We start from the raw sequence: 57671 nt of genomic DNA on the forward strand, positions 1-57671 counted from the left end.
GCCGGTGAGGACGTTGACCAGGGTGGACTTGCCGGCGCCGTTGCGGCCGACGAGGGCGTGGGACTCGCCGGCCACGACGGTGAGGCGGCCGTCGGCGAGGGCGACCGTGGGGCCGTACCGCTTGACGATGCCCTCTGCTTGCACCAATGGCGTGGTCATTTGACGGTGTTGCCCCACAGCTTGGGGTCGTCGACGTCGGCCTTGGTGACCAGCGGCGCGGGCAGCTGGTCCTCCAGGATGCCGCCGGGCAGCTCGACGATCGTGGAGCCGTGGTCGGTGGGCCCGGGCTTGAACGTCTTCCCGGCCATCGCCGCCTTGATGTAGTACAGGCCGTACCTGGCGTAGGCGTCGGCGGGCTGGGAGACCGTGGCGTCGATCTGGCCCTTGCGGATGGCGTCGAACTCCTGCGGGATGCCGTCGTTGGAGACGATGGTGATGTGGCCCTGCGCTCCGGCCGGCTTGAGCATGTTCTTGGACTTCAGGGTCTGCAGGGTCGGCGCGAGGTAGACGCCGCCGGCCTGGAGGTAGATGCCCTTGATGTCGGGGTCGGCGCCCAGCAGGGTGTCGAGCTTGGCGGCGGCGGTGTCGGACTCCCACTTGGCGGGGACCTCCAGCACCTTGAGCTTCGGGTACTTCTTCTTCACACAGGACCGGAAGGCCTGGGAGCGGTCGCGGCCGTTGACCGAGGCGAGGTCGCCCATGATCTGCACGACCTTGCCGCTGGTGATGTGCGCTCCGAGGTAGTCGCAGGCCTTCTCGCCGTAGGCCACGTTGTCGGCGCGCACCACCATGGCGACCTTGCCCTTGTCGGGCGCGACGTCGACGGCGACGACGGGTACGCCCTTGCGCTCGGCCTGGTCGAGCCCGGCCTGGATGGCGGCGCTGTCCAGCGGGGCGACCACCAGTCCCTTGACGCCCTGGGTGAGTTCGTTGTCGATGTCGGTGATCTGCTGCGAGGGGTCGCTGTTGGAGTTGACCGTCTTCAGCACCTGGACGCCCTCGGACTTGGCCATCTTCGGCACATAGTCGTTGTACGACTGCCAGAACGGCGAGGTCAGCAGCGGCAGGATCACGCCGACCTTGCCGGTGCCGCCGCTGCCCGCGCTCGCGGTGTCCTTGGTACTGCCGCAGGCGGCGAGCATGAGAGAGGCGCCGGCGGCCAGAGCCACCGCGCCGACGATCCGGGACCTGCTGCGCTTCCTCACTGTGCTGGCGGGCATCTCGCGGCTCCTCGTCGAGGGTGTTCGAGCAGACGCCGCATACTTATCAGACCAATGAGCCGCATCAACACCCTCGTGCACGGAAAATTCAAGGATTCCGGGCGTAGTGGTCGGACCAATCGGCTGGTTAGACTGCGGCGCAGCGGGGGGAAGGAGGAGCGGCGTGGACGAGGAAGAAGTGCCGCAGAAGGGCACGGTGACGCAGCGCGCCATCGAGGAGATCAAGGCGATGATCGCCGAGGGCCGGCTGGAGCCGGGCCAGCGGCTCCCGACCGAGCGGGATCTCGCCGCCCGGCTGGGCATCTCGCGCAGCTCGATGCGGGAGGCGATCCGCGCGCTGACGGTGCTCGGCGTCCTGGAGGCCCGGCACGGCTCCGGGATCTACGTCACCGCACTGGAGGCCGGTGACCTCCTGGAGACCTTCGGGGTGGTCGCGGACCTGTCCCGGGGCCCGCGCCTGGTGGACCTCCTCGAGGTCCGCCGGATCCTGGAGTCGACGGCGACCGCGCTGGCCGCGGCACGCATCACGGACGACCAACTGGCCGCAGTCGGAAAGCACTTGGCGGCGATGAACGCCACCGACGACCCCGAGGAGATCCTCGCCCACGACCTCGCCTTCCACCGCGAGATCGCCGCCGCGGCGGGCAACGAGACCATGGCCGCCATCCTCGAGGGCCTGTCCTCACGCACCTTCCGCGCCCGGGTCTGGCGCGGCTACCAGGAGGAGGGGGCCTTCGCCCGCACCCGCCGCGAACACGCCGCGATCCACCGCGCCCTCGCCGCGCGCGACCCCGAGGCGGCCCGGGCGGCGGCCGCGGCCCACGTGGGCGAGGTGGAGGAGTGGCTGCGGGCCCAGCTCGGCACATGACCTCCCCGCCACGGGAAGGTTTCAGCCGAGGTGACCCACCTGCCAGGGCCCGGCGATCGATCCGTCCGGTTCCCAGCCGAAGCGGTGCAGTCTCCCGCTCTCGTCCCGCCGGCCCGCGGTCTCGAGCAACTGCACGGCCCGCGGCAGGGCGCGGGGGTAGCCGCAGTCGGCGGCCTGCTGGTACCAGGCCACGGCCTCCTCGGCGCGGCCCCGGTCCAGGAGCATTCCGGCCCCCGTCCACAGGCAGTTGACGTCCCCGCCGCCCTGCGCGCGGTCGCGCAGCCAGTCGAGGTCGTCCTCGATCCGGCCGGCCCGCGCCAGCATGTCCGCCGCCTCCCGGGCCGCGCACGGGTCGCCGTGCTCGGCGGCGATCCGGTACCAGGCGAACGCCTCGTCGACGCGCCCCGCCCTGGTCAGGACGCCGGCCACGGTGCGGGCCACCGCCGCGTCTCCGGACTCGGCCCGGCGCCGGAGCCAGTGCACCATCTCGTCCGTCCGGCCGCTCCCGGCGAGCAGTTCCACGGCCCGGTCCAGGGCGGGGTGGCTTCCCGCGTCGGCGGCCTTGCGGTACCAGGCGATGGCCTCCTGCGTCCGTTCGGCCAGTTCCAGCATCCCGGCCACGGTCTCGGCGGTCGCGGCGCCACGGATCCAGGTGCGCACGTACGGGCTGCAGCACAGCCGGTCATGGGCCTCGCCCGCCCGCCCCTCCTCGCACAGCAGGGCGGCATGGGCCCACGGGGCGTCCTCGCTGCCGGCCGCCTCGGCCCGCAGGTACGTCTCCCCGGCGGGGGCGGTGCGTCCCGCCGCTCGCTGTATGCCCGCCGCCGCCCACAGCACGTCGGGGTCGTCGGCCTCGGCGCAGGTGCCCAGGACGTCCAACGCCGTGTCCACGTCCCCCAGTTCGGCGAGCAGTTCCGCGGCCCGCTCCGCGGCCCCGCGAAGGCCGGCCTCGGCGGCCCGCCGGTACCATCCGGCCGCCTCACGCGGCCGGCCGGCCCTCTGCAGCCGTACGGCGGCCACCCATGCGGCGTTCCCGTCGCCGCCCTCGGCACGCTCCCCGAGCCAGGCCTGCACCTGGTCCAACTGCCCTCGCGCACCCGGCTCGTCGGCGAGGGCCCACAGGTCGTCGTCATCTCCCGTCTCGACGGCCCGCCGGTACCAGACCAGCGCTTCGTCCACCCGTCCGGCCGCGTTCAGCATGCGTGCCGCCGCCCACACCGCCCCGGCGTCCCCGGCGTCGGCCGCCTGCTGCCGGCAGACCAGCGCCTCGTCGGTGCGGCCGCTGTCCTGAAGCACCTCCGCGAGCCGCCCGAGGGCATCGGCGTGCCCCGCACCGGCGGCGCGCCGGAACCACTCGAGGGCCTCGTCCGTCCGCTCGGCCTGCCGCAGCATCTCGCCCATCGCGCACATGGCGTCCGTGTCGCCCGCCTCGGCCCGCTGCCGCAGCCGGGCGAGCCGCTCCTCCGTCCCGTCCCCTCCCGGGGACAGCAGGACCGGCTCATGACCGCGCGTGGCACCGGCCGCCGCATGGGCCGCTTCCCGCGCCGCCCAGGGATCGCCCAGCGCGGCGGCGCGCCGGTAGGCCTCGGCGGCCTCGGCACCGCGGTCCACGCGTGCCAGGAGTCTGGCGGTCAGGCACCATGCCTCGACGTCGTCGGCCCGCGTGCGGGGCTCCAGCCAGGTGATCGCCTCCTGTGTGCGGCCCAGTCCGTGCAGCAGGTCGGCCGCCGCCCGCATCGCGTGCCGGTCACCTGTGCCGGCGGCACGCTGGTACCAGTGGATCGCCTCGTCGGTGCGTCCCGCTTCGTGCAGCAGTTCCGCCAGGGCGCGCACCGCGTGGTCGTCACCCGCCTCGGCTGCCCGCCGGTACCAGGTCAGGGCCTCGTCCGTGCGGCGGTTGTCGTACAGCATCTGCGCGGCCGCCCGGACGGCCTGCACGCCTCCGCGGGCGGCCGCGCGCCGGCAGCAGTCGAGGGCCTCGTCCAGCCGCCCGGCCTCGTCCAGCAAGCCCGCCAGGGCGAGCAGGGCCGAGGTGTCCCCGTGGTCCGCCGCCGTCTCGTACAGCCGGGCCGCGATCCGCAGCAGGCCGCGGTCGTGGGCCTCCCGGGCCGGCCTGAGCCGGTCGCCCGGGGCCGCGTGGTCGACCAGGGCGTTCCACAGCGCTTCGGGTACGGCCGCGCCGCGGCGGCCGGCCCGGCCGTACTGGTCGAGGTAGTCCGCCAGCCGTAGGCAGGGCCCGGCCGGCAGGACCCGGCCCTGCCGGGGACGCATCGGCGTGAGGGGACCGCGGGTGCCGCGCAGCGCACTGGTCGCATCGGCGAGGGCGGTCTCGAGCCAGTCGTCGCCGAGGAGGTCCCACTGGTCGTCGGTGAGATAGCCCCCGGCCCCGGCCGCGAAGCAGGGCTCGGGGCAGGGCGAGACCGTGGCCCAGGCGCCGGGCGTCCATGGCGGCCTCGATCAGGGCCCGGGCCGCCGCGGGGACCGTGCGGTACCGCTCCAGCAGCGCGGGAGCACCGGACAGGTACTGCGTGATCTGTCCCTGCTCCGCGTGTTCGAGGGCGTACCGCAGTCGCGGGTCGCGCTCCGCCTGCCGGGCCGCTGCCCTCAGCTCCGGTCCGCTGAAGGCGGACGGCACCCTCAGTTCGTGGCCGGTCAGCAGGGCACGGGCCTGGGCATGGGGGTCGTCGCCCGTCCGTGCGGCCGGGGAGGTGGTGAGTCTCGTCCAGTACTCGGGCCAGATCGTGCCCAGGACCAGGACGGGAGCCCGGCGCGGGTCGCCCAGCAGGGTGCGCAGACCGGCGGCCACCCGTTCGCCCAAGTCTGTGGCAGGGGTGAGGAGATAGTGGTGCGCCTCGTTGAGCCATACGACGGTGCGGGGCGCCGACCGGGCCAGTTCGGCGAGGGCCGCCTCGGGCCGTGTGGGGTCGATCGGGTGCCACAGGCGCCATCCGCCGGGGACGGCACGCAAGGCCTCCCAGCACGCGCGTGTCTTGCCCGTGGAGGACTCGCCCACCAGCATCACCAAGCGGCTGCTGCCCGCCGCGGCCTCGCTCACGAGGGTGCGCAGCACCGCGTCGTGGGGCCGTTCGACGTAGACCGGCAGCTCCGGCGGCGCCGCGGCACCGGGCAACGGGCCGAGGTCGATGGCTCGGTGCACCTCCAGCGCGAAGGGGTCCCGCATCGCGCACAGCGGCCTTCCGGGACGCTCGTCCACCGGCGTGGCTCCCTGCAACTCCCCGGTGGGGGCGGGCAGTTCGCCCTCGCCGGGCACGTCGGCGCCGGCCCGGTGGGCCGGTGGCCGCCCGGCGAGGCCGCCGCTGCTGTCGCGGTTCATCCCGCCATGGTCTCGCACGGGGTGTCCTCCGCGTGACCGTCCGGGCGGACAGCGCCCCCTCGCCGGCCGGCGGTTCGTGTCCCGAGAGGTCAGCGTCGCAGCCGCAGCGTCACCAGTTCGAACGGCCGCAGGCGTACGGCGATCCGCTCACCCTCGCGGGCCGGCGCATCGGTGTCGCCGAGCGGCCGTTCCAGCAGGTCGGTCACCGTGACGTCGCTGACCCGGAAGCCCGCCGTGAGGGTGGCCCGGGCCCGGCCGCCGTGGGCCTCGTGGAAGCGGACCACCACGTCCCCGCTGCCGTCGTCGGCGAGTTTCACCGCCGTGATCACGACGGCGTCGTTGTCGACGGTGACCAGCGGGGCGATCTCGTGGGCGCCGGTCAGCCGGCGTTCCGGAAGGTTGATCCGCCAGCCCTCGCGCACCGCGTCGGCGATCGAGGCACCCGGGACCAGGGCGTGCCGGAAGCGGTGGACGCCCTGGTCGGTCTCTGGGTCGGGGAAACGGGGGGCGCGCAGCAAGGACACCCGGACCGTGGTGACGGTGGCCGTCGTGCCGCGCCCACGGCCGGGGCGGACCGTGCGGGTCACGTCGTGGCCGTACGTCGAGTCGTTGACGACCGCGACGCCCCAGCCGGGCTCCTCCAGGTGCACGAAGCGGTGGTTGCACGCCTCGAACTTGGCCGCCTCCCAGGAGGTGTTGGTGTGGGTCGGCCGGTAGGCGTGCCCGAACTGGGTCTCCGACGCGTACCGTTCGGCGTGCAGGTCGAGCGGGAAGGCCAGTTTGAGGAACTTCTCCGTCTCGTGCCAGTCGACCTCGGTGTCGATCACCAGCCGCCGTTCGCCGGGCGGCAGGGTCAGCACCTGGGTGACGCGGGAATCCCCGAAGGACCGGGTGATCCGCACCGAGACGCCGTCCGCGCCGGCGCTCACCTCGTCCGCGTCCGTGAGGTCGGTGACCGTGTTCCGGTAGAACTCGTCCACGTCCCAGGCGTCCCACATGTTCGGGAAGTCCGGGTGGAGTTGGAGCAGGTTCGCCGCCGCCTCGGGGGCGACGGTCTCGCGGTCGGCCTCGATGTCGTAGGCGGAGACGATCAGGCCCCGGGCGTCGATCTCGACCCGGAGGAGGTCATGGGCCAGCACGTGGCCGCCACCGGGCCGGTCGGTCAGGGTCGTCCCCCGCGGCACCGGGCGCCGTGCCCGGGCGCCGCCGGCCGGTACTCCGGCGCGGGTGTGCGGTGCCGCGTTGAAGACCAGCTCGTGGTCCCCGTCACCGGCCAGGGCCCGCTGGGCCGCGTCGATGATGCCGTTCAGTTCGGCGGCGACACGCTCGTACGTCGCCCGCGCCTCCCGGTGCACCCAGGCGATGGACGAGCCCGGCAGGATGTCGTGGAACTGGTGCAGCAGGACCGTCTTCCAGATGCGGTCCAACTCCTCGTAGGGGTAGGGGAATCCGGTGCGGACCGTCGCCGTGGCCGCCCACAGCTCCGCCTCGCGCAGCAGGTGTTCGCTGCGCCGGTTGCCCTGCTTGGTCCGGGCCTGGCTGGTGAGTGTGGCCCGGTGCAGTTCGAGGTACAGCTCGCCGACCCAGACGGGCGGTTCGGGGTACTCGGCCTCGGCCTTGCGGAAGAACGCGCGCGGTGTCTCCCAGACGACGGTCGCGGAGCCCTCGAGGTCACGCAGCCGGGCCGCCTTGGCGACCATCTCGCGGGTCGTGCCGCCGCCTCCGTCGCCCCAGCCGGTCGGTGCCAGGGAGTGCCGGGCCCGGCCCTTGTCCTTGAAGTTGCGTGCCGCGTGGGCGACTTCGCTGCCCTTCATGGAGCAGTTGTAGGTGTCGACGGGCGGGAAGTGGGTGAAGATCCGGGTGCCGTCGATGCCCTCCCACTGGAAGGTGTGGTGCGGGAACGTGTTCGTCCGCGACCAGGAGATCTTCTGCGTCAGCAGCCATGTGCTGCCCGCCGCCTTGATGATCTGCGGCAGTCCGGCGGCGAAGCCGAAGGTGTCCGGCAGCCACGCCTCCTCGTTCTCGATGCCGAACTCGTCGAGGAAGAACCGTTTGCCGTGCACGAACTGGCGGGCCATCGCCTCCGATCCGGGCATGTTGGTGTCCGACTCCACCCACATTCCGCCGGCCGGCACGAACCGCCCGTCCGCCACGGCCTTCTTGACCCGCGCCCACACCTCGGGCCGGTGCTCCTTCACCCACGCCCACTGCTGCGCCTGGGACATGGCGAACACGAACTCCGGCTCGTCCTCGATGAGTTGTGTCATGTTGGAGGTCGTCCGGGCCACCTTGCGGACGGTCTCGCGCAGCGGCCACAGCCACGCCGAGTCGATGTGCGCGTGGCCGACGGCGCTGATCCGGTGCGCGGAGGGCACCGCGGGGGCGGACAGCACGCCGGTGAGCTGTTCGCGGGCGCGCGCCGCCGTGCCGTTGACGTCCTGCAGGTCGACGGCGTCCAGGGCGCGCTCGACGGCGCGCAGGACGTCGTAGCGGCGCGCGGAGTCGACGGGCAGCTCGGCCATCAGCTCGCCGAGCACCTCCAGGTCCATGACCAGCTGCCACACGGTCTCGTCGAAGACGGCCAGGTCCATGCGGGCGAGCGTGTACTGCGGCTCGCTGCCGGCGGTCTCCTTGTCGCCGAGCGGCGTGGGCAGGAAGGGGTGGTAGTCGAGGATCACCGGGTTGGAGGCGGCCTCGATGTGCAGGCGCACCTCCTCGCCGCCGGCGGCGGGCGCCGCGATGCGCACCCACTGGTTGCGCGGGTTGAGGCCCTTCACCGGGGTGCCGTCGGGCCGGTACACCAGGCCCTCGCACTGGAAGCCGGGCATGTTCTCGTCGAAGCCCAGGTCGAGCAGGGCCTCGACGGTCTTCCCGGCCCATGTCCCGGGCACGGTCCCCGTCACCCGGAACCAGCTCGTGCCCCAGGGAGCACCCCACCGGGCGCCCGCCTCGACCGGCTCGGGCTCGGCGGCGAGTCCCTCCGCGACCGGTACGGGTTCGCCGGGCGCGTGCCACACCGCGACGTCCAGCGGCACGGACTCGGGGTACACGGCGGGGCGAATGCGTTCGTCGAGGACCCGCCTGAGGCGGGCTTCCACCAGAGTGCGGTCGTCATGCATACGGGGTGCTCCCTGCGGGGTTCCGGGTGGTTGCGGGATTCCGGGTGGTCACCAGGGGGGTGAGGGTCACGGGGCCGAGGTGTTGTACAGCTCCCCCTCAGCGGTCAGGTCGAACCGTGCGGGCACGTGCCTGCGCGTGGGGTGGGGAGTACCTGGCCGGGCGTGACGACTTCGGTGATGCCGCGGGCGGCGAGATGGTCCCGGTCGTCCGCGCGGGTGTCGAGGACGGTGGTGGGGCGGGCGCCGTCGGCGACGAGCCGGAAGAAGGCGTCGAAGACGGCGCCGCCCGGGGCGCAGCGGGAGCGGCGGGCCGGATCCGCGGGCACGACGAGGGCGGTGGTGCGCACGGCGGGAACCTCATGCCTGCGGTGCGCCGTCCCGGCGAGCACCCGCGCGATGTCCTTGGGCTTGCGGTCGTTGGTCAACAGGCCGAGCCCGTACTCGAGTTCGGGGAAGTCGGCGAGGTCGCGCGAGACGTCGTAGGAGCACCACCAGGTGATGCCCCACAGGTCGGGGCAGTCGAGGGCATGGGCGATCGTGGCCTCGGCGAACGCGGCGGCGTGCTCGGCGGGCACGAGCGGAGCGGGCGCGCCGACCTCCTGCAGCCACACCGGCCGGTGCGGCGCGTCGGCCCAGGCCTTGCTCAGCTCGACCAGATAGGCGGCGTGGTGCTCGGCCGGCACGGAGGTACGGCCGTGGCGCTGCGCGGTGCCGTTGAACACCCAGGAGTGCACGGCCGTGGCAGCGCCGAGGCGGGCGCAGTGGCCGGGGGTGAAGGGCTGGTCGTCCTGGTACCAGGCGGCGTCGTAGGAGGCGTGCAGATGGAGCCGGTCCGGGGCGCCCTGGGCGCAGGCGGCCAGCATCCGCGCGAGCCAGCTCCCGGCCTCCTCGGCCGTGATGCGGTCGGGGTCGGGGTGGGGGCCGGCGGCGAACTGGTTGACCTCGTTGCCGACGGTCATGCCGAGGAAGTTCGGGCGGTCGGCGAGGGCGGCGGCGAGGGTGCGCAGATAGGCGGACTGGGCGTCCACCACGTCCGGGTCGGTGAACAGGTTGCGCCGGTGCCAGGTGCGGGTCCATGCCGGCAGGAAGTCGAAGCTGCTCAAGTGCCCCTGCAGCCCGTCGACGTTGACGTCCAGGCCGCGTTCGGCGGCGGCGTCGGCGAGGGCCACGAGCTGCTCGACGGCGCGCGGGCGGATCAGGGCGCGGTTGGGCTGGAAGTAGGGCCACAGCGGGAAGACCCGGATGTGGTCGAGGCCGAGGGCGGCTATCGCGTCGAGGTCGGCGCGCACGGAGTCGAGGTCGAAGTCGAGCCAGTGGTGGAACCATCCTTCACTCGGGGTGTAGTTGACGCCGAAGCGCACGGCAGGAGGCATGACGTGTCCTTGTGACGTACGGGGGTTCACCCCTTGACGGCGCCTTCGCCGACGCCGCGGAAGAAGTACCGCTGGAGGCAGGCGAAGAGGGCGATCAGCGGGGCCACGGCGATCACGGTGCCGGCGGCGACCAGCCGCTCGTCGTTGGCAAAAGTGCCGTGCAGGTAGTTGAGGCCGATGGTGAGCGTGAACTTGGACGGGTCGCTGAGGACGATCAGCGGCCACAGGAAGTCGTCCCAGGCGCCCATGAACGCGAAGATCGCGACGACGGCCACCGTCCCCTTCACCGAGGGCAGGGCCACGCGCAGGAACCGCTGCCAGACGTCGGCGCCGTCGACGTAGGCGGCCTCCTCGATCTCGTAGGGCAGGTTGCGGAAGGCATTGCGCATCAGCAGCACGTTCATCGCGCCGATCGCGCCGGGCAGGACGACCCCGATGAGGGTGTTGTTCAGGCCGAGTTCGCGCATGGTGGTGAACTGGGCGATGACGATGCCCTCGACGGGCACGAGCATCGCGAGCACGAACACGAGCGCGGTCACGCGCCGGCCGCGAAAGCGCAGCCGGGCCAGGGCGTATCCGGCGAGAGCCGAACCGGCGCAGTTGGTCACGACGCCCGCGGTGGCCACCTTCAGGGAGTTCAGGGCGTAGTCCCAGACGGGGATGGTGTCGGCGACCCGGGCGTAGTTGTGCAGGGTGGGGTGCGCGGGCAGGAAGCTCGGCGGCGAGCTGTAGATGTCCTCGGTGGGGCCCTTCAGGGAGGTGGACAGCTGCCACAGGAACGGGCCGGCGGTCAGCGCGAGGACGACGAGGAGCAGCAGATAGCGCCAGACCAGCTCGCCGGCGCGGACGCGACGGCCGTGCTGGTCGGTGAGGCGGGGCGCACCTGCGGCAGGGGTGGACCGGGCCCGCTCGGGCCGTACCTTCTCGAGGACGCTCACGACTCCTCCCCGCGGTCGGCGCGCAGCACGAGCAGCATCAGCGCGACGGTGACGACGAACACGACGACCGAGAGCGCGGAGGCGTAGCCGACGCGGCCGGTCAGGCCGGTGCCGGTGCGCTGGACGAGCATGACGAGGGTGGTGTCCTCGCCGGCCGGGCCGCCGTCCGGGCCCGCCATCAGGTACACCTCGGAGAACACCTTGAAGGCGGCGACCGAGGACAGGGCGGCGACGAGCACCATGGTGGAGCGCACGGCGGGCACGGTGACGGTGAGGAAGCGGCGCACCGGTCCCGCGCCGTCCACGGCGGCGGCCTCGTGCAGTTCGCGGGGCACGTTCGCGAGCGCCGCCAGATAGATGATCATGTAGTAGCCGAGGCCCTTCCACACCGTGACGGCCATCGCGCTCAGCAGGAGCAGCCACTGGTCGCTGAGGAAGCCCACCCGGCCGATCCCGACGGTCTCCAGCAGTGAGTTGACCAGGCCTCGTTCGTCCAGCAGCCACACCCAGATCAGTCCGACGACCACGATCGAGGCGACGACCGGGGTGTAGAAGGCGGAGCGGAAGAAGGTGATGCCGGGGATGTTCTTCTGCACCAGCAGTGCGAGCAGCAGCGGCAGGACGACGAGGGCGGGTACGACGCCGAGGACGTAGAGCGTGCTGTTGCGCAGGCCGGTCCAGAACATGTCGTCGTGCAGCAGCTCGCGGAAGTTGGCGAGGCCCACGAAGTGGCCGGGCAGCAGGGTACGGCGGTCGGTGAAGGAGTTCACCAGGGTGGAGACGAACGGGTAGAGCACGAAGGCGCCGGTGACGAGCAGTGCAGGCGCGGCGAACAGCCAGGGGCTGGTGGGCAGTTGGCGCCGGATCCTGGCCGGCGGGCGGCTTGTGGCGTGGACGGGTACGGCCATGGCCGCTCAGCCCTGCTGGAGCAGGCGGTCGGCGGCCTTGACAGCGTTGTCGAGGGCCTGCTGGGGGCTCTCCTTGCCCTGGAGCGCCTTGGCGACCTCGTTGCGCAGCGCGGTCTTCATCTGGTCACTGAACAGCACGGGGGTGTAATTGACCGCGCTCTTCAGGGACTTGGCGGCCGCGATGCGCACCCTGGTCTCGTCGGTGCCGTCCTGCTCGGTGAAGTACGGGTCGTTCAGGGAGCCCGCGGTGCTCGGGAAGATGGCGACCTTCTTCGCGAACGACATCTGGTTCTGCGCGTCGGTGACGAAGTGGGCGAAGGCGACGGCGGCGGGTGTGTGCCTGGTGCGGGAGTTGACCATCACCCCCATGACGTACATGTTGACGTGCCCGGTGCTGGTGATCTGGTCGGTGATGCCGATGTTCCTGTAGAGGCCGGGCGCGTTCTTCTTGAAGTTGTCGAGGTCGAGGGCGCTGCCGGGGTTCATGGCGACGGCGCCGGTGAGGAACTTCCTGCCGGAGGACTCCGGGGTCGCGGTCAGCGCCTGCGGATCGAGGGCGCCCGCGTCGTACAACTCCTTGTATGCGGTCAGGAGCCGGACTCCCTTGGCGTTGTCGAAGGCGAACGCGGTGCCCTGCCGGTTCATCAGCGGGACGCCGTAGCGCCCGAAGTCCTCGATGGTGGGCACGTTGGCGAGGGTAGCGACCTTGCCCCCGCTCTTCTTCGCCATCTGCAGGGCGTCCGCGAAGAGTTCGTCGTACGTCTTCGGGGGCTTGTCGGGGTCCAGGCCGGCCTTGCGGAAGAGTGCCTTGTCGTAGAAGAGCGGGCCGGTGTTCAGATACCAGGGGAAGGCGTACGTGCCGCTCAGGCCCGGGATCTGGTGGCCGGCCCAGGCACCGGGCAGATACTCGGACTTGTACTTCGCGGCGGCCTTGTCGAGGTCCATCGCCAGCCCGGCCCTGGCGAGCGGGGCGACCAGGTCCGGGGAGACGTTGACGACGTCGGGCAGGGTGCCGCCGCCCGCGTCGGCGCTCAGCTTGTCCGCGTAGCCCTCGGCGGGCTGGTCGATCCACTTCACATGGGTGCCCGGGTACTTCTTCTCGAAGTCGGCGATCAGACCCTCGAAGTAGGACTTGAAATTGGCGCGCAGGTTCCAGGTCTGGAAGGTGATGGTGCCCTCGACCTTTCCGGAGGCGTCGGTCGAGCCGCCCGCGTCACCGCCCGAGCCGCAGGCGCTCAGCGGCAGGACGAGGGCGACGGCAGCGGCGAAGAGGGCTCTGCGAGGTACGGGCACGGTGACACGGCTCCCTTGCTGTGTCCGGCGGTTGGGGGTGCCAGTGACCATGCACGGGGCGTCCGGAAAAAGTCAACGGATTCGCGAACTAAAGAAATTCGGCGTTCATTAGTCCAGGTCGAAGAGGTGGACCGGAGATGAGATCGAGAACTTGCCACAGTTCGCTAATGCGCTTTAGGGTCTTGACACTCAAGCGCATTAGCGAACTACGCCCGGAAGGGGGTGGAGCGTGCCGCCGACCAGACGGTCCCCCGCACGCCGGCCCACCATGAAGGACATCGCCCGGCGGGCCGGGGTCTCCGAGAGTGCGGTCTCCTTCGCCCTCAACGACCGCCCCGGGGTCTCCGAGGCCACCCGCGCCCGGGTCCGCCGGGTCGCCGAGCAGCTGGGCTGGCGCCCCAGCACGGCCGCCCGCGCGCTGTCCGGCGAGGGCGCGGCCACGCTCGGTTTCGTGCTCGCCCGTCCCGCGCACACCCTGGGCGTCGACTCGTTCTTCCTCCAGCTCGTCTCCGGCATCCAGGAAGTGCTCGCCGAACGCCATCTGGGGCTGCTGTTCCAGGTGGCCGAGGACGTGGCCGACGAGTGCGCGGTCTACCGGCGCTGGTGGGCGGAGCACCGGGTGGACGGCGTCCTGGTGGCCGACCCCCGCGCCGAGGACCCGCGCCCCGGCCTGCTGGACGAACTGGGCCTGCCCGCCGTGGTGATCGGCGGCGCGCCCGACGTGTGCCATCCGGGGCTGTCCACGGTCTGGGCGGACGACGCGGGTGCGATGGCCTCCGTGGTGGACGGGCTGACGGCGCTCGGCCACCGCCGGATCGTGCACATCGCCGGCCTGCCGGACCTGGCGCACACCCAGCGCCGTATCGCCACCCTGCGCGCGCAGGCCGAGCGGCGCGGGCTCACCGGGGTCCGCTCGGTGACCACCGACTACTCCGACACGCAGGGCGCCGCGGTGACCCGCCGGGTACTGGGCGGCTCCCCCGCTCCCACGGCGCTGATCTACGACAACGACGTGATGGCCGTGGCGGGCCTCGCGGCGGCGGCCGAACTCGGCTTCCGCGTCCCGCAGGACGTCTCGGTCGTCTCCTGGGAGGACTCGGCCCTGTGCCGCATGGTCACCCCCCGGCTGTCGGCGCTGTCCCGCGACAGCGCGGAGTTCGGCCGGACGGCGGCCCGGGAGCTGCTGGCACTGCTGGACGGGAACGAGGCCCGCTCCGTGGGGGTGCCGGTGCCACGGCTGACCGGGCGGGGGAGCACGGGGGCGGCGGCGTCCTCACGGGGCCGGGTACCCGAACAGCCGCCGCACTAGGGGAATGTGACGACAGGGCCTGGGTGCGGGTGCTCAGTCGTGCCACTCCACCTTGAACACCCACGCGTACCGGCCCGCCTTCCGGGCCGCCTCCGGTACGTCGATCACCAGGGATCCGCCCGTGACGGTCCAGGTCAGGGGACGGTCGTGACCGAGCATCGTCACCTTGTCCCCGGGCCGCACCGGTACGGGCGCCGCCACGGTCAGCTTCGCGCCGGGCTGTGCCAGGGAGTGGATGTAGAAGGCCTCGTCAGGGCGGACCGTGAAGCGCAGGTCGTCGCCGAGCTGGGCCGTCCGCGACCAGTACGTGGTGTCGTACACCGCCTCCCCGTTGACCTTCAGCCACTCCCCCGTCTCACGCAGCCGCGTCTGCATGATCTCGGGGATCGTGCCGTCCGCGCGCGGGCCGATGTCGAGGAGGAAGTTGCCGTTCTTCGAGACGATGTCGACCAGGCTGTGCACGACCTCCTCGGCGGTCATGTACGCGGAGTCGGGCGTGGCCTGGTTGTAGCCGTAGCTGAAGGGGTCCAGGCCCCGGCTGGCCTCCCACTTGGCGACGACCGTGTTGCCGTAGGTCGTGTACTCGGGGGTCGTGAAGTCGTGGAAGGCGATGCCCGAGCGGTTGTTGACGGTCACGTCGAGGGGGCGGGCGCGGTTCTTGGCGTGGTTGAAGTACTCGGCGAGGACATGCAGGCTGTCGTTGGCGCCGCCGATGTCGCACCAGATGATCTCCGGGTCGTACCCGTGGATCAGCTCCAGCATCTGCGGGGCCTGGTAGTCGCGGACGTAGTCCTTGCCCGAGGTGTATCCGGTGTACGGCACGGGGGCGAGCGTGTACGGGTTGCGCGGGGCGTGGCCCATCCAGGGGTTGTCGGGGTTGAACCACTCCGGCATCGAGAAGTACAGGCCCCGGTGCAGCTCGGGGGCGTAGCGGCGGCTCGCCTCGAAGAGTTCCTTCACCAGGTCCCGTCCGGGGCCCATCCTGACCGCGTTCCGGTCGCAGACCCTCGTGTCCCAGAGCGCGAAGCCCTCGTGGTGCTTGGAGGTCAGCACGTGGTACTGGGCGCCCGCGTCACGGAACAGCTCCACCCAGGCGCGCGGGTCGAACTTCTCCGCGGTGAAGCGGGGGATGAAGTCGTCGTAGCCGAAGTCCTCGCCGTAGGTGTCCCGGTGGTGGGCGTACACCGCGTTCGCCGGGTCCTGCATGTGGTCCCAGTACCACTCGGCGTACTCCTTGCCGACCGGCGACCAGGCGGGCACGGAGTAGACGCCCCAGTGGATGAAGATGCCGAACTTGGCGCCCTGGAACCAGTACGGCGCCTGGTGTGCGGACAAGGAGGCCTCGGTGGGGGCGTAGTTAGCGGTGCCGAGGGTCAGCGCGGCTTCGACCGCGCTCACCCTGGTGCCCCGGCCGGTGACCGTGACCGTGCCGTCCGCGCGGGTGCCCGGCGCGGTGCCCGGGCGGTTGCGGATGCCTATGCGGACGCGGGCCTGTTCGCCGGGGTCGAGGCGGCGGACGCGGGCGGGCTGGACCGTGCGGGCGCCCGGCACGTCGACCGCCACCGAGACGCCGTCGGCGGCCAGGACGGGGACCGTGCCCGCGTTGACGACGGTCGCCTCCACGCTCTGCGCGCCGGACGGTTCGAGCAGCGAGGGCGTGGAGTGCGGGGCGCGCAGGGCCAACGCCCGTCCTTCGGCCGCTGGTTGGAGGGTGAGGGCGAAGAGGTGCAGGCAAGCCCTGCCCGCGGCGGCCGGGTTGGTGACGGGAAGCGTGATGGCGACCGCCTCGCGGCGCGGGTCGAGCCACACCTCCGCGACCCCGATGCCGACGCTGTGCTCGTCCTTGCCGCCGTCCGGCCGGTAGCGGTACGGCGCGGACAGCGGGCCGCCCGCGGAATACCAGTCGGCGCCGCCGAGAGCGGCGGTGGTGGTCGTGCCGTCGGCGTAGTGCACGGTGGCCTGCCCGAAGGCGTCGCCGTAGCTGCCGGCGGTGAGGAAGAACGCCGACAGACAGCGGCCCCTGGGCAGGTCGAGGCGCTGGCCGAGGGCGACGACGTTGTTCTTCGCGCCCGCGGCCGAGGCGGGGAAGAGGAAGGGGACGCCGTCGACCTCGACCCGGCCGGCGGGCAGTTCCTCGCCGGGGAAGGTGTAGCCGGATCCGTCGAAGTCACCGCCGCGCGCGGAGGCGGTGTCGATGCCGTCGTTGTCGTAGAGGGCGTCCAGCGGGACGGGCACGGGGTCGGGTACGGCGGCCCAGGGCCCCTGTCGTCCGGCGGCCCGTGCGGTCGTGGCCGCGGTGAGGGGGAGGGCGGCCGCGGCGGTCACGCCCGCCGCCGCGCCCAGGATGCCTCGTCTGGGATACGTGCTCATGAGCGGCTCCCATACTTTCCGATTCATCGGATGTCTGATGATTGTGTGGGGGCTACTTGACTGTCAACGGGGCTGCAACGAGAGGGATTTGAGCCAGAGATCGGATGACCCGTCCAGGGGTTGTCCTGGTCCTCTCGACGTGCTGCCCACGACCGTGCACAGTTCTCCCTGCACGCCTGACACATACCGACGAGTAGCCGACACGTCTCCGCACTGACCGAGGAGTGTGCCCGTGACCGAGTGGGCCGGCCGGACCGCCGCAGAGATCGCCGCCGCCGTACGCGCGAAGGAGGTCACGCCCCGGGAGGTGGTGGCGGAGCACCTCGCGCTGATCGAGCGGCTCGACGGGCGGATCGGGGCGTTCCGCAAGGTACGGGCAGGGGCGGCGCTCGCCGAGGCCGACGAGCTGGCCGCGCGTGCCGATCTGGCCGAACTGCCGCTTGCGGGCGTGCCGTTGGCCGTGAAGGACAATCTGGCGGTGCGCGGCGAGTCCCATCGCGACGGCTCGGCCGCCACCCCCGACGCCCCGGCCGGCGCCGATCATGTGACGGTCGCCCGGCTGCGCGCGGCCGGTGCCGTGGTCGTGGGGCTGACGAACGTGCCCGAACTGTGCGTGTTCGGCACCACGGAGGGCGTGTACGGCACGACCCGCAATCCGTGGGACCTCTCCCGCACGGCGGGCGGATCCTCCGGGGGCAGCGCGGCCGCGGTGGCCGCCGGGCTGGTGCCGCTCGCGCTCGGCAACGACGGCATGGGCTCGCTGCGCATCCCGGCCGCGAACTGCGGTCTGGTCACGCTGAAGCCGGGCCACGGGGTGGTGCCGGCCGGGATCGGCAACGGCGACTGGTTCGGCATGGCGGAGAACGGCCCGCTGGCCACGACGGTCGAGGACCTGCGGCTGATGCTGGACGTGCTCGCGGACACCCCCGTCCCCCGGGCTCAGGAGCCCGCGTCGCTGCGGGTCGCCGTGGCCCTGCGCAGCCCGCTCGCCGGAATGAGCGTGAGCAGGCCGTATACGACCGCGGTCCGCGAGGCGGCCGGGGTGCTGGCGCGGGGCGGGCACCAGGTGCGGCGGGCCGAGCCGCCGTATCCGCTCTCCCTGGGCGTGACCGCGCTGCGGCACTGGACGGCGGGGACGGCCGTGGACGCCGAGGGCCTGGACCGGGCGCGGCTGGCCCGGCGGACCCGGGTGCACGCGGCGCTGGGCCGGCGGTTCGCCGGTTCGGTGCGCGCCGGCGACGGCCGCGAGCGGCTGCGCGAGCGGATGACGCCCTTCTTCACCGAGCACGACGTCCTGCTCACCCCGGCCCTGGCCCGCCGCTCCCCCGCGGCCGGGCCGTGGCACGAGCGCGGCTGGCTGCGCAACATCCTCGCCAACAGCGCGTACTCGCCGTTCACCCCGCCGTGGAACCTGACCGGCTGGCCCGCGATGTCGGTCCCCCTCGGCACGCTCCCCTCGGGCGCCCCCTGTGCCGTGCAGCTCGTCGGGCGTCCGGGCTCGGAGGACGTCCTGCTGGGGCTGGCGGCGGAGCTGGAGAAGCGGCGCCCCTGGCAGCGCACGGCGCGGCTGTCCGGCGCCTGATCCGCGCCTACTCGAGCGACCGGTACATGATGTGCAGCCCCACCCTGCCGTGCCGGGGGTGGTCAAAGGCCTGCGGGACCGTGCCGAGGATCGTGAAACCGAGGGAGGTCCACAGGCCCACCGCGGGATTCGTCTCGACCACGGCGTTGAAGACCATCGCGCGATAGCCGTGCGCCCCGGCCTCGGCCAGGACGTGTTCGGCGAGGGCGCGGCCGATGCCTTCTCCCGCCCGGTCGGGGTCGACCATGAAGCCCGCGTTGGCCACCCGGGAGGCGGGGCCGCCGTAGTTGGGGGTGAGGTAGGCCGAGCCGACCACGTCCCCCGCCGCGTCCTCGGCGACGTAGACACGCTTGGCCGGGCTCATCCACAGTGCGCGGGCGTCGTCCTCACCCGTGTGCGGGTCCCAGGCGTACGTCTCGGCGGCCGCGACGATCCGGTGCCAGAAAGGCCAGATCCGCGGCCAGTCGCCGGCCGCGGCTTGTCTTATCAGCATGGGCGTGAGTCTGCCAGGTCCTCACCGGCGGCCACGCCCATGCCTGCGGCGCTCGCAGCGGGTCCGCCGGGCCTCAGTCGACGCTGGGCAGGATGTGCGGCTCGGCGAGGTCGTCCTCGTAGCCCGCGAGGCGGATCGGTGCCGAGCGGGCCCACACGTCGAGGCTGCCCAGCTCTCCGGGCCGCCGTCGGCCCCCGCGCTCCGTGCGTTCCTTGGGGCGCTGTTCTCGATTCGTCTTCTCCGGTGTCACCGCGCACTCCTTATGTGTCGGGTCACCCTTGGGGGCCTGCCGGACAGCATGCGCTCCGGTGCTGGACGCCCGCTCGGGTCTGGATGGAAGGCCAGTTCGGACGCGGTGGCGCCGGTACGTACGGACGATGGGTCTGGGTGGGACCCAAGTACTGCTGCCCGTCCTTCCAGGGTAACCAAATGAGCGGAGGCCCGCTCGATAGGGAGTGCAAACAAGCTGTAACTAATGCGCGTCATGCGGCACCCCCAATGCCCTTCAATATGCCGCTATTTGTAACAAAGCGCATCACCAGCCCCCACCGCGGTTCACCCGATTGGTCTACTTGCCACCGCGGCACGGTTCAGGTGCCGTTGGCCGGGCCGCAAGCTCGCCATGATCTGCTGGCGTGCGGGCAACGGCTGTCTCGCGGAAGGACTGACGCATGGAGCTGCGCAGCGTCGAGGAGCTGATGGATCTGCTGTACGCCGGTCGGCACCAGCACGCGTTGCGGACCGCGGCGCTGCTGCGCCGCACCCGCCCCGCCGACAAGGAACTCCAGGTGGCGGGGCTGGTGCACGGGATCGGGCCGGTGCTGGCCCCGGGCGACGAGGCGGGCCGGGCGCGCAGCGCGGCCGAGGCGGTGCGCCCCCTGCTCGGGGAGCGGGTGTTCCGGCTGGTCCGCGGGGACGCGGGCGCCGCCGACGACGACATCCAGCGGCTGCGCCTGGCGGACGAGGAGGGCCGCTCGGCGGGTTTCGACGCGGGCGTCCTGGAGGACTGGCGCACGGTACTGGAACTGGTGGCGGCCCGGCACTCGAGGCTCGGCGCCGTCGACTGACCGTTCCGGCTCACACCCCTGTTGTCTGACGGCCCGTCATGAGACGGTACGGCGATGACGTCGTCGTACGGACTGAGCGGCAGGGCGGCCGTCGTCACCGGCGGGACGCGCGGCATCGGGCGGGCCGTGGCCGAAGCGCTCGCGGCGGCCGGGGCACTGGTCTGCGTGAGCGCGCGCGACGCGGCCGAGGTGCGGCACACCGCCGCCGAGCTGGGCGGGATCGGGCTGGCCGGGGACGTGGCCGGGCCGGGGCACCCGGAGGCGCTGACGGAGCTGGCGCTGCGCGAGTTCGGGCGGCTGGACATCGTGGTCAACAACGCGGCGACGAACCGGCCGTACGGACCGCTGATGGACACCGACCCGGACGCGTGGCGCGAGGCGTTCGCCGTCAACGTCGAGGCACCGCTGCGCCTGGTGCGGTGCGCGTGGCGGGGCTGGATGCGCGAGCGGGGCGGGGCCGTCGTCAACGTGTGCACCGAGGGCGCCACGCATCCGGGCCCGCACGTGGGCGCGTACGGCACCACCAAGGCGGCGCTGCTCCATCTCACGGGGCAGCTCGCGGGCGAACTCGCGCCCCGGGTGCGGGTGAACTCCGTCTCCCCCGGGCTGGTGCGCACCGAGCTGGCCCGGTTCGTGTGGGAGCCGGACGAGGCGGAGGTGGCCGCGGGGCTGCCGCTCGGGCGGATCGGGGAGCCGCAGGACGTGGCGCGGGCCGTGGTGTGGCTGGTGTCCGACGCGGCCGGGTGGATCACGGGCGCGGATCTGCTCGTGGACGGCGGGACGCGCGTGCGCGCCGCGTCCACGGCAGGGCCGTACGCCGTGCACCGGCGACTGCGCGGGGGGCCCGGGACCTAGGTGTGCTGTCCGGACAGGTTGGTGACGGACCCGGCCCCCTGTGGTTCCGGCGTCACCACTTGCCGGGCGCGTAGTCCTTCATGAAGACGCCGTACAGGTCCTCGCCCGCCTCGCCGCGCACGATCGGGTCGTAGACGCGGGCGGCGCCGTCGACCAGGTCGAGCGGGGCATGGAAGCCGGCCTCGGCGAGGCGCAGCTTGTCGTAGTGCGGCCGCTCGTCGGTGATCCAGCCGGTGTCGACGGAGGTCATGAGGATGCCGTCGGTGTCGAACATCTCCTGGGCGCTGGTGCGCGTGACCATGTTCATGGCCGCCTTCGCGGCGTTGGTGTTCGGGTGCCCCGCGCCCTTGTAGCCGCGGCCGAAGACGCCTTCCATCGCCGAGACGTTGACGACGTAGGCACGCTTGCTGGCCGCCTTCCTCGCGGCATCGGCCATGGCCGGGCGCAGGGCGCTGATCAGGATGAACGGCGACGTGTAGTTGCACAGCTGGGTCTCGAGCAGTTCGACCGGCGAGATCTGGTCGATGGTCTGCACCCAGGTGTTGGTGTCCACGACGTCCGGCACGAGGCCGCCGGCGTCGATGGCGGTGCCCTCGAGGTGCCGGGCGACGCTGGCGTTGCCCGCGACGAGGGCGAGGTCGGCGACCTTCTGCGCCTCCAGGCCGCTGGTGCCGGCGGGCAGCGCGGCGATGCCGTCGACGGCGCCCGAGTTGAAGGCGCCGATGACGCAGTGGGCCGGCAGCTCACCGGCGGGCAGCGGGGCGCTCTCGCCGTCGACGAGGGCCGCGTAGGCGGTGGGCAGCCGGCGTACGGTCTGCGTGGCGTTGTTGATCAGGATGTCGAGCGGGCCGGCCGCGGCGACCTGCTCGGCCAGGGCGACGGCCTGCGCGGGGTCGCGCAGGTCGATGCCGACGACCTCGAGGCGGTGGAGCCAGTCCGCCGAGTCCTCCATCGCCTTGAACCGGCGGATGGCGTCCTTCGGGAAGCGCGTGGTGATGGTGGTGTGGGCGCCGTCGCGCAGCAGGCGGAGCGCGATGTACATGCCGATCTTGGCCCGGCCGCCGGTGAGCAGGGCGCGCTTGCCGGTGAGGTCGGCACGGACGTCGCGCTTGGCCCGGTTCGTGCGGGCGCAGTCCGGGCAGAGCTGGTGGTAGAAGTAGTCGACCTCGACGTAGCGGCCCTTGCAGGTGTAGCAGGAGCGCGGGCGCTGGAGTATGCCCGCGATCTTGCCCTCCTCGATCCTGGAGGAGGGCAGCAGGCCCTCGGTCTCGTCGTCGATGCGCTCGGCGGAGCCGGTCGCGGTGGCCTCGGTGACGGCCTTGTCGTGCGCGGTCTTGGCCGCCCGGCGCTCCTGGCGGCGGCGCTGCTTGACCGTGCGGTAGATGTGCGAGGTGGCCCGGCGCACCTTGATCGCGTCGGGGTGGTCGACCTCGATGCCGTCCAGTTCCTCGAGCACGCTCAGGCAGACGGCCAGCCGCTCGGGGTCGATACCCGGCCCGTAGACCACCTCGTCCGTGGCCATGGAGACCATGGAACCGTCCTCTGTCACCGTCATCGCGCTGCCGCTTCCCTGATCACCCGCGCGGCGCGCCGACTCGCGCCCGCTTTCGAACGGGGAATTTTACGGAGCGGACGGGCTGCCCGCCAAACCCGCCGCAACCAGTGCCCGAGGCCGTGCGGTCGGTGACGCCGGGACGCGGCGCCGGACCCTGCCGCACCGGCCGCCGTCCGGCACACGACCCCGGCCCGAGCCCGGGGCCCGCCCCTCGGGCCGTCCCGGCGGCGCCGCCCGCGCCGAAGGTGCGGGCGGCCCGCGCGGGGCCACCCGCGACCGACGGCGAAAGCGGTGCGGGTGGCCGGGCGGGGACCCCTCAGAGCGCGCAGGCCGACAGCAGTGCTTCGATCTCGGCCGACACCGCGTGGGCGAACCGGTCCAGGTCCGGGACGGCCTGCGCGTCGGCGACCAGGCCGTAGTGCACGCGGCCGCGGTACGTCGAGATCGCCACCGCCAGGGACTGACCGGGGGCGAGCGGGGCCAGTGGATAGACCTCGGTCAGTTCGTGGCCGCCGAGCCTGAGGCCCAGTCCCGGCAGCGGCACGCTGGTGACCAGGATGTCGAACCACAGCCGCGCGGCCTGACCGACCAGGGGGCCGCCGAGCCGGTGGCCGAGGGCCGGGACATGGTCGGCGAGCAGGGCCACGGCGCCCGCGCCCCGGTTCGGCCCCGCGTCCTTGTTGCGGATCATCGCGGTGCGCACGGTGTCGAGGCGGCCGAGCGGGTCGGGCTCGCTCACGGGGAGCGGTATCAGGTAGCCGGAGAGCCGGTTGCCCTGTGGATGGGCGGCGCGCGGACGGCGCCGTGAGACGGGGATGAGGGCGCGAGGCGCCACACCCTTGGTCGACTCGCCGCGCTCCTCCAGCCAGCGGCGCAGCGCACCGGCCACCACGGCGATGAGGACGTCGTTGACCGTGCCGCCCACGGTCTTGCGCACACGGTGCACGTCGTCGATGTCGACGACCACGCCGGCGGTGCGGCGGGTGCCGCTCGGGGCCGAGGCCAGCGCGGAGGAGGGCCGCATGCCGAGCGTGGAGCGGGCGAGGGAGGCGCCGATGTCCAGGGCCCGGCCCGCGTCGGACAGGGCGCCCCGGACCAGCCCGGGCAGCAGACCCGGCAGCCGCCGTACGTCGGGCAGCAGAGCGCGAGGCGGTTCGATGGCGCGCGGCGCCCGCTCGGGCAGGTCCATCGGGTCCAGGACCCCGGCGGCGAGCTTCAGCGCGCGCAGCCCGTCGGCGAGGGCGTGGTGGAACTTGAACAGCACCGCGAAGGACATCCCGTCCTCGCCGGGCAGCACATGTGCCTCCCACGGCGGCCTGCCCCGTTCCAGCGGACGTTCCATCAGCCGGCCGGCGTCCGCGTGGAAGTCGGCGGTCGGGGCGTGCAGGCGTACGTGGTTCAGCGGGTCGAAGTCCGGATCGGTCTCGCGGACGGCGGCGCCGAAGGCGAGCGGTTGCCACACGTCGCGGATGCGCAGGCGGAGTCCGGGTACGGCGGCGGCGCGGGCGGCGAGCAGGTCGGCCGCGTGGGCGCCGGCGGTGGGCGAGTGGGCGCCGAAGACGCCCAGCGCGCCGAGGTGCATCGGATGCCGGTCGGACTCGATGTTCCAGAACGCCAGGTCGAGGGGAGCGAGCAGATCGGAAGTCAAGGGCTTGCCTCACGCATCGACGACGGGTGGATGTGCAGTCACTCGCAGTCAATCTCCGACACCCGATTACGGTCAAGTACGATCGTGCTACGCACAGTTAACGGCAGATTAAGTCCCGCCCCTCACTCAGGGGCGGGACCATGGAATACGCGGGATCACCTCAGCACGGGCTGCGCCGCCTCGGGTGACGTACCCCACTCAGACGGGCGCGAGCCGACCGTGAACGCCAGTGAGCGCATCGAGCGCAGCGCGCCGTTCGTCACGTAGGTCCGCCCGAGTGCGTGGCCGTCGGTGCGCACGGACTGGATGTAGCGGTCGGCGGCCGAGGTGCCGGGCGCGGCGATGGTCAGCCCGCCGCTCGGCCAGTAGCGGCGGTCCAGGGTGAGGTCGACCCGGTCGAAGACGGGGGTGGACAGGCCCCAGGTGCCGTAGCCGGGCTGGATCGGGAACAGGCCGATGGACGACAGCACGTTCCAGGCGGACATCGTGCCCAGGTCGTCGTTGCCGGTCATGCCGGTGGGCCCGTCGGTGAACAGGGTCAGGGCGGCGTGGACCACGTCGGTGGTCTTCCAGGGCTGGCCGGTGGCCAGGTACGTGTAGGGCGCGATGAGGTCGGGCTCGTTCATCGGGTTGTACTTGTCGGCGTTGTAGTAGGCGTACGCGTCGCCGTGCACCCACGCCTCGCGGGCGGCCTTCGCGGGGTCGTCGAGCAGCCGGTCGTAGGCGAAGAAGGAGTCCAGCCGGTCGTTGGCCGCGCGCTCGCCGCCGATGAGCTTCACCATGCCGGGCACGTCCTGCGGGACGAGCCACTGGTACTGCCAGGCGGTGCCCTCGTGGAAGCCGGTGCCGCGGGCCGGGTCGGCCGAGCCGGTGAAGGCACCGGAGGCGTCGCGGGCCCGGAAGAAACCGGTCGCGGGGTCGAAGATGTTCCGGTAGCTCTGCGCCCGGGCCGCGTAGCGGGCGGCGTCCGCGTCATGGCCGAGACCGCGGGCCATCTGGGCCAGCATGGCGTCGGCCAGCGCGTACTCCAGGGTGACGGAGGCGCCGTGGTGGTAGTCGGAATCGCCCATCTTGGCGAGCGGGCGCTTCTCGACGTAGGGGGCGAAGCCGTGCGCGAGGTACTCGGCGTTGGCCTCCCGGCCGATGCCCGGGTTCGCGGCGGGCGGGACGCCGTCGGCGTTCTTCTTCAGCGCGCGGTAGGCCCGCTCCTCGAAGCCCTTCAGCAGGCCCGACTGGTAGGCCGTGGTCAGGAACGGGGTGACCGGGTCGCCGCTCATGACGTTCGTCTCGACCGGGCCGTAGCCCCACTTGGGCAGCCAGCCGCCGTCCTCGTCGATCGCGACCACGGAGCGGGCCATGTCCCGCGCCTCGCGTGGCGCGAGCAGGGCGAGGAGCTGGGCCTGGGTGCGGTAGGTGTCCCACAGCGACCAGTTCTGGTAGTACGTGTAGCCGTCGGCGTGGTGGGTACGGCGGTCCCAGCCGAAGTAGCGGCCGTCGGTGTCGCCGCCGATGTTCGGCGCGAGGAACGACCGGTACAGCGAGGAGTAGAAGGTCCGGCGCAGCGTGCGCGTGCCGCCTCGCACATGGACGCCGGCGAGCCGCTTCTCCCACTCCTCCCGGGCCCGCTCGCGCACGGTGTCGAAGGACCGGCCGCCCTCGGCGGCGAGGTTCCCGGCCGCGCCGCGCGCGTCGACGTACGACAGGGCGGTGGTCGCCTCGACGGTGCGGTCCTTGCTCGTGTCGAAGCGCACGTAGGCGCCGCCGTGGCCGCGGCGGGAGCCCGGGCTGACGCTCTGGCCGTCCCAGGTGCCGTACGCGGTGAAGGGGCGGCTGAACCGGGTGATGGTGTAGACGGTGTAGGGGCCGGTGTCCCGGCAGAAGCCGTGGCCGGTGATCTCGCTGCGCACGGTGTGGTCGTCGAGGATCTCGACGCCGGTGGAGACCGCCTTGTGCAGCGACTGGGCGGCGTTCAGCAGGACGTTGGCCTTCCGGGTGGCGGGGAAGGTGTAGCGCTGCACGCCGGTGCGCTCGGTCGCGGTCAGCTCGGCACGGATGCCGGAGGACAGGCCGACGCGGTAGTAGCCGGGGCTCGCCGTCTCGTCCTGGTGCGAGAAGCCGGCGGCGTACTTGGTGTAGTCCGTCTGTGTCACGTCGCCCGTGGTCGGCAGCACGGGCAGGTCACCGCCGATCTGGCAGCCGACACCCGAGAGATGGACGAGGGAGAAGCCGCGGATGCGGTTCTGCGTGTAGTCGTAGCCGGTCATGTGCCCGGTGTCCGGGGAAAGCTGCACCATGCCGAAGGGCACGGCCGCGCCGGGGAAGGTGTTGCCCTCGTTCTGGCTCCCGATGAAGGGGTTGACCAGGTCGGTGAGGTGGCCGTCGGTCCGCTCGGCGGCCCGTGCGGCGGGGGTGGCGATCAGCGTGGACGCTGCCATCACCCCGGCCAGGCACAGCCGTGTGCGCCGGGTCCCTCTCATGTCGGATGACCTCCGCAGGTTCGACATCGTTCCCTGCATCCTGAGGGGCGAACGACGCAAACCCGGGCATTCCAAGGGTGTTGGGCATGCCGCGTCGCGCGAAGGTGAACGCGGGCGAGCGGTGACGGGCCCTCAGAGCGGGAGTCCGAAGCCCTCGTCGCTGCGGGCGAAGCCCAGCGCGGTGCAGAAGCGGTGCGCGTCCTTGCGGCTCTTGTCGCCGGTGAGCTGGACGAGCCCGCAGCCGCGGGTGCGGGCCGGGTCCCGTTCGATCGCCGCGAACGCACGCTCGTGGTCTTCGGTCACCTCGACCGCCGCCGCCCCCGCTCCTCGTCGGCGAGCAGGGCGAGGACGGCGGGCAGCTCGGCGCAGGTGGCGGGCCTGAACTCACAGGCGGAAGGGGCGCGGCGGAACCTCAGCCTCAGGCGCTCGAACGACCGCTCGCCCGAGGTGAGTTCCCCGGGCGGGCCTCAGGTCACCCGCTGCCCCTTGCCCAGGGCGATCACCCCGCCCGCGGACACCGTGTACAGGTCCGCGTCCCGTTCCGGGTTGACGCCGATCGTCGCGCCGGGCGGGACGTCCACGTTCTTGTCCAGGACGGCACCGCGCACCACCGCGCCACGGCCGATGCGCACGTTGTCGTGCAGCACCGAGCCCTGGACCACCGCCCCGGGGTCGACCCGTACGCCCGGGGACAGCACGGAGCGGGTGACCTGACCGCGGATCAGGCACCCCGCGCTGATGATGGACTCGCTCGCGATGCCGCCCGCACTGAACCGGGCGGGGGAGAGCTGGCCCGAGTGGGTGTAGACGGGCCACTGCCGGTTGTACAGGTTGAAGGCGGGGCGTTCGGCGATGAGGTCCATGTGCGACTCGTAGTAGGCGTCCAGGGTGCCCACGTCCCGCCAGTAGCCCTGGTCGCGGGTGGTCTCGCCGGGCACGTGGTTGTCGCGGAAGTCGTACAGCTGGGCCTCGCCGCGCGCGGTGAGCTGGGGCAGGATCGAGCCGCCCATGTCGTGCACGGACTGCTCGTCCTCGGCGTCCCGCTGCAGCGCCTCGACGAGGGCCTTGGTGGTGAAGACGTAGTTGCCCATCGAGGCGAAGACGGTCTCCGGGTCGTCCGGCAGCCCCGGCGGATCGGCGGGCTTCTCCAGGAACCGCCGGATCGTCCGGCCGTCCGAGCCCGGTGTGATCACCCCGAAGGCCGAGGACTCCGCGCGCGGCACCCGGATGCCGGCCACCGTCACCCCGGCGCCGCCCTCGATGTGCTGCGCGACCATCTGCCTCGGGTCCATCCGGTAGACGTGGTCGGCGCCGAACACCGCGACGTACTCGGGCCGTTCGTCGTGGACGAGGTTCAGGGACTGCAGGATCGCGTCGGCGCTGCCCAGGTACCAGCGCGGGCCGAGGCGCTGCTGGGCCGGGACCGGGGTGACGTAGTTGCCGAGCAGGCTGGACATCCGCCAGGTCGTGGTGATGTGCCGGTCCAGCGAGTGCGACTTGTACTGGGTCAGCACGCAGATGCGCAGCACGTCGGCGTTGACGAGGTTGGACAGGACGAAATCGACGAGCCGGTAGGTGCCGCCGAAGATGACGGCCGGTTTGGCACGGTCGGCGGTCAGCGGCATCAGGCGCTTGCCTTCCCCGCCCGCCAGTACGATCCCGAGTACGCAAGGCCCTCCACGACGCATGGCCGCTCCCCTCACCCTGGTTGACCCATGGCTGCCCCGAGCCCGGCCGGACTAAGCCCGCTTGAGGATCTCCTCGTACAGCAGCGCGGTGCGCCGGGCCACCGCGTCCCAGCCGAACTCGCCCACGGCGCGCGCCCGTCCGGCCTCCCCCATCCGGCGGGCGGCCGCCGGATCACCGAGAACCTCGTCCAGCGCCCGGGCGAGGCCCGGCTCGAAGTCCTCGCCCGGGTCCACCAGCAGGCCCGTCCTGCCGTCGTCCACCACTTCGGGGATCCCGCCGACCCGGGAGGCCACGACCGGCGTACCGCACGCCATCGCCTCCAGGTTGACGATGCCGAGCGGCTCGTACACCGACGGGCAGACGAACACGGCGGCGTGGGTGAGGAGTTGGATCACCTCCGCGCGCGGCAGCATCTGCGGGATCCAGAACACGCCCTCGCGGGCCCGGCTCACCTCCTCGAACAGCTCCCGGAACTCACGGTCGATCTCCGCGGTGTCGGGGGCGCCGGCGCACAGCACGACCTGGGCGGCCGGGTCGATGTCCCGGACCGCGCGCAGCAGATGGGGCACGCCCTTCTGGCGGGTGATGCGGCCGACGAACAGGGCGTACGGGCGGGCGGGGTCGATGCCGTGCCGTGCGAGGGCGCCGGTGCCGTGGTCCGGCCGGTACAGGCGGGTGTCGATGCCGTTGTGCACGACGTGGACGTTCGACGGCTCCAGCGACGGGTAGCAGGCGAGGATGTCCTCGCGCATGGCGCCCGAGACGGCGATGACGGCGTCGGCGGCCTCGAGGGCGGTGCGCTCGGCCCAGCCCGACAGCGCGTACCCGCCGCCCAGTTGCTCCGCCTTCCACGGACGCAGCGGCTCCAGGGAGTGGGCCGTGGCCACGTGCGGAATGCCGTACAGCAGCTTGGCGAGGTGGCCGGCGAGGCCCGCGTACCAGGTGTGGGAGTGGACCAGCTCGCGGCCCTCGAGGGCGGCGGCCATCGACAGGTCCACGGAGAAGGTGCGCAGCGCGTCGTTGGAGCCGTCGAGCGCGGACCAGGGCCGGTGGCGTACGACACCCACCCCGCGGCCCTCGCCCCAGCAGTGCACCTCCAAGTCCACCAGGGCGGCCAACTCCCGTGCCAGGAACTCCACATGGACTCCGGCGCCGCCGTACACGTCCGGGGGGTACTCCCGGGTCAGCAGTCCCACTCGCACCCGACAACCCCCTGGTCTCGTCGGCAGGTCCCTTTCATGGTCGCCCGGATGCGGCCTGTGGGGAAGAGTGCGGCGGCCGGGTGAAGCAGCAGTCGCCGCAGAGCCCGCCACCGGGCACCCGGTAGTACAGACAGCAGCTGCGGCGGCGGAACGCGGCACCGGTGCGGGTTCCGGTGGAGCGCAGGAGGGGGTGGGCGAAGAGTTCGTCCGTCAGGCTGCGGGCCCGTTCGGCGACGTCGCCGCGGCCGTGCGCCCGGGCCCAGCGGTCCAGTTCCCGGGCCGCCCCGGCGAGCGCGGAGCCCGCATTGCCCCACAGCAGTCCGGCCGCGACGCCGTAACGGGCCCTCAGGCCTTCCCCCAGGGGGGCCAGATGCCCGTACAGCACGCCCGAGACCAGGTCGGGGTGCCCGGGCAGCGGGCGCACTTCGGTCAGGAGCAGGTCGCCTGGGGCCGATGCCCGCACGTCCCAGCGCAGCAGGCGGGGATCGAGGTCGGGCAGCCTGCCGTACAGAGCGGCGCAGCCGAGCGAGACGGACCACAGCCGGGCGGCCAGTGCCTGCTGCGCGATGGAGGCGGCGACCCGCGGCTCAGGGGCGCGCAGCCGCTCCGCGACCAGGGCGACACGCGAGGCCAGCGCGTCGCCGTGAGCGTCCGCCGCCGCCGTCGCGTAGCTCTGCGCGAGCGTCGGCAGCGCCGCGGGCACCGGACCCGCCGCAGCCATGGCGGTGCGCAGGACGAAGAAGCCGCCGAGCGGGCGGAGGGCGGAGAGCGCGGCATCCGGATCGAGGTCCACGACAGGCAGTAGTACCAGGCGCACCCGCCGCAAGGATGATCAGGTCACCGCCGTACTCCATCGGCAGTAGGACGCATTGCGTGCTCAGGGACGACGACGGGAAGTGCACGGACGGGCAGAGTGTTGGACATGGATGCCGTCCGTACGCCGCACCGGGCACAGAACCCCCGTCTCACGCAGGGGAGACGCCGATGAGCGCTCTCGCGCTGTCCGTGCTGTTGTCGGTCGTGTCCGCCCTCGCCTACGCGGGCGGCGCGATCGTGCAGGAGCAGGTCGCGGTGTCCTCTCCCGACAGCACGTACATGCCGCTGCGCCGCCCGAGTTGGTGGGGGGCGCTGGCGCTCAACGGTCTCGGCGGCGTGCTGCACGTGGTCGCGCTGGCCTACGGCCCGCTCAGCCTCGTCCAGCCGCTCGGCGCGCTGACCATCGTCTTCGCGCTGCCCATGGCGGCGCTGTTCGTCGGCCGCCGGGCCGGGGCGACCGCCTGGCGCGGTGCCGTCATGGCCACGGTGGGCCTCGCCGGCCTGCTGTCGGTGGTCGGTTCCTCCGACTCGCACTCCCTCGACACGGCCCAGCGGGTGGCGGTCGCGCTGGTCACCGGCGGCGCGGTGGCGGCGCTCACGGTCGCGGGGCTGGCCGCGCACCGCCATCCGGCGGTGCGCAGCGTGCTGATCGCCACCGCCTCCGGCATCGCCTTCGGCATGTCGTCGGTGTTCACCAAGACCGTCGCCGAGGACTGGACCCACGGCGTCGACTGGGGCGATGTGCCCTCGCTCGCCGTGATCGGCCTGTTCGCGGCCGCGGGTGTCGTGCTGTCCCAGGCCTCCTACCGCGGCGGCGGCCTCGCCGCCCCGCTGGCCACGCTCACCGTGGTCAATCCGGTGCTGGCGGCCGCCGTCGGCATCCTGATGTTCGGCGAGACGTTCCGCTACGGCGACCTGGGCACCCTGCTCGCCGTGACCTGCGGGGTGGTGGCGGCGGGCGGTCTGGTCATGCTGACCACGGAGCGGATCGAGCGCACGGGGACGTCCGCCGCGACGGAGCCCGCCGCGCCCGCCGCGGACCCGGCCGCCACCGTGCCGGAAGCGCTCTCCGGCCTGCCGCAGCAGCGCGTCGCGGCCCCGGCCGAGGCCGAGCGGCCCGCGACCGTCCAGGACGGCGGCGGGCTCGGCCAACCGGCCCTGCGCGACCTGTTGTCACCGCCGCCGGGCGACGGCCTCGAGCGGGCTCCGGGCGGCGGCCCGGGGCCCGCCACGGGTGGCGGCGGGCCCGAGGCCGAGGGCGGCGAACCGGCCGCCCTCCGGGTGCGCGCCGTGCCGTACACGGCGATCTTCGCGAGCGCCCTGCTGCCCCTGCCCGTCCTGGACAGCGGCCGTACGCGCGTCAGATCCTGACGCCGCCGGCCCGCAGATAGGCGAGCGGGTCGATGTCCGTACCGAAGCCGGGTCCGGTCCGCACCTCGAAGTGCAGGTGCGGGCCGGTGACGTTTCCGGTGGCCCCGGAACGGCCGATGCGCCGGCCGGCGTCGACGCTCTGCCCGATCCGTACGGAGATGGCCGACAGGTGGGCGTACTGGGTGTAGCGGCCGTCGGCGTGGCGGAGCACCACCTGGTAGCCGTAGGCGCCGCCCCAGCCCGCGGCCACCACCTGCCCGGCCTCGGCGGCCTGCACGGAGGTACCGGTCGGCACGAGGAAGTCGACGCCGGTGTGGTAACCCTTCGACCAGTGCGAGCCGGCCACGTGGTAGCCGGTGCCTATGGGTGCGTCGACGGGAGCGACGAGCGTGCGGCCGGTGCTGCCGGTCCGGTGCGGTGCGGTCTTGTGCCCGGACTTGTGTCCGGTCTTGTGTTCGTTCTTGTGCGCGGCTTTGTGCTCCGAAGGAGCCTCCCGCGTCGGGGACTTGGTGCCGGGGGCCGCCATGCCGTGCAGGCTGAGCCGCTGGCCCGGCAGGATCAGGTCGGGGTCGGCGCCGATCGTGCGGCGGTTGCCGGCGTAGAGCCCGCGCCAGCCGCCGCGGACATGGTGCTCGTCGGCGATACCGGAGAGGGTGTCGCCGTGCACCACCGTGTACATCTCGGCCCGGCCGGCCCGGGACTGCGGGGTGGTCTGCGGCCGTACGTCCGCTGCGGAGGTCTTCTCCCCGGCCGGTACGGGCCGGGTCGCGGCGCCGTCCGTGTGCACACCGGGGCCGCTGTCGCCGCGGGTCAGTCCCGCCCGCACCGAGCAGACCGGCCAGGCACCGGGCCCCTGCCCGTCGAGGACCTGCTCGGCAACGGCGATCTGCTGGTCTGGGGTCGCGAGGTCGGCGCGCGGCGCGTACCGGGTGCCGCCGTAGGCCTCCCAGGTGGACCGGGTGAACTGCAGCCCGCCGAAATAGCCGTTGCCCGTGTTGATGCTCCAGTCGCCGCTGGACTCGCAGGCGGCGACCTTGTTCCAGGTGGAGGCGTCAGCCGCGTCGGCCGTGCCGGCGGCGACCAGCGGGATCGCGAGTCCGGCGCCGCCCGCCGTGACCGTGAGTGAGGCGCGGTTGATCCTGTTCGGCTGGTACCGGCGATGCCGGCCGCGTACGGCCATGTCCGATGTCCCCTCGGCATGCGTCAGGAGGGGCAAAACTAAGCGCCCCGAACAGGCCATGACAAGACGGAAATCCGGCCTCTCGCATCACCCAACTGGCTGGGACCGGCCGCTTCTTGACGTGATCCACACAGGACTGAGGCATCCGGTGCCGTCGACGCGTACTCAAGCCTGGCGGGTCTGATGTGCGCTCGCCACGGTGGCACGTCAGGATGGGCGAGGACCCGTACTGACGGAGCCGTAGTCACGAGGCAACCAGGGAGCAGGCGGCATGAGCACTTCAGCGCAGATCGGTGTCACGGGCCTCGCGGTCATGGGGCGCAACCTCGCCCGGAACTTCGCCCGCAACGGCTACACGGTCGCCGTGCACAACCGTACGGTGTCGCGGACGAAGGCGCTGGTGGAGGAATTCGGCACCGAGGGGGACTTCATCCCGGCCGAGACCGCCGAGGAGTTCGTGGCGGCGCTCGAGCGCCCGCGCCGACTGGTGATCATGGTCAAGGCCGGTGCGCCGACGGACGCGGTGATCGAGGAGTTCGCGCCGCTGCTGGAGCCCGGCGACATGATCATCGACGGCGGCAACGCCCACTTCGCGGACACCCGGCGCCGCGAGAAGGCCATGCGCGAGCAGGGCATCCACTTCGTCGGCATGGGCGTGTCCGGCGGCGAGGAGGGCGCGCTGCACGGGCCGAGCATCATGCCGGGCGGCCCGAAGGAGTCGTACGACTCGCTGGGCCCGATGCTGGAGAAGATCTCCGCGAAGGCGAAGGACGGCGCGCCCTGCGTGACGCATGTGGGCCCCGACGGCGCCGGGCACTTCGTGAAGATGGTCCACAACGGCATCGAGTACGCCGATATGCAGCTGATCGGCGAGGCCTACCAGCTGCTGCGCGACGTCGCCGGGTACTCCCCCGCCGAGATCGCCGGCATCTTCCGCACCTGGAACCAGGGCCGGCTGGACTCGTACCTGATCGAGATCACGGCCGAGGTGCTGTCCCACGTGGACGCGGCCACCGGCAAGCCGTTCGTGGACGTCGTGGTCGACCAGGCCGAGCAGAAGGGCACCGGCCGCTGGACGGTGCAGATCGCCCTCGACCTGGGCGTTCCGGTGTCCGGCATCGCCGAGGCGGTCTTCGCGCGCTCGCTGTCCGGGCACGCGAAGCTGCGTGCGGCCTCGCAGGGACTCGCGGGCCCGAAGGCGACGCCGCTCGGCAAGGCGGAGGCGCAGGCCTTCGCCGACCGGGTGGAGCAGGCGCTGTACGCGTCCAAGATCGTGTCGTACACGCAGGGCTTCCACGAGATCTCCGCGGGCAGCGAGGAGTACGGCTGGGACATCGACCTCGGTGCGGTGGCCTCGATCTGGCGCGGCGGCTGCATCATCCGGGCGGCCTTCCTGGACCGCATCCGCGCCGCGTACGACGCCCGCGCCGATCTGCCGAGCCTGCTGTCGGACGAGACGTTCGCGCGGGAGATCGCGGGCGCACAGGACGACTGGCGCGAGGTGGTGATCGCGGCGGTGCGGCAGGGTGTGCCGACGCCGGGGTTCTCGGCGGCGCTGGCGTACTACGACGCGCTGCGGGCAAAGCGCCTTCCGGCGGCTCTGACGCAGGGGCAGCGGGACTTCTTCGGGGCGCACACGTATCGGCGGGTGGACCAGGACGGGGCGTTCCACACCCTGTGGGGCGGTGACCGCTCGGAGGTCCCCGCGTAGTCGGCGCCCCTGAAAATCCTGAGAATCCGGCGCTCAGCGCCGGATTCTTCATGTCAGCGGCGGACCGGGCTCGGGGTTCGGTGCCGGCTCGGGGCCAGGGGGGATCGGGGACGGTGACGGTTCCGGTGGGACCGGGGCCGGAGGTGGCGGGGGTGGTGGGGGCTGGGGCCCCGGCTCGGGCGGGGTGGGGCCGGGCGGGGGCTGCGGGGGTGGGACCGGGGTCGGGTAAGGGTCCGGTGTCGTCATGGGATCCTCCGGGCAGCGCGGGACGTCGTCGGCTCAATGGACTCATCCCACGCCTGCCCGGTGCCACCCCCCTCACTCACCCGACAGGGCGAGCGGTGTGCTCAGAAGCGGCCGGGGTGGTCCCGCAGCCACTGCTTCGCGGCCGACAGCAGCTCCGGGCCGGCCGGCGGGGCGGCCTCGGGGTGGCGTTCGGCCCACTTGACGACGTACGGGCACAGCGGGGCCACCGGGACGCCCTCGCGCTCGGCGAGGGCGTACAGCTCGCGGGCGAGGGAGCCGGCGATACCCTTGCCCTCATGGGCGGGCTCGACGACGGTGTGGACCGGGACCAGGGCGCGCTCGGGCGCCTCCAGTACGAAGTACTCGATACGGCCGACGACTTCGCCCTCGCCGACGGCCTCCAGGCGGCCCGCCGCCCGGTCGTCGCGGATCTCGATCTCGCTCATGGGCTCACACGCTCCTGGTCTGGTCCTTGCCCGGGGGCCGGTCCGGTCAGGCCGGGCGGGCCTGCGGGCTGCGCTGCTGGTCCGTGCCGGGCACCGGCTCGGACGGGTCGGCGCCGAGGGACACGATCCGGTTGCCGGCGTCGACGTGCACGACCCGCGGCTGCAGCTCCCGCGCCTCGGCGTCGGTGACCTGAGCGTAACTGATGATGATCACGAGGTCCCCGGGGTGCACGAGATGGGCGGCCGCGCCGTTGATCCCGACGACCCCGGACCCGCGCTCGCCCTCGATGACGTACGTCTCGAGGCGGGCACCGTTGGTGATGTCGACGATGTGCACAAGCTCGCCGGGCAGCAGGTCGGCGGCGTCGAGGAGGTCGGCGTCGATGGTCACCGATCCCACGTAGTGCAGGTCGGCCTGGGTGACGGTGGCCCGGTGGATCTTGGACTTGAACAGAGTGCGCAGCACTTTGGACTCCTAGAAGACGGCTCCCTGCCTGCTTTGTGCAGGTCAAGGGCAGTTTTCACTCTACACTGGCACGCGTCGGACTCGAAGATCGTGAACAACATCGGTCCACTGTGAGAAGAAGGCTCCCTGCCTGCGCTTCCGTGCGAGCCAGGCTGTTGTGACGCCGCCGATCAGACGTCTGCCAGGAAGACCCTCTGGGGATTGATGCTGATCAGACGCCGACTTACTTGACGGTACGTCAGTTATGAGAAGTCGGGGGCGCGGGGTGACGGTCAGGACGCCGATGACCGCCGTGACCACGCCGATCGCAGGCACGAGCAGGGGAAACACCAGGCCGGACGGGCCGAAAGCCGCCTTGCCGAGGATGAGCGACGCCACCAGCGTGACGGCGTGGGACTCAAATCCTCAGATGGTCTCGTAGAGTCACGCGGCGAGGCAGGCGAAGAGTTCGGCCTGGAGCGCTTCACCGACTACATCATCCGGTCGACCGCAGCGGGGCAGAAGCGACCCAGAAGTGCTGCGCCTGCTCATTCATGCCATCCTCGAGCATCGACACAACAAAGTCGGCGACGACGCCACGATTTTGATGTTCGAGTGCCAGCCCCCTGATCCGTGACCGCAAGAGCCGGAGGATGCAGCCGTGGCGTCGGCACTGCTAGGACGCAGACGCGATGCTGCCGAAGGCTTGGGTTCTGTGGTGGCCGGCCGCAGATACACCGTCTCGTAGCCGGCCGCCATGACGTCCGGCGGGAACTGATCCACGACGCTCTTGCGGCGTTGCGCCGGGTTGAGATCCCCCACGACCTCCAGTGCCTCCGGCAGTTCGTCGGGCGCCTGGCGGATCAGGCCGGTCACTCCTTCGTTCAGCCGGGGTATGGCGGTGTCCGAAGATGGCGGACATGACCTGGTCCAGGTTGGCGCCGCATTGGAGGAGCCAGCCATCGGGCCGGACTGCTGGGCCGGCTGTCCGCTGGACAACGACAGGGCCTGCGCTGCCCGCCGTCGCAGGCGTGCTCGGCGGACCGTCCGATGCCGGCACTGCTCAGGGGAACCGACGGAATGCGAGCGGTCCCCTCCATGCCACGTCATCCACGGCCGCCTTCCGGAAGTTCCGGACAGAGCGTTCCGAACCCCTCACACTTCGGCAGCAGAACACGAAAATCCATCCCATAGAACTGTCAGACGATCATCACGCTCAGCAACCACCGCGCCTCACGGACTCAGTCCGCGAGGTCGGCCTTGCCGAACAGGACCGCGTAACTGGAGGGGAGCTGGCTGATGATCTGATTCAGCTCTCCGCCGGTGACAGCGTCGGCGACGGTGGTCAGGACCGCGCTGGCGTCCCACTGCGCCGTACGCGGCCGGGCATGGGTGCGCTCGGCGACCCGGCGGTAGAACTCTTCGATCCCGAAGCTTCGCGCCTGCTGCGGCGCGGCATGGTCCAGGACTTGTCCCAGCGGGCCGGGCAGCTGGGATGCGAGGTCCTTGACCTCTCCCGGGCTGATCCGTTGGGCCAGCACTTCCAGCACGGCGTTGGTGACGTCCGCGGCTTCGTCCTGGTCGTTGTATTCGCCTCGCTCGCGCACACGGGCGAGGAATCCGTCGTATTTCATAGCTGACTTCCTTCTGCCTTGGTCACCGCTGGTCATGAGGGTCGCCCGGTGCGCCGTCGGGCCGGCCGGGTCCGTCCGCCGGCGCGCAGCTGCCGTTCGCAAGGCCCTTGGCCCGAGACTCACGCAGGGCACGGCGGAGGCGCCGGGGGCCCCAGGAACGGCCGCCCACCGCTTGTTCGAGTCGGTCGCCGCTCGTCGGGCCGGCTTCTTGGAGCGCGTGGGTTATCTGTTCGACCTCGTCGTCGAGGTGTTGTCCGGCCATGGCGGACGTACGACCTGCCGTGCCCGCGGTGCCGGCCATCCTCAGCGAGTACAGGGTGCTGCCCGGTCCGGTGCCCGGGCGGTAACCGTCAGACAGGCCGAGTTCGCTCCCGCGTAGGCCATGAAGAAGGTCAGCGAGACCAGCAGGAAGAACCGCCAACGGTGGGGAGCCACGTAGCGCGTTTCTCCGCCGCCGTGAGGGGTGTCGAGCCTCGCCGGCCCGGCCGCAGCGCCGGATGGGTGACCGGAATCGCGGCGCTCGCGTCTCAGCCGGTGCTCTCGGTGCTTCCACTCGTCTCGGTGATCTCGACGTGTCGCGGCTTTGCGACGTCGGCCTTGGGGACGGTGATGCTGAGCACTCCGTCCTGCATCTCAGCCTTGATCTTGTGGGTGTCCAATTCTCCGGGCAGTCGCAAACGGTACTCGAAGGCTCCGACGCGGCGGGTGCTGCGGCGCAGGACGCCCTTGCGCTCCCGCTCCTTGATCTCTCCGGTGACCACGAGTTCGGGACCGCTGGCCTCTACGTCGATGTCCTTGCTCTTCACACCGGGGAGTTCGATCTCTATGTGGAACGCGTCCTCGGACTCCGACACGTCCGCGAGAGGCGTCCACGCACCCGCGGGTGCCGCGCCCACCGTCGACTCCAGCAGGCCGCTCATCTGGTTGAGCAATTCGTCGAACTCGACCAGGGGATTGAGAGGGGTGGGTGCCCAGACGGGCCGTTCCTGCAGGCCGCCACCGCGGTGGCGCCGGACGGGCATGGCCATCGCCATCGCCTCCTTCTTCCTTCTCGTGATCTCATCGTCCGCCATTCGTCATGCGAGCCATGCGGACTCCTTGTGACGTATGCGTGGGGAGACGTCCGAGTGGCCCGCGACAGCTGACGTGCCCGTGGTGCCGGGTACGGCCGAGTGCCCCAGGTGCCGGTGCACGAAGTGGATGGCCATCGCGCCCTCACCGGCCGCGGAGGCCACCCGCTTCACCGAGCCGCTGCGGACGTCCCCTACCGCGAAGACCCCGGGCAGGCTGGCCTCCAGGGTCATGCACGAGCGTCCGCGGCCGTGCCACACCTCGGGGGAGGCACAGGCTTCCTGGGCCTCCGGCCCGGTGAGGACGAAGCCGCGGGAGTCGAGGGCGATGATGCCTGCGAGCCACTCGGTGTGAGGTTCGGCGCCGGTGAAGACGAACAGGCTCCGTACCGCGAGCCGGCGGTGCCCGCCCGTGCGGTTGTCGACCACGTCGAGCTCCTCCAGCACTTCCTGGCCGATGACCTCGGTGACCTCGGTGTGCAGCATGACCTCCACCCGCGGATGGCGCTCGACCTGGTCGACCAGGTAGCGGGACATGTTGGCCTCAAGGCTGGCTCCTCGGACCAGCAGGTGCACCTTCGGCGCGTACCCGGCGAGGAACAGCACCGCCTGGCCCGCCGAGTTGCCTCCGCCGACGACGGCCACCGGATCGGTGCGGCACTGCTGGGCCTCGTAGACGGTCGCCGAGTAGTGCACGCTCGTTCCCTCCAGGCGTTCGATGCCGGGCACCTGAAGCCGGCGGTAGCGGGCACCCATGGCCAGGACGACGGCGCGGGCGGCGATCTCGCTGCCGTCGGCGAACGCCACCACGTAGTGGTCGTCGTCCTTGGGATGGAGACCGGTCGCCTCCAGCGGAATGCTGATCCTGGCGCCGAACTTGTCGGCCTGGAGCACGGCGCGTTCGGTGAGTTCGGCGCCGGAGATGCCGGATGGGAAGCCGAGCAGATTCTCGATGCGGGACGACGTGCCGGCCTGGCCGCCGGTGGCCATCGCCTCCACCACCGTGGTGCTCAGGCCCTCGGAGGCGGCGTACACCGCGGCAGCGAGGCCGGCGGGTCCGGAGCCCACGATGAGGACGTCGCCGTGACGGTTTCCGGCGGGTAGTGACGGCAGGCCGATGAGCCGGGCCAGTTCCGCGTTGCTGGGGTTGCGCAACAGGGTGGTGTCCCGCCAGATGACGAGTGGTGTCTCCGCCGGGCCGACGCCGAAGCGGCGCAGCAGTTCCTCGGCCTCCTCGTCGGTCTCCAGGTCGATCCAGCGGTGCGGCAGCCGGTTGCGGACGGCGAACTCGCGCAGCCGTCTGGTGTCGGGCGAGTAGCGCGAGCCGATGATGCGGAAGCCGGCGCCCTGTCCGACGAGCAGCGCGCGACGGCACAGACAGGCACGCAGCACGATGTCCCCGATGGTGGAGTCCTGGGACACCAGGTGGCGCAACTGGTCCAAGGAGACGACGAGGACCTCGCCCGGCTCCCTTGCGACAGCGGTGTAGAAGGCCACTTGTCCGTACAGCAGGCCGAGTTCGCCGATGAAGCGACCGGGGCCGTGCACGCGCAGCACGTGCTCCTCGGGAGTGCCGTAGTCCTCGACGACGGCGACGGTACCGCTGAGGACGACGAAGAACGTGTCGCAGCGCTCCCCCTCCCGGATCAGCACGTCGTTCGGAGCCATGTTCCGGCGTTGCCCGTGCTCCGCCAGACGTGCTATCTGGTCCTCCGTGAGGCGCGGATACGCGCCGTAGATGTCCGGGGTCTCCCAGAAGGCGGCCTCGTCCGCTTTCTCCGGCAGCGGTGCTTCGCCCGGCAGCGACTGGTCGCCGGACATCAGACGAACGCCTCGTGAACGTAGCACCAGCGCCATTCCTCGCCGGGCTGGAACGACTGCACGATCGGATGAGCGTCGGCAGCTGCGTGCCTGCGCGCGTGCTTGTTCGGCGAGGAGTCGCAGCAGCCGACGTGCCCGCAGGTCAGGCAGAGCCTCAGGTGGACCCACGGGGAGCCGAGCATCAGACACTCCTGGCACCCTTCTGGGGTCAGCGGCTGGACCGGCCGGACGAGCGTGAGGTGGGGGTCTGCGTGCAGGGTCATCCGGATCACCCTTTCCGGGCGGTGATCGACTGTTCCACCCACTGGCGCAGAGCGGGGGCGGGCGCCGCCCCCGCCTGCCGGGCGACCGTCTCGCCCTGGTCGAGGATCAGCAGTGTCGGTACGGCCTGGACCTCGAAACGCTGCGACAGTCGCGGGTTCTTGTCGACGTCGACCTTGACGAGTTTGATTCGGCCGGCGAGATCGGTGGCGACCTTCTCCAGTGCGGGGCTGACCATGCGGCAGGGGCCGCACCAGGTGGCCCACAGGTCGACCACGACGGGGACGTCGGCCCTCTCGGCGACCTCGGTGAAGTCGTCGTCGCCCGCGTCCACCATCCACGGCAGAGGCTGCTTGCAGTGGCCGCACCTGGGGCGGCCCTCCGCGGCCACGGGCACCCGGTTGGTGCGCCCGCAGTTGGGACACCTGACGGTCGTCGCCTGCATCGTGCTCATGCCGCCCGCGCTCCCTTCACGTCCTCGGGCTGGTCGTAGGTGACCACCAGCTCTCCGTGTTCGGCGTCGACGCGGACCGTCGCGCCGTCCTGGACGTCACCGCGCAGAAGGGCGCGCCCGACCATCGTCTCGACTTCGTGGGAGATGTAGCGGCGCAGCGGCCGGGCCCCGTACACCGGGTCGTAGCCCTGGTGGGCGATCACTTCCCGGGCAGCATCGGTGAGTTCGACGGTGATGCGGCGTTCGGCGAGGCGGCGGCGCAGTTCGTCGAACTGCAACTCCACGATGCGCTCGATCTGCCGCTCACCGAGCGGCTTGAACAGCACGATGTCGTCGACGCGGTTGAGGAACTCCGGGCGGAAGTGCCCGCGCAGCTCGCCCATCACCAGGGCGCGGGCGTCGGGCTTGATCTCGCCCTCGGCGGTGGCGCCGTCGAGGAGGTGCTCGGAGCCGATGTTCGACGTCATGATGATCACGGTGTTACGGAAGTCGACGGTTCGGCCCTGGGAGTCGGTGATGCGGCCGTCGTCGAGGACCTGCAACAGGGTGTTGAAGACATCGGTGTGCGCCTTCTCGATCTCGTCGAACAGCACGACCGAGTACGGCTTGCGGCGTACGGCCTCGGTGAGCTGGCCGCCTTCCTCGTAGCCGACGTATCCGGGTGGTGCGCCCATGAGCCGGCTGACGGTGTGCCGCTCCTGGTACTCGCTCATGTCGAGGCGGACCATGTTCTCCTCGGAGTCGAACAGGGCCGCCGCGAGGGTCTTGGCCAGCTCGGTCTTCCCGACGCCGGTGGGGCCGAGGAAGATGAACGAGCCGATGGGGCGGCGCGGGTCGCGGATGCCGGAGCGGGCGCGGATGATGGCGTCGGCGACGAGTTTGACGGCCTCGTCCTGGCCGATGACCCGCTCGCGCAGGATCTCGTCGAGGCGCAGCAGCTTCTCGCGTTCGCCCTCCTGGAGACGGGCGACGGGGATGCCGGTCCAGGCGGCGACGATCTCGGCGATCTCCTCCTCGGTGACGACCTCGCGAAGCAGCCGGTTCTGCCCTTGTTTGGTGACCAGTTGCTCCTCCTCGGCCTTCAGCCGGCGCTCCAGGTCCTGGAGGCGGCCGTAGCGGAGTTCGGCGGCGCGGTTGAGGTCGTAGGCGCGTTCGGCCTCCTCCGCCTCGTGGCGGACCTGCTCCAGTTCCTGGCGCAGTTCCTGCACGCGGCGGATGGCCTGCCGTTCGGCCTCCCACTGGGCATGTTTGGCGTCGGCCTCGCCGCGCAGGTCGGCCAGTTCCTTGCGCAGTTCCTCCAGGCGAGTTTTGCTGGCGGGGTCGGTCTCCTTGGACAGGGCCGCCTCCTCGATCTCCAGGCGGGTGACGCGGCGGGTGATCTCGTCGAGTTCGGCGGGCATCGAGTCGATCTCGGTGCGCAGCCGGGCGCACGCCTCGTCGACGAGGTCGATGGCCTTGTCGGGCAGGAACCGGTCGGTGATGTAGCGGTGGCTGAGGGTGGCCGCGGAGACCAGTGCGGTGTCCTGGATCTTCACGCCGTGGAAGACCTCGAGGCGTTCGCGCAGTCCGCGCAGGATGGAGATGGTGTCCTCCACGCTCGGCTCGTCGACCAGGACCTGCTGGAAGCGGCGTTCGAGGGCGGCGTCCTTCTCGATGTGCTTGCGGTACTCGTCGAGGGTGGTGGCGCCGATCATGTGGAGTTCGCCGCGGGCGAGCATCGGCTTGAGCATGTTGCCCGCGTCCATGGCCCCTTCGGCGGCGCCCGCGCCTACGACGGTGTGGAGTTCGTCGATGAAGAGCAGGATGCGCCCCTGGGCGGCCTTCACCTCGGACAGCACGGCCTTGAGGCGTTCCTCGAACTCGCCGCGGTACTTGGCGCCGGCGACCAGGGAGCCCATGTCGAGGGCGAACACCGTCTTGTCGCGCAGGCCCTCGGGGACATCGCCGCGAACGATGCGCTGGGCCAGGCCCTCGACGATGGCGGTCTTGCCGACGCCGGGATCGCCGATGAGGACGGGGTTGTTCTTGGTCTTGCGGCTGAGGATCTGGGTGACGCGGCGGATCTCCGCATCACGGCCGATGACCGGGTCCAGCCGCCCGGACCGAGCCTCGAGGACCAGGTCGCGGCCGTACTTCTCCAGAGCCTCATAGGCCACTTCGGGGTTGGCGGAGGTGACGCGCTGGTTGCCGCGGACCTGGGTGAGCGCGCTCAGGAACGAATCCCGGGTCACACCGTGCTCCTTGAGCAGGCGTCCGGCGGCGGTCGCCGAGCCCTCCTCGGCCAGGGCGAGCAGGAGGTGCTCCACCGACACGTACTCGTCCTTGAGGCGTTTGGCCTCCCGCTCGGCGGCATCGAGCAGGCGGGACAGGCGCTGAGTGACGAAGACCTGGCCGGGTGCCGCGCCGGGACCGGTGACCTTCGGGCGGCGGGAGAGTTCCTCGCGCACGGCCGCGCGCAGCTCCTTCGGCTCGGTGCCGGCCTGTTGCAGCAACCGTGGGATCAGACCGTCCTCCTGATCTAGAAGCGCGAGCAGCAGGTGTTCCCCGTCGACCTCGGTCTGCCCCATGCCGACGGCCGCGCTCTGGGCCGCCTGGAGGGCTTCCTGGGACTTCTGGGTGAGACTGTTCATGTCCATGGGGGTGTTTCACTCCTCGTGCCGGCGCGGCGCAGGGCGGCTTCGAGCAGGCTGATGCGGTCCAGCAGGTCCAGCACCAGGCCGATGGATGCGTAGTTGAGGCAGAGTCCGGAGCGCAGCCGCTGGATGCGGGCGAGGACCGCCGGGGCCGTGGGGTCGAACACCAAGTGCCCCGCGGCGTCGCGCTCGGCGTCGACCAGGCCGAGGGCGACGAACCGGCGGATCAGATCTGGGTGGAGGCCCGAGCGACGGGCCACGGCGTCCAGCGAGATCCTGGGGACAGGCACGAGCGCGTACCGGACAGCCGCCGAGGCTGTGACGTCGGCGCCCGTCCGTACCGGACGGTCGCCCACGCCGGCCCGGCCGATGCCTGCCGCTCCCGCGGGTCGGTTGTTCATCGCGTCCTCCTGGGGTCGAACGAGGAGGTGGCGGCGAGCTCCTCGAACAGTTCGCGCTCCCGGTCGCCGAGGGCGGGCGGCACCATGACACGGAGTTCGGCGTACAGGTCGCCGTTCGCGCCTCGCGGGTTCGGCATGCCTTCGCCGCGCAGCCGCAGCCGCCGGCCGCTGGACGAGCCCGCGGGCACCGTGACCTTGGCCGTGCCGCCGCCGGGGGTGGGCACCGGCACGGTCGCACCCAGGGCCGCCTCCCAGGGGGCGACCGGGACCTGGACGTGCACGTCACGGCCGTCCAGCCGGAACCGGGGGTGGGGCTGGATACGCACCCGCAGGTACAGGTCGCCCGCGGCGGCGTCACCACTGCCCCGGCCACCCTCACCCGCCAGCCGGATGCGCTGCCCGTCGGTGACACCCGGCGGCACGTCGACCTCGTACCGCCGCGGCTGCCCCGTGGGACCGGTGAGCGTGACGGTGCGACGGCCGCCTCGGTACGCCTCCTCGACGGTGAGCGGCAGTTCGGCCTCCTGGTCCGCTCCGGGGACGCCGCCTCGGGCGGCGCCGGCTCCGAACATGGAGCCGAGCAGGTCCTCGATGTCGATGCCCTCCGCGCCGAAGTCGTCGCCGAAGCCGGTGGCGTACCGGACGCGAGGACCGCCACCGCCTGCGGTCCTCCGAGCGCGGAAGCCGCCGCCCGCGCCAGCCGCGACCCGTTCGTCGAAGTCCTCGGGGATCTTACGGAAGTCCTCGCCGAAGCGGTCGTAACGGGCCCGGGTCTTCGGGTCCGACAGGACGCTGTATGCCTCGTTCAGGTCCTTGAAACGCTCCTCCGCCCCGGGGTCCTTGTTGACGTCGGGGTGGTACTTGCGGGCGAGCTTGCGATATGCCTGCTGGATCTCGTCCTGGCTCGCGGTCCGCGACACGCCCAGCACCTCGTAGAAGTCCCGTGCCATGACCGGTCACTCCCGCTTCGCGACCGTCACGGCGGCGGGCCTGAGCTGCCGTTCGCCGTCCCCGTAGCCGGGGCGCAGCGCCTCGACGACGGTTCCCGGTGGGGCGTCGGGGTCCTGGACGACGCCGACCACCTCGTGCCGGGCCGGGTCGAAGGCGACGCCGGTCTCCGCGTGCCGCGGGTAGCCGAGCAGTTCGAGGACGTTCACCGCCTGGTCGCGTACGGCCCGGACGCCCTCCACGATCGCACCCGGATCGGCGCCGGCATGGGTCAGGGCGAGCTCGAGGTTGTCCAGGACGGGCAGGAAGGCGGCCGCCGTGCGGGACCGCTCGACCGCCCGTTCGCGCTCCAGTTCCCTGGCGTGACGCTTGCGAAGGTTGTCGAGGTCGGCGAGCGCGCGCCGCCAGCGGTCCTCCAGTTCCTGGATCACAGTCGTGTACTCGTCCTCGGCAGGCGCGGGGCCGGCGGCATCGGGTCCCGGTTCGCCGTTCGCCGCTTCGGGCCGGGGCGGGCCCGGTTGGGGCAAATCCCTGCGAGGAGGGCGTCCGGCGCCTTCCGGGACCCGTACGCCCGGATCCGACGCGGCCCGGTCGGGTTCCTGGGGGTGGGTGGGCATGGCGCGCCTCAGCCCTTGTCGAACTCGGCGTCGATGACATCATCGTCACCGCCACCCGTGGGACCGCCGGTGGCGGCGTCCTGGCCGGGACCGCCGTCCGTGGCGGCGGCGCCCTGATGGGCCGCCAGCCCGGCGAGCACCTGCTGGAGTTCGGAAGTCAGAGGCCGCACGCGCTCCACGCCCGCCTCTTCCTTGACCGCCGCCCGGGCGTCGGACACGAGCATTTCGGCGCGTGCCTTCTCGTGCGCGGGCGCTGCGTCGCCCAGTTCTGCGAGGCGCTTCTCGACCTGGTACGCGACGGCGTCGAGTTCGTTGCGGGCGTCGACGGCCTCGCGGAGTGCCTGGTCCTGGCCCCGGTTGTGCTCGGCCTCCTGGACCATGCGTTCGACCTCACTGCGGTCCAGATTGGAACTCTCGCTGATGGTGATGCCCTGTTCCTTGCCGGTGTCCCGGTCGCGGGCCTTGACGTTGAGGATGCCGTTGGCGTCGATGTCGAAGGTGACCTCGATCTGTGGTTCGCCCCGCGGCGCCGGCCGGATGTCGGTGAGCTGGAACCGGCCCAGCACCCGGTTGTCGGCGGCCCGCTCGCGCTCGCCCTGGAGGACCACCACATCGACGGCCGGCTGGTTGTCCTCGGCGGTGGAGAAAGTCTCGCTGCGGCGCACCGGGATGGTGGTGTTCCGCTCGATGATCTTCGTCATCACTCCGCCGCGCGTCTCCACGCCCAGCGACAAGGGTGTGACGTCGAGCAGCAGGACGTCCTTCACCTCGCCCTTGAGCACCCCGGCCTGGATCGCGGCGCCCAGGGCCACGACCTCGTCGGGGTTGACGCTCATGTTGGGTTCCTTGCCGCCGGTCAGCCGGCGGACCAGAGTCTGGACAGCGGGGATGCGGGTGGAACCGCCGACGAGGATGACCTCGTCGATGTCGCTCTCGCCGACCTTCGCGTCGGCCATCGCCTGCTGCACCGGTCCCAGGCAACGCTCCACCAGGTCGCCGGTGATCTGCTCGAAAGTGGACCGCATGATCGAGTCGGTGAGGTGCTTGGGGCCCGAGGCGTCGGCGGTGATGAACGGGAGGCTGACCTGCGTCTGCGTCACAGAACTGAGCTCGGTCTTGGCCTTCTCCGCCGCCTCGAACAGTCGTTGCAGCGCCTGCGGGTCCTTGCGCAGGTCGATGCCGTTCTCCTTCTGAAAGTCGTCCGCGAGGTAGTCCACCAGACGCCGGTCGAAGTCGTCGCCGCCCAGGTGGCTGTCACCAGCGGTGGAGCGCACCTCCACCACGCCGTCGCCGACGTCGAGGATGCTCACGTCGAAGGTGCCGCCGCCCAGGTCGAAGACGAGGACGGTCTCGTGCTCCTTCTTGTCCATGCCGTACGCGAGGGCAGCCGCCGTCGGCTCGTTGATGATCCGCAGCACCTCCAGTCCGGCGATCCGTCCGGCGTCCTTGGTGGCGGTGCGCTGAGCGTCGTTGAAGTAGGCGGGCACCGTGATGACCGCCTCCGTGACCCGCTCCCCCAGCTGCTTGGACGCGTCGTCGGCGAGTTTGCGCAGCACCTGTGCGCTGATCTCCTCAGGCGCGTACAGCTTGTCGCGCACCTTGAAGCGGGCCGCCCCGCCGTCGCCCTCGACGACGTCGTACGCCACCGCCCTGGCCTCGTCGGAGATCTCGTCGAAGTGCCGGCCGATGAACCGCTTGGCCGAGTAGATGGTGCCCTTGGGGTTGAGGATCGCCTGGCGCCGGGCCAGCTGGCCCACCAGACGTTCCCCGGTGTCGGTGAAGGCTACGACGGACGGTGTCGTGCGGTTGCCCTCGCTGTTGGGCACGACGGACGGCTCGCCGCCCTCCCACACGGCGATCACCGAGTTGGTGGTGCCCAGGTCGATGCCCACTGCCTTGGCCATGAGGAACTCCTCCCGGTGCGGCGCCTGCGTCGACTCTCCGGGTCACGTTCGTTCAGGTAGAGGTGGGATCTCCGCCGTTCCCACGGGTGCGCACGGAGGGTCTCGAGCACTCCCCAGGGTGTCGAACCGGGTGGCTCCACGCCTGCGCCTGGCGAGTCAGGAATGCACGGGTCCGGTCGCCCCACGAGTACGAGAGAAAGAACCCACACGTCTCGGGTAGCCGGCCCGGGACCGGGTACGCGAAAGCTGCTCACCTCCGAAGGACGGAGTGATCCCATGGTCGGCAGTCGGGCGTACAGCCTGTACCACCGCTACTCCGACCGGAAGGGCAGCCTTCCGCGGGGCAGCGCCGGGCGGCGCCCCACGGCCGCGCCCAGGGCCCGCGTGCCCGCTCGCACCCCAGCCGCCCCTGCCCTCCACGAACTGGTCGCGCTCTCCCGCGCCCAGTTCGACGCTCCGGACGAAGGCGAGATCCTGCGCCTGGCCATGGATCACATAGTCGCCGCGGGGCCGTACAGCGCCGAGGCCGGATACCTCAAGGTGGGCGGCGACCTGGTCCCCAGCCCGAGGAACGGGCAGACGCATGCCTTGGCCGTGGGCCGGAGGGTCCGGGAGCTGGCCGGGCAGGACGGCAACGTGACCGTAGCCGGCAAGCTCTGGGGCCGCGCCCTGGGGCTACGCGGACCTGGGGGACTCCACGGCTATCTCGTGGTCACGTCCCGCTCCCGGCCCACCAGGGCCGAGCGATCCCTGCTCGCCTTGCTCGTCCGGCACACCGCTGCTGCACTGTCAGTCGCCTTCGCACACCGCCGCCAACGCGAGGACGCGCTGGAGCTGCGTCGGCTGAGGGAGGAACGCACAGCCCTCCAGCGGCAGCTGATCTCTGTGGTGGCTGAGCTGGGCTACGAGCGAGCCGTTCACGCTCTCATGGCCAGCGTCGCTGCCTCGGGTGGCGGTGAGGAAGCTGTCACCCGCGCACTGCACGGGCTCACTGGGCTTCCCGCGCTGTTCGAGGACCGCTTCGGTCGGCTGAGGTCCTGGACCGGTCCCGACCGCCCCGTCCCCTATCCCGAACCGGACCCCGTGCGCCATGACGAAATGCTGCACGCCGTTGCCAAAGAGGCCGGGCCGGTGCGGATAAGGGACCGGCTGCTCACCCTGATCCGCCCGCACGGCGAGATCCTGGGTGTGCTGGCGCTGGTCGATGCCCGGGACGAGGCCGACGAGCACACCGTACTCGCGCTTGGACACGCCGCCGCGTCACTCGCCCTGGAGCTGACGCACCTGCGCAATCTGGCCGAAGTGGAGCTGAGGCTGCACCGCGAGCTGGCCGACGACCTCCTGGCAGGGACGGACGAGCCGAGCGCCTACGCCCGGTCCGAGGCAGTCGGACATGACCTGCACGGCAGCCACTACGTCGTCGTGGTGCAGTGGTCGAACCGGACCGCCGACGATTCCTTCGCGCAGACCGTGAGTCGGGCGGCCGTTGCGGTGGGCATGCGCTCGCTGCTGACCCGCCGCTCCGACCACGTCGTCCTCATCACTGGCGACAGGCCGCCCGCCCGCGCGTTGTACGAGGCGCTCGCCCGGGAGACCGGGACACGGTCCGGGACGATCGGGGTGAGCGCCCCTTCCGACTCCCTGAACGACATCCCCCACCACTACCAGGAGGCGCAGCGCGCCCTGGAGGTGCGCCGCCAGTCCCGCGAGCGCTACGGCACGACGTTCTTCGACGAGCTCGGCCTCTACCGCATCCTGGGACCCTGCAGCGATTACCGGGAACTGGAAACGTTCGTCCACGAGTGGCTCGGGCAGCTCATCGACTACGACTCCCGGCACCACGCGGCCATGGTGGAGACCCTGTCCCGGTACTTCGACTGCGGCGGCAATTACGACGAGACCGCCGAATCCCTCGCGATCCACCGCAGCACGCTGCGCTATCGGCTCCAGCGCATCCGCGACATCAGCGGCCACGACCTCGCGAACGTCGAAGACCGGCTGAACCTCCAGGTGGCGACCCGAGTGTGGAAGATCGTGCTGGGCGGCCCCGGCTGATGCCTCACTGAACTTCTGCGCGAGCGGTGTCAGTAGCAGTTGGGCGGGCCGCCCTGCTACAGCGCTGCAGTGGGTGGGTGGCCCTTACTCAGATTGATCCAGCGAGGTCGCATCGCGCCAGAAGACGGGGCCTTGGTTCATCACCGCCATCGCCATGATCGGCGGGGCCCTCGGCACCAGCCCTCGAAGGGGCCGAGAAGGTGTCCGACGCCGCCTGTGGACGACGGCAGCGGGAGCGTGAGCGGATGCTGCGGCAGATGTCGCGGCCGGAGCAAGGCGAACGCAGGGGCCCCGGACACCACCGACCGGTGGCGTCCGCGGCCCGGGCGTCACAGGGCGAGGACGTGGAGGTCGACCAGGTCGAGCAGCGCCCGCAGAGCCGAGCTGGGCCGCCGGGTCGACGACGTGCCGAGATGCATGCTCCAGCGGAGCACGGTGTCGTGGACGTCCAGGACATGCAGGCCGGGGGTGCGGGCAACGGCGAACGCGGGCAGGAAGGCGATGCCCAGACCGTGCCGGACCAGTGCCGCCCCCATGTCGATGTCGGGCACTTCCAGTGCCACCCGGCGTACGACGCCCGCCGCCGCGAACGCCCGGTCGACCACCTCGCGGTTGCCGTAGCCCGGCGGGAAGTCCACGAAGGGCTCCCCCGCAAGGTCCGCAAGTGCCACCTTTCCCCGCTGCGCGAGGGGATGGGCGGCGCTCACCACCAGGACGAGCGGCACGGTGGCCAGCTCCCGTGCGCCGATCCCGGCGGGCTTGCGTTCGGGCAGCGACAGGAAGGCCACGTCAAGGTCCCCGCTGAGCAGCGCCTGCGCCAGTCCCGCCGAGCCGGCCGTCGCCAGCCGCAGCCGGACGTCGATCGCAGGGTGCCGCGCGTGCAGCTGCCCGAGGAGCGCAGGCAGGTCCACCACTTCGACCGAGGCCATGGCGCCCACGTTCACCGTGCCGCGCAGCGTGTCCTGTGCGGCGCGCACAGCGTCCTGGGCGGCCTGGGCGGCGTTCAGGGTGGTCCGAGCCTCCGGCAGCAGCGCGGCGCCCGCCCCGGTGAGCCGGACCTGCTGCGACGTGCGCTCGAACAGCGCGCAGCCGAACTCGCGCTCCAGTGAACGGATCGCGGCGGACACCCCTGACTGCACCACGTGCAGCCGACGGGCGGCACGCGTGAAACTCAGCTCCTCGGCGACCGCGATGAAGTGCTCCAGCTGACGTAGCTCCACACGAGAAGTATCACTCGCATTGCTGGAACCCAGCAAAAACATTCGTTGGCACTGATTCTGGCTGGTGAGGAGGATGGAAACGGCCATCCGCTTCCGCCCGAGGAGGGGTACCCCTGCCTGCCGTTCCGACGCCGCTGAGCCGTCCCACAGCCGACGCTCCCGACGACCCGACCCACCGGATCCCAGCACCTGCTCCCGACGACCTGCCGCCCCGCGCCCCCGCCCGGCGCCGTGCCTCGCACACGACCGGCTTCTGGTTCGTGGCGGTGGCCTTCACCGTGCTGATGGCCTTCGGCACCGCGCCGACCCCGCTGTGGCCGCTGTACGAGGCCCGGGACCACTTCGGTGCGACCACGGTCACGGTGGCGTACGCCTCGATGGTCGTGGGCGCGGCGGCCGCCTTCCTAGGGCTGGGACACCTGTCGGACCGGCTCGGCCGGCGGCGCATCATCGTCCCGGCGCTGCTGGTCGGCATCGTCGCGTCGGTCGTACTGATCGTGTGGCGGGACCTGCCGGGGCTGATCGCGGGCAGGATCCTGAACGGTGTCGGACTGGGGCTGATGGCCTCGACCGCGACGACGTACCTGCACGACCTCCACCACGAGGTCCGTCCGGAACGGACGGGTTCGGTACTGCCCGGCATCGTGGCCACCGCCGCCAACCTCGGCGGCCTGGCCTCAGGGCCCCTGGTCGCCGGAGCCGCCGCCGAGTGGCTTCCCACGCCCCTGATCACCGCCCAGGCGATCTTCACGCTCGCCATGGCAGTGTGTCTGGCGCTGGTGCTGTGCACCCCGGAGACCGTGGACCTGGAGTTGCCCGCGGCCCAACCGCCCAGCAGGTTCGTCCTGCGCCCCGGCGGCCGGCGGGCGTTCGGCGCGGCCGGCGCGCTGGGCGCCTTCGCCTTCGCGATCCTCGGCCTGATCTCCTCCCTCGGGGCGAGGGTGCTCCACGGCACCCTGCACACCGACTCGCACCTCGTGGTCGGCCTGGCGGCCTTCCTCATGTTCGGTTCCGCGGCGGCCGCCCAGCTGGTGCTGGGCCGCCTCCCACTGCCCCGGCTCCTGACCGTGGGGGCTGTGGTCTTTCCGGTCGGGCTGGTCCTGTGCGCCGTCGCCCTCTACCACCCGGCGCTCTGGCTCTACCTGGTCGCCGTGTCCCTGTCAGGAGCCGGCTCCGGGCTGCTGTTCAAGGGAGGAGTCGAACGTGCCGGTTCAGTGGCAGAGCCCGCCTCGCGCGCGGGGGTCCTCGCCGTGTTCTTCGTCGTCGCGTACCTGGGGATGGGCCTGCCCTCCGTCCTGTTCAGCATCGCCCTGCGGCACTTCGCCGTGCAGACCGCGATGATCGGTTTCGCGACGGTCCTCTCCTGCGGCGCCGTTGTGTCGGTGGTCGTCGCATTGCGCGATCGCGCACCCGGTCCCGGTGAGTTCTCGGCGCAGTCCGCTCGCCCCTCCTGACCTCCCTGCGGCGCATGCGACACGGCTGTCTGGGAGGCGCGGACCTGGACACCCGGTACGGGTGCGCGTGACAGGGATCCGCGGCGGACGGGAGGCCCGAGATGTCTGCGGAATCGGCCAGAACGATCGCGCTCCCCGCCGGTGAGGAGATCGCGGCGCTCGGGCAGGGCACCTGGTACCTGGGTGAGGACCCGGCCCGGCGTGAACAGGAGGTCGCCGCGCTGCGGCTGGGCGTGGACCTGGGCATGACCGTCGTCGACACTGCGGAGATGTACGGCGACGGCGCAGCCGAGGAACTCGTCGGGGAGGCCCACCGGGGACGCCGGGAAGAGGTCTTCCTCGTCGGCAAGGTGCTGCCCGGCCACGCCGACCGGAAGGGCACCGTCGACGCCTGCGAGGGCAGCCTGCGGCGGCTCCGTACGGAACGGCTGGACCTGTACCTGCTGCACTGGCGGGGACGGTGGCCACTCGAGGAGACCCTTGCGGGATTCACCGACCTGATGGAGGCGGAGAAGATCCGTTACTGGGGCGTGAGCAATCTGGGCGTCGCCGACATGGCCGAGCTGACCACCCTCCCCGGTGGCGACGCCGCGGCCGTCGACCAGGTGCTGTACAACCTCTCCCGGCGCGGCATCGAGTGGGATCTTCTCCCCCGGTGCCGTGAGGCCGGGGTGACGGTCATGGCCTACTCCCCGATCGAGCAGGGGCGGCTCCTGAACGTCGAGGCACTGGATGCCGTGGCCCGGGCCCTCGGAGCAACGCCGGCCCAGGTGGCACTCGCCTGGGTGCTGGAACGGGGGATGGCCGCGATCCCGCGTTCCGGATCACCCGACCACGTTCGGGAGAACGGCGGCGCGGTGGACCTCCACCTTCCCACCGAGGCGCTCGACGCCCTCGACGAGGCGTTCCCGCCGCCTAACGGGCCCACGCCCCTGGAGATGCTCTGAAGGGGTTGCCATTGTGGCGCCCCCCCGCGACGCCTCTCCAGCAGCCAGTGTGGGAAGTAACTGCCCTGCCGCAGCTTGGGGATGGCCAGCTCGATCATCCCCGCCCTCGTGTCCACTCGGGGGGGGGGCGATAGCCGTTGCGGTGGTTGATGCGTTCGTCGCTGACCTGCCCGTTTGTGGTTCCCCCAGCTTCGCGCAGATCGTTTCGCCGGAAACACGTCAATGGCTTCGCGACAAGAGGGCCAGCTCAGTCGCCGGTGTCTCACGAGACACCTCGCACTCTGGAGAAGAACGGCTGCCGCTGCCCATTCTTCAGCCCGCCCCGGTGTTCCAGTCCCGGCTGGGTGCCCTGATCCAGTCCCGCTCCCCGAACTGGTCGTGTCGTCCGGTCAGCAATTCTCGTTCGAGGCGTTGCAACGTCGTACAGCCTCCTGCGGACGGACGGCCGCACAGCTGGCCGAGGGATGCCTGCGCACTTCATGCTGCTCTGCCAGGGGAAGAGGGGGCGCCCCTTTTCGCCCTGGAGTGCGGAGGCGCTCGGCAGGGGGCTCTGCGAATCTCGACCGGGTAACAGCCGATGGCGGCGCGGGCGGGAGCGAACGGCGCCGTCCGTTCCCGGTGAGGAGGCGAGAGGCATGACCGTGATGGGTGTGTCGAAGTTCGAGAGGTTCTTCCGCGCCGCTGCAAGCCTCGACGTGGACAGGAACGACCTGAAGCGATACGGCGATTTCGTCGACGCCAAGCTCTACGACCTCCTGGTCGTCGGCCAGGCGTCGGCCAAGGCCAACGGCAGGGATACCGTCGAACCGTGGGATCTACCGATCACCAAGGGCCTCCAGGAGAGCATCCACCGGTTCCGGCGGCTCGACGAGGAGGTCGAGCTGAAGCCGATCCTGGACCAGCTCGCCACGCACCCTCCCCTCGACAGGACCCCCACCCAGGAGGCCGAAGAGCGCTACCCCGAGATCATCGGCGGTCTCAGCGTCGCCCTCGCCGAGACGTTCAAAATCATGTATCCGGATGTCAAAAACCCGCAGACCAGTCACTGGGAGGGCGTTACCGCGGTGTTCGACCGGCTGCTGTAGCAGTCGCGCCCCGGTGCATGTCGCCGGAGTCGTCTCAGGCCGGGAAGGCCGAGCCGCCCCGGATCGTCTCAAGGCCGCCGACAGATGCACGGACACCAGTATTTCGGCGCCCGCGACGACGGCTGGACGAAGGTCGTCCTCACTCGGACGGCAGCTTTTACTGACCGCGCACAGACACGCGCTCGGGGCACTTTAGGACCTTGCAGTCCGGCCCGGAAAAAGGGATGCGTCGCGCGCGACCCTGCGCCCCGAAGCCGGCTGACCGGTACCCAGCCCCTCGCGCTGTCGTCAGGAGTGCGCGAGCCGGGCCGCGAGATGGGGGGCGGTGGCGCTGCGGCGGGCCCTCGCCACCTTGGCCGGCGAACCCGCCGCGACCACCCGCCCGCCCGCGTCGCCGCCCGGAGCGAGGTCGATGACCCAGTCGGCGGTGGCGATCGTGTCCAGGTCGTGCTCGACGAGGACGACCGTGTTGCCGGCGTCGACGAGCCGGTGCAACTGTCGCAGCAACAGTGCGATGTCCGAGGGGTGCAGCCCCGCCGTCGGCTCGTCGAGCAGGTAGAGCGCGTGCCCGCGGCGGGCTCGCTGCAGTTCGGTGCCAGTTTGATGCGTTGCGCCTCACCGCCGCTGAGTTCCGTCGCGGGCTGGCCCAGCCGCAGGTACCCAGCCCCACCTCGCGCAACGTCTCCAGACTGCGGGAGGCGGCCGGGACGGCGGACAGGAACTTGGCGGCGGCGTCGACGGACAGCGCCAGTACCTCCGCGATGTTCTTGCCGCGGTAGGCGACTTCCAGCGTTTCGGCGTTGTACCGGGCGCCTTCGCAGGTCGAGCACGGCGCGTAGGTGCCGGGCAGGAACAGCAGTTCCACCGCGACGAATCCTTCGCCCTGACAGGTCTCGCACCGCCCTTCGGGCACGTTGAAGGAGAACCGCCCGGCCGAGTAGCCGCGCGCCCTGGCCTCGTCCGTCGCCGCGTACAGCTTGCGCAACGCGTCGAACATCACGGTGTACGTGGCCAGGTTGGACCGGGGAGTTCGGCCGATGGGCCGTTGGTCGACCCGGACCAGCCGGTCGAACGACTCGACCCCCGACGCGTCCTGGACGTCGACCTCCAACTGCGCCTCGTCAGGCTCCTCGGGCACGAGTCCGAGGTAGTCGCGGACGACCTCGGCGAGCACCTGCGTCACCAGCGTCGACTTTCCGGAACCGGACACGCCCGTCACCGCCGTCAGCACGCCTTCGCCGGCCGCCACGCACCTCCCGGGCCGGACATCGAAGTGGGGTGGCCGGTGGCGCGGCGTGCGGTGCCCGGGTGGCACGGAGCGGGTGTTCGCGGTGGCGCACGCAACAGTGGCCCCGCGGTGGAGCGGGCCCCGCACAGGGAGGACGAGGAGATCCGACCGTGCCGCCTGCACCTGCTGGTGGGGGCCAGCGTGTCACGCGGTGTCGGCGTTACCTCGGGGGCATCCTGTGGGCACTCGCGATCACGGGGGCAGCCGACGAGAGGGAGTCATCCGGGTGTCGTCTCAGGACGTTACGGTCGTGGCTCTTCTGGCGGATCCGGACGCGCCGACGGAGATCGCGCAGCGCATGGCCCGGATACTTCCTGTTCGGCTCGCCGACAAGTGGGGCCAGGGGCGACGGTTCGACGTCGAGGTGGTCAGTGAGCCCTTCACCACGGGGACCGAGGACCCGCCCACCTTGATGCGCCGGATCCTGGACCGCGGAAGTGCGGAGAGTTGGGACATCGTCGTGGCCCTCACCGACCTTCCGCTGCATTCACACGGGCGCAAGCTCGTGGTGGATCTGAGTCACGAACACGGCTTGGCGCTGCTGTCTCTTCCTCCGCTGGGGGGCTTGCGTCTGCAGACAAGGGCCCGGCTGGCCGTGGAAGAAGTCGTGCTCAGCTTGGCGGGCCCGCAGGGCACGGGGGCTGAGGGGCCTCCGGGAAGTCAGCCGCTGCGGGGGCCCTTCATCGGTCTTCTCGCGCCTATCCATCCGGGCCAGGTCGGTGAGGAGGAGATCGCCGATCTGCGGTACGTCGTCAGTGGGCCGCGCGGTTACCTGAGGGTGCTCGGCGGTATGGTCCGCGCCAACCGGCCGTGGCGCTTGGTGCCAGGCTTGTCGAAAGCCCTGGCGGCCGCACTCGCCACGGGAGCAGTCGCCACCGTGAACTCCACCATCTGGAACCTGGCCACCTCCCTGAGCACGCCACGCCTGGTGATCGCCATGGTCGGGTCTGTCGCGCTCATGATCGGCTGGCTGATCGTGGACGCGAACCTGTGGCATCGAACGGATGAGGTTTCGCCGGAGGCGAGGAAGAGGGCGGCTCTCTACAACGCCTCGACGATCGTGACCGTGGGTATCGGGGTGATCGTCTGCTACGTGGGTTTGATGCTCATCAACCTGGTGTGCGCGCTGTTCATCCTCAACGACCGGGCGTTCGCTTCCACGACACGAACGCCGCTGCACGTCACGGAGTACTGGACGTTGGCCTGGTTCGTCGCTTCGGTCGCCACGGTGGGCGGCGCGCTGGGATCGGGCCTGGAGAGCGACGAGGCGATCCGGACAGCCGCCTACTCCAAGCGCGAACAGGAGCGTCGCAGCGTGCTGCAGGACGATCACGGTGACTAGCGGGTGACGTCAGTCGGAGATGTGCCGTCGGTTTGGTGGTGGTCCGGGTCCGGAGATTCCGCTGATCGGTCGGTGCGTGGTTGTTTCGCCTCGGGGGCCGACGGGGACCCGCACGGCACGCCGCCGGAGTTCCCTCTGGCGGGCCGGCGGCAAAACCACCGTTCCATCTGATCCAGGTGAACGGCCCGCAGAGGCGTGCCGGAGTCGCGGACCCCGTCGTAGCACTTCCGAGAGTCAGGCTCTTCGCGCCCTCTCCATCACCGCCATGCCGCGACATCAAGGGAAGCCATCATGAAAGCAGCGGTATACGAAGGACCGCGAACGGTCACAGTGAAGGACGTACCGGACGCGAAGATCGAACACCCCTGCGACATCATCGTCAAGATCACCACCACCAACATCTGCGGTTCGGACCTGCACATGTACGAGGGCCGCACCTCGTTCGAGTCCGGCCGCACCCTGGGACACGAGAACATGGGCCAGGTCGTGGAGGTCGGCTCGGCCGTCCGCAAGGTGCAGGTGGGCGAGTATGTGGTCCTGCCCTTCAACATCGCCTGCGGCTTCTGCAAGCAGTGCGAGCAGGGCCTGACCAACTATTGCCTGACCATGCAGCCGGAACCGGCCCTCGCGGGAGCCGCCTACGGATTCGCCGACATGGGCCCCTACCAGGGCGGCCAGGCGGAGCTGCTGCGCGTGCCCTACGGCGACTTCAACGCGCTGCGTCTGGGCGAGGACGCCGCCGAGCGGCAGACCGACTACGTGATGCTCGCCGACATCTTCCCCACCGGCTATCACGCCACCGAGATGGCCCACGTCAAGCCGGGCGACCAGACCATCGTCTTCGGGGCCGGTCCCGTCGGGCTGATGGCGACCTACTCCGCCCTCCTCAAGGGCGCCGGCCGCGTCTGGACGGCCGACCACCAGCCCGACCGGCTGCGCAAGGCGGAGGAGATCGGGGCCATCCCGATCAACACCGCCGAGCGGAGCCCGGCGGAGGTCGTCAAGGAGGCCACCCTCGGTCT

General features: G+C 71.5%; 47 protein-coding genes and 3 pseudogenes (2 of these 50 running past the window's edge). 15 read left to right on the plus strand and 35 right to left on the minus strand.

The window, feature by feature from the left end:
• Both A6P39_RS07970 and A6P39_RS07975 read right to left on the minus strand, forming a co-directional pair.
• Positions 1 to 159: the 5' end (the start) of a sugar ABC transporter ATP-binding protein gene (locus A6P39_RS07970; protein ID WP_067043190.1), read on the minus strand. Its footprint begins 1332 nt before the window's first position; the window shows 159 of its 1491 coding nt (coding positions 1-159); it begins with the start codon at positions 157 to 159; its stop codon lies off the left edge, out of view.
• Positions 156 to 1220, minus strand: coding sequence for a sugar ABC transporter substrate-binding protein (locus A6P39_RS07975; protein ID WP_067043188.1), 1065 nt, complete (start codon positions 1218 to 1220; stop codon positions 156 to 158). Before A6P39_RS07975 ends, A6P39_RS07970 begins: the two co-directional genes overlap by 4 nt.
• A gap of 163 nt (positions 1221 to 1383) precedes the next feature.
• On the opposite strand from A6P39_RS07975, the gene A6P39_RS07980 reads away from it, so the two are divergent.
• Positions 1384 to 2088, plus strand: coding sequence for a FadR/GntR family transcriptional regulator (locus tag A6P39_RS07980; RefSeq protein WP_067043186.1), 705 nt, complete (start codon positions 1384 to 1386; stop codon positions 2086 to 2088).
• 21 nt (positions 2089 to 2109) lie between these two features.
• Here A6P39_RS07980 and A6P39_RS07985 read toward each other — a convergent pair whose 3' ends face one another.
• On the minus strand, positions 2110 to 4359 hold the full coding sequence (locus A6P39_RS07985) for a tetratricopeptide repeat protein (RefSeq protein ID WP_067043183.1): 2250 nt from the start codon (positions 4357 to 4359) through the stop codon (positions 2110 to 2112).
• 805 nt (positions 4360 to 5164) lie between these two features.
• Between A6P39_RS07985 and A6P39_RS07990 the strand changes: the two genes are divergently transcribed.
• Positions 5165 to 5458 (plus strand): hypothetical protein, encoded by a 294-nt coding sequence (locus tag A6P39_RS07990; protein ID WP_067043176.1) that lies wholly within the window; start codon positions 5165 to 5167, stop codon positions 5456 to 5458.
• 53 nt (positions 5459 to 5511) lie between these two features.
• Here the strand turns inward: A6P39_RS07990 and A6P39_RS07995 are convergent, their stop codons facing one another.
• The 5 genes from A6P39_RS07995 to A6P39_RS08015 all read right to left on the minus strand — a co-directional run bounded on the left by A6P39_RS07995 (position 5512) and on the right by A6P39_RS08015 (position 13053).
• Entirely contained in the window at positions 5512 to 8541 is a 3030-nt protein-coding gene (locus A6P39_RS07995) for an alpha-mannosidase (protein ID WP_067043173.1), read from the minus strand.
• 104 nt (positions 8542 to 8645) lie between these two features.
• Positions 8646 to 9914: a glycoside hydrolase 5 family protein gene (locus tag A6P39_RS08000; RefSeq protein ID WP_275883831.1), complete on the minus strand. Its 1269-nt coding sequence runs from the start codon at positions 9912 to 9914 to the stop codon at positions 8646 to 8648.
• A gap of 26 nt (positions 9915 to 9940) precedes the next feature.
• Positions 9941 to 10852 carry a carbohydrate ABC transporter permease gene (locus A6P39_RS08005; protein WP_067043141.1) on the minus strand — a complete coding sequence of 304 codons (912 nt, stop codon included), beginning with the start codon at positions 10850 to 10852 and terminating at the stop codon, positions 9941 to 9943.
• Positions 10849 to 11760: a carbohydrate ABC transporter permease gene (locus tag A6P39_RS08010; protein WP_067043139.1), complete on the minus strand. Its 912-nt coding sequence runs from the start codon at positions 11758 to 11760 to the stop codon at positions 10849 to 10851. Before A6P39_RS08010 ends, A6P39_RS08005 begins: the two co-directional genes overlap by 4 nt.
• Before the next feature lie 6 nt (positions 11761 to 11766).
• Positions 11767 to 13053, minus strand: a complete 1287-nt coding sequence (locus tag A6P39_RS08015; RefSeq protein WP_067043136.1) for an ABC transporter substrate-binding protein — start codon at positions 13051 to 13053, stop codon at positions 11767 to 11769.
• Between the two features lie 268 nt (positions 13054 to 13321).
• Between A6P39_RS08015 and A6P39_RS08020 the strand changes: the two genes are divergently transcribed.
• The gene (locus A6P39_RS08020; protein ID WP_067043133.1) at positions 13322 to 14362 is read left to right on the plus strand and encodes a LacI family DNA-binding transcriptional regulator; all 1041 of its coding nucleotides are present in this window, start codon (positions 13322 to 13324) and stop codon (positions 14360 to 14362) included.
• Between the two features lie 33 nt (positions 14363 to 14395).
• Here A6P39_RS08020 and A6P39_RS08025 read toward each other — a convergent pair whose 3' ends face one another.
• Positions 14396 to 16732 carry an alpha-L-fucosidase gene (locus A6P39_RS08025; RefSeq protein ID WP_067043130.1) on the minus strand — a complete coding sequence of 779 codons (2337 nt, stop codon included), beginning with the start codon at positions 16730 to 16732 and terminating at the stop codon, positions 14396 to 14398.
• Positions 16733 to 16964: 232 nt separating this feature from the next.
• Between A6P39_RS08025 and A6P39_RS08030 the strand changes: the two genes are divergently transcribed.
• A complete protein-coding gene (locus A6P39_RS08030; protein WP_067043128.1) occupies positions 16965 to 18314 on the plus strand; it encodes an amidase in 1350 nt (449 codons plus the stop codon).
• 7 nt (positions 18315 to 18321) lie between these two features.
• On the opposite strand, the gene A6P39_RS08035 is transcribed toward A6P39_RS08030, so the two are convergent.
• Complete coding sequence (locus A6P39_RS08035; RefSeq protein ID WP_067043125.1) at positions 18322 to 18807, minus strand: GNAT family N-acetyltransferase; 486 nt, start codon at positions 18805 to 18807, stop codon at positions 18322 to 18324.
• A gap of 73 nt (positions 18808 to 18880) precedes the next feature.
• Entirely contained in the window at positions 18881 to 19057 is a 177-nt protein-coding gene (locus A6P39_RS08040; protein ID WP_107304293.1) for a hypothetical protein, read from the minus strand.
• A 421-nt stretch (positions 19058 to 19478) separates the two neighbouring features.
• On the opposite strand from A6P39_RS08040, the gene A6P39_RS08045 reads away from it, so the two are divergent.
• Both A6P39_RS08045 and A6P39_RS08050 read left to right on the plus strand, forming a co-directional pair.
• Positions 19479 to 19874, plus strand: a complete 396-nt coding sequence (locus tag A6P39_RS08045; RefSeq protein WP_067043122.1) for a hypothetical protein — start codon at positions 19479 to 19481, stop codon at positions 19872 to 19874.
• Positions 19875 to 19928: 54 nt separating this feature from the next.
• Positions 19929 to 20729 carry an SDR family oxidoreductase gene (locus A6P39_RS08050; protein ID WP_067043119.1) on the plus strand — a complete coding sequence of 267 codons (801 nt, stop codon included), beginning with the start codon at positions 19929 to 19931 and terminating at the stop codon, positions 20727 to 20729.
• 52 nt (positions 20730 to 20781) lie between these two features.
• Here the strand turns inward: A6P39_RS08050 and A6P39_RS08055 are convergent, their stop codons facing one another.
• The 7 genes from A6P39_RS08055 to A6P39_RS08085 all read right to left on the minus strand — a co-directional run bounded on the left by A6P39_RS08055 (position 20782) and on the right by A6P39_RS08085 (position 30093).
• Complete coding sequence (locus tag A6P39_RS08055; RefSeq protein WP_067043116.1) at positions 20782 to 22284, minus strand: SDR family NAD(P)-dependent oxidoreductase; 1503 nt, start codon at positions 22282 to 22284, stop codon at positions 20782 to 20784.
• Positions 22285 to 22600: 316 nt separating this feature from the next.
• On the minus strand, positions 22601 to 23932 hold the full coding sequence (locus A6P39_RS08060; RefSeq protein ID WP_067043113.1) for a wax ester/triacylglycerol synthase family O-acyltransferase: 1332 nt from the start codon (positions 23930 to 23932) through the stop codon (positions 22601 to 22603).
• A 155-nt stretch (positions 23933 to 24087) separates the two neighbouring features.
• Entirely contained in the window at positions 24088 to 26409 is a 2322-nt protein-coding gene (locus tag A6P39_RS08065; protein WP_067043110.1) for a GH92 family glycosyl hydrolase, read from the minus strand.
• Between the two features lie 132 nt (positions 26410 to 26541).
• On the minus strand, positions 26542 to 26712 hold the full coding sequence (locus tag A6P39_RS08070) for a hypothetical protein (protein ID WP_234378807.1): 171 nt from the start codon (positions 26710 to 26712) through the stop codon (positions 26542 to 26544).
• Between the two features lie 164 nt (positions 26713 to 26876).
• Positions 26877 to 28097 (minus strand): glucose-1-phosphate adenylyltransferase, encoded by a 1221-nt coding sequence (gene glgC / locus A6P39_RS08075; protein WP_067043107.1) that lies wholly within the window; start codon positions 28095 to 28097, stop codon positions 26877 to 26879.
• A 51-nt stretch (positions 28098 to 28148) separates the two neighbouring features.
• A complete protein-coding gene (gene glgA, locus A6P39_RS08080; RefSeq protein WP_067043104.1) occupies positions 28149 to 29300 on the minus strand; it encodes a glycogen synthase in 1152 nt (383 codons plus the stop codon).
• Positions 29301 to 29334: 34 nt separating this feature from the next.
• The gene (locus A6P39_RS08085) at positions 29335 to 30093 is read right to left on the minus strand and encodes a (2Fe-2S)-binding protein (RefSeq protein ID WP_067043167.1); all 759 of its coding nucleotides are present in this window, start codon (positions 30091 to 30093) and stop codon (positions 29335 to 29337) included.
• A 191-nt stretch (positions 30094 to 30284) separates the two neighbouring features.
• On the opposite strand from A6P39_RS08085, the gene A6P39_RS08090 reads away from it, so the two are divergent.
• Positions 30285 to 31487: a DMT family transporter gene (locus A6P39_RS08090; protein WP_067043101.1), complete on the plus strand. Its 1203-nt coding sequence runs from the start codon at positions 30285 to 30287 to the stop codon at positions 31485 to 31487.
• Here A6P39_RS08090 and A6P39_RS08095 read toward each other — a convergent pair.
• Entirely contained in the window at positions 31477 to 32667 is a 1191-nt protein-coding gene (locus A6P39_RS08095; protein ID WP_067043098.1) for a transglycosylase family protein, read from the minus strand. The genes A6P39_RS08090 and A6P39_RS08095 overlap by 11 nt on opposite strands.
• 271 nt (positions 32668 to 32938) lie before the next feature.
• Here A6P39_RS08095 and gndA point away from each other — a divergent pair, with 271 nt between their 5' ends.
• Positions 32939 to 34378 (plus strand): NADP-dependent phosphogluconate dehydrogenase, encoded by a 1440-nt coding sequence (gndA, locus tag A6P39_RS08100; RefSeq protein WP_067043095.1) that lies wholly within the window; start codon positions 32939 to 32941, stop codon positions 34376 to 34378.
• A 347-nt stretch (positions 34379 to 34725) separates the two neighbouring features.
• Here gndA and A6P39_RS08105 read toward each other — a convergent pair whose 3' ends face one another.
• The gene (locus A6P39_RS08105) at positions 34726 to 35070 is read right to left on the minus strand and encodes a GNAT family N-acetyltransferase (RefSeq protein ID WP_067043090.1); all 345 of its coding nucleotides are present in this window, start codon (positions 35068 to 35070) and stop codon (positions 34726 to 34728) included.
• Positions 35071 to 35116: 46 nt separating this feature from the next.
• Positions 35117 to 35536 carry an aspartate 1-decarboxylase gene (gene panD, locus A6P39_RS08110; protein WP_067043087.1) on the minus strand — a complete coding sequence of 140 codons (420 nt, stop codon included), beginning with the start codon at positions 35534 to 35536 and terminating at the stop codon, positions 35117 to 35119.
• A 405-nt stretch (positions 35537 to 35941) separates the two neighbouring features.
• Here panD and A6P39_RS08115 point away from each other — a divergent pair.
• Positions 35942 to 36152 (plus strand): annotated as a pseudogene (locus A6P39_RS08115) (SpoIIE family protein phosphatase); the annotation flags it as partial.
• Here A6P39_RS08115 and A6P39_RS08120 read toward each other — a convergent pair.
• The 11 genes from A6P39_RS08120 to dnaK all read right to left on the minus strand — a co-directional run bounded on the left by A6P39_RS08120 (position 36068) and on the right by dnaK (position 47258).
• Positions 36068 to 36391, minus strand: coding sequence for a hypothetical protein (locus tag A6P39_RS08120; protein WP_159395989.1), 324 nt, complete (start codon positions 36389 to 36391; stop codon positions 36068 to 36070). The pseudogene A6P39_RS08115 and the gene A6P39_RS08120 overlap by 85 nt on opposite strands.
• A gap of 365 nt (positions 36392 to 36756) precedes the next feature.
• The gene (locus A6P39_RS08125) at positions 36757 to 37149 is read right to left on the minus strand and encodes a DUF2267 domain-containing protein (RefSeq protein WP_067043084.1); all 393 of its coding nucleotides are present in this window, start codon (positions 37147 to 37149) and stop codon (positions 36757 to 36759) included.
• A gap of 527 nt (positions 37150 to 37676) precedes the next feature.
• Entirely contained in the window at positions 37677 to 38177 is a 501-nt protein-coding gene (locus tag A6P39_RS08130) for an Hsp20/alpha crystallin family protein (protein ID WP_067043164.1), read from the minus strand.
• Positions 38178 to 38225: 48 nt separating this feature from the next.
• Positions 38226 to 40040, minus strand: coding sequence for an FAD-dependent oxidoreductase (locus A6P39_RS08135; protein ID WP_067043080.1), 1815 nt, complete (start codon positions 40038 to 40040; stop codon positions 38226 to 38228).
• Positions 40040 to 40303 (minus strand): UBP-type zinc finger domain-containing protein, encoded by a 264-nt coding sequence (locus A6P39_RS08140; RefSeq protein ID WP_067043161.1) that lies wholly within the window; start codon positions 40301 to 40303, stop codon positions 40040 to 40042. Before A6P39_RS08140 ends, A6P39_RS08135 begins: the two co-directional genes overlap by 1 nt.
• Positions 40304 to 40308: 5 nt before the next feature.
• On the minus strand, positions 40309 to 40755 hold the full coding sequence (gene trxA / locus A6P39_RS08145) for a thioredoxin (protein WP_067043076.1): 447 nt from the start codon (positions 40753 to 40755) through the stop codon (positions 40309 to 40311).
• Entirely contained in the window at positions 40752 to 43391 is a 2640-nt protein-coding gene (clpB, locus tag A6P39_RS08150; protein WP_067043073.1) for an ATP-dependent chaperone ClpB, read from the minus strand. Before clpB ends, trxA begins: the two co-directional genes overlap by 4 nt.
• Positions 43382 to 43789: a chaperone modulator CbpM gene (locus tag A6P39_RS08155; RefSeq protein ID WP_067043070.1), complete on the minus strand. Its 408-nt coding sequence runs from the start codon at positions 43787 to 43789 to the stop codon at positions 43382 to 43384. The genes clpB and A6P39_RS08155 overlap by 10 nt, the downstream gene beginning before the upstream one ends.
• Positions 43786 to 44739 (minus strand): DnaJ C-terminal domain-containing protein, encoded by a 954-nt coding sequence (locus A6P39_RS08160; protein WP_067043067.1) that lies wholly within the window; start codon positions 44737 to 44739, stop codon positions 43786 to 43788. Before A6P39_RS08160 ends, A6P39_RS08155 begins: the two co-directional genes overlap by 4 nt.
• Positions 44740 to 44745: 6 nt before the next feature.
• The gene (locus A6P39_RS08165; protein WP_067043064.1) at positions 44746 to 45354 is read right to left on the minus strand and encodes a nucleotide exchange factor GrpE; all 609 of its coding nucleotides are present in this window, start codon (positions 45352 to 45354) and stop codon (positions 44746 to 44748) included.
• Positions 45355 to 45362: 8 nt separating this feature from the next.
• Positions 45363 to 47258, minus strand: a complete 1896-nt coding sequence (gene dnaK / locus A6P39_RS08170) for a molecular chaperone DnaK (protein ID WP_067043061.1) — start codon at positions 47256 to 47258, stop codon at positions 45363 to 45365.
• Between the two features lie 276 nt (positions 47259 to 47534).
• On the opposite strand from dnaK, the gene A6P39_RS08175 reads away from it, so the two are divergent.
• Positions 47535 to 49313: a PucR family transcriptional regulator gene (locus tag A6P39_RS08175; protein ID WP_199840751.1), complete on the plus strand. Its 1779-nt coding sequence runs from the start codon at positions 47535 to 47537 to the stop codon at positions 49311 to 49313.
• A gap of 329 nt (positions 49314 to 49642) precedes the next feature.
• Here A6P39_RS08175 and A6P39_RS08180 read toward each other — a convergent pair whose 3' ends face one another.
• Positions 49643 to 50533 (minus strand): LysR family transcriptional regulator, encoded by an 891-nt coding sequence (locus A6P39_RS08180; protein WP_067043057.1) that lies wholly within the window; start codon positions 50531 to 50533, stop codon positions 49643 to 49645.
• Between the two features lie 266 nt (positions 50534 to 50799).
• Between A6P39_RS08180 and A6P39_RS08185 the strand changes: the two genes are divergently transcribed.
• On the plus strand, positions 50800 to 51987 hold the full coding sequence (locus tag A6P39_RS08185; RefSeq protein WP_234378806.1) for an MFS transporter: 1188 nt from the start codon (positions 50800 to 50802) through the stop codon (positions 51985 to 51987).
• A gap of 101 nt (positions 51988 to 52088) precedes the next feature.
• Positions 52089 to 52934, plus strand: a complete 846-nt coding sequence (locus A6P39_RS08190) for an aldo/keto reductase (RefSeq protein ID WP_067043050.1) — start codon at positions 52089 to 52091, stop codon at positions 52932 to 52934.
• A gap of 26 nt (positions 52935 to 52960) precedes the next feature.
• Here the strand turns inward: A6P39_RS08190 and A6P39_RS08195 are convergent.
• A pseudogene (locus A6P39_RS08195) lies at positions 52961 to 53091 on the minus strand (transposase); the annotation flags it as partial.
• 478 nt (positions 53092 to 53569) lie between these two features.
• Here A6P39_RS08195 and A6P39_RS08200 point away from each other — a divergent pair.
• Positions 53570 to 54019 carry a DUF1931 family protein gene (locus A6P39_RS08200; RefSeq protein WP_067043047.1) on the plus strand — a complete coding sequence of 150 codons (450 nt, stop codon included), beginning with the start codon at positions 53570 to 53572 and terminating at the stop codon, positions 54017 to 54019.
• A gap of 288 nt (positions 54020 to 54307) precedes the next feature.
• On the opposite strand, the pseudogene A6P39_RS08205 reads toward A6P39_RS08200, so the two are convergent.
• A pseudogene (locus A6P39_RS08205) lies at positions 54308 to 55250 on the minus strand (ABC transporter); the annotation flags it as partial.
• A gap of 307 nt (positions 55251 to 55557) precedes the next feature.
• Here A6P39_RS08205 and A6P39_RS08210 point away from each other — a divergent pair.
• Complete coding sequence (locus A6P39_RS08210) at positions 55558 to 56649, plus strand: hypothetical protein (protein ID WP_067043156.1); 1092 nt, start codon at positions 55558 to 55560, stop codon at positions 56647 to 56649.
• Between the two features lie 291 nt (positions 56650 to 56940).
• Positions 56941 to 57671 carry the 5' portion of a glutathione-independent formaldehyde dehydrogenase gene (locus A6P39_RS08215; RefSeq protein WP_067043043.1) on the plus strand. It continues 445 nt past the right edge of the window, so only the first 731 of its 1176 coding nucleotides appear in the window; its start codon is at positions 56941 to 56943; its stop codon lies beyond the right edge, outside the window.

Source organism: Streptomyces sp. FXJ1.172 (assembly GCF_001636945.3).
Classification (GTDB): Bacteria; Actinomycetota; Actinomycetes; order Streptomycetales; family Streptomycetaceae; genus Streptomyces.

Bases quoted from the DNA above. Each gene is read 5' to 3' on its own strand.
- A6P39_RS08125 (WP_067043084.1), bottom strand. From the start codon at position 37,149: ATGAAATACGACGGATTCCTCGCCCGTGTGCGCGAGCGAGGCGAATAC.
- A6P39_RS07975 (WP_067043188.1), bottom strand. From the start codon at position 1,220: ATGCCCGCCAGCACAGTGAGGAAGCGCAGCAGGTCCCGGATCGTCGGC.
- A6P39_RS08130 (WP_067043164.1), bottom strand. From the start codon at position 38,177: ATGGCCATGCCCGTCCGGCGCCACCGCGGTGGCGGCCTGCAGGAACGG.
- A6P39_RS08000 (WP_275883831.1), bottom strand. From the start codon at position 9,914: ATGCCTCCTGCCGTGCGCTTCGGCGTCAACTACACCCCGAGTGAAGGA.
- A6P39_RS08190 (WP_067043050.1), top strand. From the start codon at position 52,089: ATGTCTGCGGAATCGGCCAGAACGATCGCGCTCCCCGCCGGTGAGGAG.
- A6P39_RS08095 (WP_067043098.1), bottom strand. From the start codon at position 32,667: ATGGCCGTACGCGGCCGGCATCGCCGGTACCAGCCGAACAGGATCAAC.
- A6P39_RS08025 (WP_067043130.1), bottom strand. From the start codon at position 16,732: ATGAGCACGTATCCCAGACGAGGCATCCTGGGCGCGGCGGCGGGCGTG.
- A6P39_RS08045 (WP_067043122.1), top strand. From the start codon at position 19,479: ATGGAGCTGCGCAGCGTCGAGGAGCTGATGGATCTGCTGTACGCCGGT.
- A6P39_RS08140 (WP_067043161.1), bottom strand. From the start codon at position 40,303: ATGACCCTGCACGCAGACCCCCACCTCACGCTCGTCCGGCCGGTCCAG.
- A6P39_RS07985 (WP_067043183.1), bottom strand. From the start codon at position 4,359: ATGCGTCCCCGGCAGGGCCGGGTCCTGCCGGCCGGGCCCTGCCTACGG.
- glgC (WP_067043107.1), bottom strand. From the start codon at position 28,097: ATGCGTCGTGGAGGGCCTTGCGTACTCGGGATCGTACTGGCGGGCGGG.
- trxA (WP_067043076.1), bottom strand. From the start codon at position 40,755: ATGAGCACGATGCAGGCGACGACCGTCAGGTGTCCCAACTGCGGGCGC.
- A6P39_RS08200 (WP_067043047.1), top strand. From the start codon at position 53,570: ATGACCGTGATGGGTGTGTCGAAGTTCGAGAGGTTCTTCCGCGCCGCT.
- A6P39_RS08055 (WP_067043116.1), bottom strand. From the start codon at position 22,284: ATGACGGTGACAGAGGACGGTTCCATGGTCTCCATGGCCACGGACGAG.
- A6P39_RS08135 (WP_067043080.1), bottom strand. From the start codon at position 40,040: ATGTCCGGCGACCAGTCGCTGCCGGGCGAAGCACCGCTGCCGGAGAAA.
- clpB (WP_067043073.1), bottom strand. From the start codon at position 43,391: ATGGACATGAACAGTCTCACCCAGAAGTCCCAGGAAGCCCTCCAGGCG.
- A6P39_RS08165 (WP_067043064.1), bottom strand. From the start codon at position 45,354: ATGCCCACCCACCCCCAGGAACCCGACCGGGCCGCGTCGGATCCGGGC.
- A6P39_RS08065 (WP_067043110.1), bottom strand. From the start codon at position 26,409: ATGAGAGGGACCCGGCGCACACGGCTGTGCCTGGCCGGGGTGATGGCA.
- A6P39_RS08050 (WP_067043119.1), top strand. From the start codon at position 19,929: ATGACGTCGTCGTACGGACTGAGCGGCAGGGCGGCCGTCGTCACCGGC.
- A6P39_RS08175 (WP_199840751.1), top strand. From the start codon at position 47,535: ATGGTCGGCAGTCGGGCGTACAGCCTGTACCACCGCTACTCCGACCGG.
- A6P39_RS08020 (WP_067043133.1), top strand. From the start codon at position 13,322: ATGAAGGACATCGCCCGGCGGGCCGGGGTCTCCGAGAGTGCGGTCTCC.
- A6P39_RS08090 (WP_067043101.1), top strand. From the start codon at position 30,285: ATGAGCGCTCTCGCGCTGTCCGTGCTGTTGTCGGTCGTGTCCGCCCTC.
- dnaK (WP_067043061.1), bottom strand. From the start codon at position 47,258: ATGGCCAAGGCAGTGGGCATCGACCTGGGCACCACCAACTCGGTGATC.
- A6P39_RS08155 (WP_067043070.1), bottom strand. From the start codon at position 43,789: ATGAACAACCGACCCGCGGGAGCGGCAGGCATCGGCCGGGCCGGCGTG.
- A6P39_RS08035 (WP_067043125.1), bottom strand. From the start codon at position 18,807: ATGCTGATAAGACAAGCCGCGGCCGGCGACTGGCCGCGGATCTGGCCT.
- A6P39_RS08105 (WP_067043090.1), bottom strand. From the start codon at position 35,070: ATGAGCGAGATCGAGATCCGCGACGACCGGGCGGCGGGCCGCCTGGAG.
- A6P39_RS08160 (WP_067043067.1), bottom strand. From the start codon at position 44,739: ATGGCACGGGACTTCTACGAGGTGCTGGGCGTGTCGCGGACCGCGAGC.
- A6P39_RS08010 (WP_067043139.1), bottom strand. From the start codon at position 11,760: ATGGCCGTACCCGTCCACGCCACAAGCCGCCCGCCGGCCAGGATCCGG.
- gndA (WP_067043095.1), top strand. From the start codon at position 32,939: ATGAGCACTTCAGCGCAGATCGGTGTCACGGGCCTCGCGGTCATGGGG.
- A6P39_RS07995 (WP_067043173.1), bottom strand. From the start codon at position 8,541: ATGCATGACGACCGCACTCTGGTGGAAGCCCGCCTCAGGCGGGTCCTC.